This is a genomic window from Ignavigranum ruoffiae (genome assembly GCF_900110675.1).
GTDB classification, from domain to species: Bacteria; Bacillota; Bacilli; order Lactobacillales; family Aerococcaceae; genus Ignavigranum; species Ignavigranum ruoffiae.
The window spans coordinates 1-57,671 of record NZ_FOEN01000010.1 but is presented as its reverse complement, the minus strand read 5'-3'; the positions used below and the strand labels follow the sequence as shown (position 1 = coordinate 57,671).

Below are 57,671 nucleotides of genomic sequence, written 5' to 3'. Positions count from 1 at the left end.
GCCCATTCCCAGAAGAATTGGTACAGCGGTTTGATCACCAGCCATTTCTCCACACATGCCGGTCCATTTACCTTCACGGTGGGAAGCATCAATCACATTCTTAATCAAACGTAAGATTGAAGGATTATAAGGTTGGTAGAGATATGAAACTTGTTCATTCATCCGGTCAGCCGCCATCGTATATTGGATTAAATCATTGGTTCCAATACTAAAGAAATCGACTTCCTTAGCAAATTGATCGGCCAAGACCGCTGCTGCTGGAATTTCAACCATAATACCCACTTGAATAGTATCCGCCACTGTCTGCCCTTCCGCTAATAAATCTGCCTTAACGGCTTCTAGGACTGCTTTAGCTTGACGAAACTCTTTCAAAGTGGCAATCATCGGAAACATAATTCTTAAATTTCCGTAATTGGATGCTCTTAACAAAGCTCTTAATTGAGTCTTGAAGATTTCAGTACGGTCTAAGGAAATCCGAATGGCGCGATAGCCTAAGAAGGGATTCATTTCCTTGGGGAGATCTAGATAAGGTAATTCCTTATCGCCACCAATATCCATGGTTCGAACAATGACTGGTTTACCTTCCATCGCTTCTAAGACCGTCTTATAAGCTTCAAACTGTTCATCTTCAGTTGGGAAATTAGCTGAGTCCATATAGAGGAATTCTGTCCGGTATAAACCAATGCCTTCCGCCCCATTAGCTAAGACAGCTTCGACATCTTTTGGCGTACCAATATTGGCAGCTAATTCGACTTGATGCCCATCTTGAGTGACTGAAGGGGCATCCACGAGCTTAGCCCATTCTTCTTTTTGTTTTTGGAAATCTTGTGCTTTTTGTTGGTAATTAGCAATATCCTCTTGACTTGGATTCAAAATGACTTGTCCGGCGAGAGCATCCACAATAATGGTTTGGCCATCTTTCACCGATTGAGTAATAGACTGACTACCCACGATGGCTGGAATTTCTAAACTTCGAGCCATAATCGCTGAGTGAGAGGTCCGTCCTCCAATATCTGTCACAAAAGCTTTAACATATTTCTTATTTAATTGAGCCGTGTCACTTGGCGTTAAATCATGTGCAACCACGATCACTTCATGATCGATAGTAGCTGGACTGGGTACTTTCAGTCCCAGTAGAATCGCCATCATCCGTTCAGACACGTCCTTGATATCGGCAGCCCGTTCTTGCATGTAAGGATTATCTTCCATTGCAGAGAACATAGTAATAAACATTTGAGCAATTTGGTCTAAAGCGGCTTCCGCATTAATCAGTTGATCGGTAATCACTTGTTTGATTTGACCAATGAATTCAGGATCATCCAAGAACATTAAGTGAGCTTCAAAGACTTGAGCTTCTTCACTTCCTAGACTTTCTTCAGCACGCTTCTTAATCAGGCTAATTTCTTGATGAGCCTGCTTAACTGCCTCTTCAAAACGAAGAATTTCAGCACCAGAATCTGAAATTGTCTTCTTTTCAAAAGACAAATCAGGTTCGGTCAATAAATATGCAGGTGCGATTGCAATGCCATCACTTGCCGCAATACCTGCAAGAAATTCCGCAGTCATTAGTTAGAAAGTCCTTCTTTAACCATAGTTTCAGAAATAGCTTCGATGGCTTCTTTTTCGTCTTCTCCTTCTGCCGTAATGGTTACATCAGACCCTTGGCCAACGCCTAGAGACATAACACCCATGATTGATTTTAGGTTCACAGATTTACCTTTGTATTCTAAATTAATATCTGAAGCAAATTTGCTAGCAGCTTGAACTAATAAAGTAGCTGGACGTGCATGAATTCCAGTTTCAGCAATCACATTAAATTCTTTCTTTTCCATCGTATCGTTCTCCTTTGCGCGTGTAATAATATTGCAAACCCTTACCCCTTAAGGATAACATGTTTTATATATTTCCACAATAAAAAAACTAGGGACACAAACAAACTTTAGGGCTTATATTAAAATTAAATAAGAAAATCAAAACTCGTCTTCCGTCGCCATTTTATAAGATACTGACCCATCTTTGCTTAGACAGAAATAGTGATAACCTACTAATAATCGACGTAAGATGGCATAATCATCGTCGAACTGGCTGAGCCAATGATTAATCTCTTTTTACTGTATTGTCCAACAACTAACTGTTAATCAATATAGTCTAAAATTAATTTCTTCGTCTTCAATTTCCGCGGTAATATATGAATACGTTCTTCCGAAAAGAAGCGTTCAATATTTTCGGGAATCATCAGTAAGCTCCTTGATTTTTATAACAAGCTTTCTAATTGAATCTCTGGATATTTATCTTTAAACCAATGCTCAGCGAAAGTATTCTCAAATAAGAAGACTGGCTGGTCGAATCGATCTTTGACTAATAAGTTCCGACTTGAAGACATCTTAGGATCTAAGTCAGCTGGATCAATCCAACGGGCAATCCGATGACCCATCGGAATCATATCCACTTCAGAATGGTATTCATGAAGCAAACGATGTTGAAATACTTCGAATTGCAGTTGACCGACCGCACCCACAATAAATTCATTGGTATGATAAGTCTTATAGAGCTGAATCGCTCCCTCCTGCACTAATTGCTCAATTCCTTTATAGAAAGACTTCTGTTTAAGGACATTTTTAGGACTGACCCGCATAAAGAGTTCCGGTGTAAATTGTGGCAAATCAGCAAATTTAATTGCTTGCTTACCTTCATAAATACTGTCACCAATCTGCAATTGACCCGTATCGTACAGCCCAATGATATCGCCCGCAAAGGCTTCAGCAACTTCCTCGCGAGTATCGGCCATAAATTGAGTGGTGTGAGCTAGACGGAGCGTTTTGCCAGTTCTTTCTAAAGTCACATTCATGCCTTTCTCAAATTTACCTGAAGCCAACCGAATAAAAGCAATCCGATCTCGGTGAGCAGGATTCATATTGGCCTGAATCTTAAAGATGAAACCTGACAATTCAGGATCGTCGGGTTGGATAATCTGATCATCCGCTAATCGGGTTGGACCCGGAGCTGGAGCAAGATCAATAAAGGCATCAAAGAAAGTTTGGACACCAAATCCTGTTAGAGCAGAACCAAAGAAGACTGGAGTTAGTTTTCCTTGATTGATTAGCTCGCGGTCAAAAGGGTTCCCGGCCTCATGAAGAAGCTGAGCATCTTCTAAGGCTTGGCTATAAATCGTTGATTGGGTAAACTGATGATCGCCACTCACTTGACCTGACTCGTCCAAGTCGATGTAAACATCAGCTTCATCGGTCTCTGAATTTCTCAATTCAACCCGTTGATTATATAGATCATATAAGCCTAGTAAATTTTTGCCCATACCCATCGGCCAGTTCATCAGATAGGCATCGATTCCTAAAACTTCTTCAAGTTCTGAAACTAAATCCAAGGGTTCACGACCGTCTCGGTCTAATTTATTCATAAAGGTAAAGATAGGAATCCCCCGGTGACTGACAACTTCGAAGAGACGTTTGGTCTGTGGTTCAATCCCTTTCCCAGTATCAACCACCATGACGGCAGCATCGACGGCCATCAAAGTACGGTAAGTATCTTCCGAGAAATCCTCATGCCCCGGTGTATCCAAAATATTCACCTGGCAACCATCATAATCAACCTGCATGACTGAACTGGTGACCGAAATCCCCCGTTGCTTTTCAATATCCATCCAGTCAGACTTCGCAAATTTATTAGACTTCTTCCCCTTAGCTTTGACCGTCCCTTTCTCGCGAATCGCCCCACTAAATAAGAGCAATTGTTCAGTAATGGTCGTCTTCCCAGCATCCGGGTGGGAAATAATCGCAAAGGTCCGTCGTTTATTGACTTCTGTTTTAATATCGTTCGCCATATAAGCCTCCTTGATTCTGAATAAAAAAACAACCTAACGCCTCAGCGATAGATTGTTGCCGCTTTAACCTTCTTGTGAATTTTTTATTTTTGAAAAGTCGATAAATTTATTCGGATCAGTCTCCTCTTCGACCCTTTCGTTAGTAATGACTTCATTAATGAGCTGTTCTAACTTTAATTTCTCTTCGTCAGACATCGGTTGATTACGGATCGGTTCATCGATTTGATCATCATAATCCATCGTCTCATCATCCTCATAGGCTGAAACTTGAATTAAAAGACGCTCAATATATTTTTGTGGATAAATCCGATCAAAATCAGTTGAATCTAACATATCTTGGTAAGAATCCAGAATCTTTTGAAATTCTTTCTTCATGTTCTGTAAATTCTCTTTAAGATCATGGCCAGATTCAGCCAGTTCCCTACTATGGAAAGCAAAATCTTCTTTATACTGGTTAACTTGTTCTTGGGTTTGCTGCATTAACTTATCAGCTGTCATTGAAGAATCATCAATAATCTTCTTACCAGTCACGCGCGCATCCAGAATCCCTTGTTGCAAAGCGTCCTCCATCTGCCGATAGTTCTCAACCTCTTCAGTTAACTCCTGCTGGCTGGATTGCAATTGTTCCAATTGTCGTTGTAAATCTTGAATTTGTTTTTCTTGCTTATTTATCACTTCATTGACTTGTTGTCGATTAAAGCCCAAAAAACTTAAGGAAAAATGTTCCATACTCCCACCTTCTTCTATTACTCTTACACTACTGATTCAAATTGTATGAAACTCAAAGAGCGCCTTAATCTTCCATCGGGCTCCGTAAATATTCAAATAATAATTGATAGGTCGCATCCACTGATTTGGCATGGGTCCGCTCGTAAGCATGACTTGCTTCAATCCCCGCGCCGAGCAGCCCATGTCTTAAATCGTGCCCGGCCCGCATGGCAGCCGAAGCATCACTCGTATAATATGGATAGATATCCACCTGATAAGGAATTTGATACTCTTGGCATAAGCTAACTAAATGTTGACGTAAGCCTACATGATATGGCCCTGAACCATCTTTGGCACAAATGGACACGGTGTATTCATCCGAAGCTTGATCATCACCTAGGGCTCCCATATCCACCGCCAAGTATTCAACTACTTCACTCGGAATATTAGAGTTGCCACCGTAGCCAATCTCTTCATTATTAGAAATATAAAAATGAGTGCTATGTGCCAAATTGAGTCGTCCCGCTTGCACATCCTCAATCAATTCGAGTAACAAGGCGACACTGACCTTGTCATCCAAATGACGTGACTTAATAAAGCCTGACTCGGTGATGACCACTCTTGGATCAAAAGAAATAAAGTCCCCAACTTCAATGCCTAACTGACGAACGTCTTCAGCTTGTTGTACTTGCTCGTCGAGGCGGATTTCAATATTATCCTGATTTCGTTCCGCGGTCTTAGCATCCTTATAAACATGAACACTGGTTTGATGCATCAGAATCGTGCCTGAGTAACTTTGTCCTGTATTTAAGGAATGAATCAGGCAATTCTCGCCTTCAATCGCATTAAAGATAAAACCACCAATTAAATCGATTTTTAAACGGCCATTATCTTTTATTTTGCGAACCATAGCGCCTAAGGTATCTATGTGAGCAGTTAGATAGCGATGAGATAGAGCATCTTTGCCGGGTAGACTGACCAACAAGCCCCCTTTTGCAGATTTTTGATAAGGAACTGCAAGGTCTTGTAATTTACTTTCAATACGGTCTAAGATGTCTTGAGTAAAGCCAGTAGGTGAAGGAATCGCTGTTAAGCACGCAATCCGTTCCAACCGTTCTTTACTTTTATCACTGATACCTTTCATTCTGTCGACTCCCTTTATCCATGATTAAATCTTCTTTGCTTGTCCAATTTAGTTAACATGTACTATAATCATACCTATATTTAACTCATCTTTCAATCTATTTTTAGAAAGGATTTTATCATGAATGTAAGCGTTTCTTTCGGTGATCAGTCGCCCATTTATCAAGATGCTCGCTCCATTCGTCAGACCGTCTTTGTCAAGGAACAAGGGATTGACCCCGACATTGAATGGGATCAACTCGATGGTGAATCTTATCATTTTGTAGCCTATCTGGATCAAACTCCTGTCGCAACTTGTCGCCTTCATCTCGACGCAAATTCTTCCCGTGCCCACCTACAACGCTTCGCTGTCAAGCTCGAAGCTCGTCAACAATCGGTCGGCAGGGCTTTATTAACCCAGATGGAAGCCTGGGCCAAGGACCAGGGTATTGATTATATTTATCTTTCTGCCCAGCAGAGCGCCTTGCCCTTTTACCTAAAATCTAATTATCGGCAAAGTAAAGAACCCACCTTTATCGAGGCAGGTATCCTACATCAAAATCTCTATAAAAGCTTGACCTAAAGTTTATAGAAGATATGCTAAAAATAACCCAGCAATCGTAAAGTAAATAAAGACCGATGTCAAGTCACTGAGTGTAGAAATAAAGGGCCCACTCGCGACAGCAGGATCAAAGCCTAATTTATCCATTAAATAAGGAATAAATAATCCGGCTAGATTGGCAACGACAATGGCCATAAACATCGCTGCCGCAATAATCAATCCAAAGAAAGGATTGCCTTTCCAAATAAAGACAATTAAGAAGACACAGAGGGCAACGACCAGACCAGTAATGGCGCCAGTTAGGAGTTCAAAACTAAAGGTCTTGCCCACCTGTTTGTCATGGTCCTTGCTATTCAACTGACGTACAGTTACAGCTAAGGATTGCGTTCCCGCATTCCCAGCCGTCCCAGTAATTAGCGTAATAAATGCTGATAATATCGAAACTTCTTCGACCAGACCACTGTAACGACTGATCACCGTTGAGGTACCCATCCCCAAGAATAACAAAGTAATTAACCAGGGCAGACGGCTCTTCGCTGCCGACCACGGGGAAATATGCTTCTCTGAAACGTCTACAGCGGCCAATCCAGAATAATCGCTCTCGGCTTCTTCCTGCATGACATCCAAAACATCGTCCACGGTGACAATGCCAAGCAGTTCTTGATCGAAACCAACTACCGGTAAGGCCAATAGGTCATAGTCTTTGACCATCTTGGCAACTTCGAGTTGATCGTCATTCACTTGGACCGAGATCACGCGATTATTCATTACATCTGCCACTAATTTGTCCTCGTCATTTATGATTAAATCCCGCAAAGAAATCACACCAGTCAGTCGGTGATGCTGATCAATCACGTATACATAGTAGATCGTCTCTGCTTCAATGGCCTGTTGACGTAATTGATAATAGGCTTCCGCTAAAGTCAACCCTTCTTCAATCGCGATATACTCCGTCGTCATGATCGCCCCAGCCGTATCTTCCAAATAATTAATCAGCTGACTAATCTCACGTGCGGATTCGGCTGGCATCAAATGCATGTAAATATTCACACGGTCACGGTCTTTCAATTCGTTCAAGACATCAACCGCATTATCAGCATACATTTCGGCCAGAACATTGGCGGCATATGGATACAGCATCTCTTCAAAATAGCCATCAATCTTCTCATCCTGAGCTTCTAAAGCATCGAAAATATTAGCCAGTTCAGAAGGAGACAGATATTGGTAAACTTTCTCCCGATCCTCACTCTTTAATTGATTAAAAATCTGTGCTTGGTCATAGTTATGAAGGGCCAGAAATTCAGTTCTAAAGCGTGTCATTCGGTTATTGGCCAATAAGCCTTGTAAGATTCTCACCTGTTCTTCAATGCTTCGTTCAAAAACTTCCACCTAAACCCTCCTTATTTTCTTTCTCTGAACCCATTCTAACATATCTGCTGGCAAATCTTGCTTGAGAACCATAGCTTGGCCACTGAAAGGTTGGACAAATTCTAATTGACCACAATGCAAAGCTTGACGATTCAAGGGCGATTCCAATCGTCCCCCATATAAATCATCACCAATTAGCGGACCACCCTGCCAACTCAGATGAACCCTAATTTGATGGGTTCTGCCTGTATGCAAGCGTAATTTAAGCAAGCTTGAATCGTTTAAAGTCTCTTGAAGCCAGTATTCCGTCAGTGAGGCTTGCCCTTGAGGATCCACTCGTCGAGTAATAATGGATTGAGGATCGCGGGCAATCGGTCCATCGATATAACCATGGTCAGGCCAATCTTGCCGTTGACTAATGGCATAATAATATTTCTTTAATTGCTGATGGCGAATCTGTTGATCCATCCAAGCATGAGCAAGCCGATGTTTCGCAATCAACATCAAGCCCGAAGTATCGCGGTCCAACCGGGTCACAATATGAATCACTTGATCCTGGTATTGGTGGTCTTGGTAATATCCCTTAATCCGATTAGCCATTGCTGAATCTGGATCTCGTCGGGAAGGAATTGAGACAATACCTACAGGTTTATTAACCACCAATAAGTCACGATCTTCATAAACCACTTCGATTGGAGCTGAAGAAGCCGGCACCGTCTCATGGCCCTGTTCAATGGGAGCATAGAGCTGAATGAGGTCTCCCACATGAAGTTCTTCTCTTACCGTTACACTGCGATCATTGACTTTGATATCGCCACCTTGATACTTTAAGCGACTAATGAAACGGCGGGGAATCGCCTGCAATCTTAAATATTGAAGGACCGTCATCGGTTCCTCTTGATCAAAGCGCCATTCGAACTTCATCGATTCAACTCCCGCGAATCACTTGGATGATTACCAATGAAGGAAGAAGCCACCCGGTCCCAAAAATGAGTGTGTTTCAAACTGGCAAAACGGATTCGTTGGGGCGCAATTTGGGTGCGAATAGACTCAATATTCTCCAGTGACAAGCTCTGATTATCCAAACTCAAGATAAAATTACCACTCTGTGAATCAGGTTTCAAAGTAATACTCTCTTCCTGAGGGACAATGACCGGTGAAGATAGTGTTCGATAAATTAAATTATTGATTGAAGCAATTTCAGTCATCTGCATGGCATCTAGCTTGGGATGAATGACTGCCCCCCCTAAAGATTTATTCAATCCGGTTGAACCCGTAGGCGTTGAGATACAGATGCCATCGCCTCGAAAAGTTTCAAAACAAAAGTCATCCAAGTAAACATCGCAGACCACCGTTCCGGCAGTTGATCTTAGGACAAATTCGTTCAAAGCCAGGCGGCGGATACTTCGTTTGTCGGTAGTTTTGATATCTACTGTCAATAAAGGGTATGAAACCGATTCGCGGTTGCCAGAAACTAAGCCTCTGATTAATTGATCAATTCCATTAGCCAACCAATCCGCATAAAAACCTAAATGCCCCGTATGAATTCCTATAAATTGACTATATTCAAGATACTGAGGGAAGCGGTGAAAAGCAGAAAGTAAAGTGCCATCACCGCCAATGGTGATAATATAATCCGCTTGCTCCTTCTCTTCTACTAAGCGAATCGGTTGGTCCTTAATCTTCTGGATAAATTCCTTCTTCAAAGCCTGTGATAATTGTTTGTCATTCGCATATAATAATACAGTTAACATAATCGACTCCTAATCATTACGTTTCTCAAAATAATGGGTGGCTTCACGAATTTCTTCGCGAATCTCAGACATCTCTTCATCTAAGCGAAAGGCAGCTTCCGAAGCACGTTCCAAACGCATTAATATATGGTCGGGATACTTGCCGCGATATTTATAATTTAAAGAATGCTCAATGGTTGCCCAGAAATTCATCGCTAACGTGCGAATTTGGATTTCCACAATCACATGTTGGACTCCATGAGCTCTTTGAACCGGGTAATCGATTACCATATGATAAGAACGGTAACCAGATTCCTTAGGACTTTGGATATAATCACGAATCAAGATGACCTTGAAGTCTTTGCGATCCTTTAATAATTCAGCGACTTCATAAATATCTTCGACAAATTGACACATAATCCGTATTCCAGCGATGTCTTGAACGCCAATCAGGAAGTCTTGGGGATCAATTTTACGCATCTCCATCTTTTCCAAAATACTTTCTTTGGATTTGACGCGTCCAGTTACAAATTCAATCGGTGTATGCTTGCCCGCCAATTGAAACTCATTTCGAATCGTCTTAAGTTTTAACTTTAATTCGGCCACTGCCTGATGATAAGGAGCCAAGAAAGCATCCCAATCTTTAATTTGTTGGTCCATCGTCTCACGCATTGAACCACTCTCCTTCTAATTCGACTAGTAGGATTGATTTTCCTTTGTTATTCTAACATACTTTCGCTATTATTGAATCAGCAAGTCTGATTAAGGAGGACCCTATGACTAAAAATATCGAGCAAGAATATAAAACAATGTTGCGGAAAGATGAATTTGAACGCTTAATCGATCAGTTAGGATTTAAACCCCGTTCCGCCCTGATTCAATCCAACTATTATTATGATACACCCGACCATCAATTAGCCAAAATTAATGCGGCCTTGCGGCTACGTGTCTTTAAAGATCGGTCTGAATGGACGATCAAACAACTCATTTCAGAGTTTCGTTCCATTGAAATCACTCAAGAGCAAGGACCAGTTGATAGCATCAGTTCTGCTATTAATCCCACTTGGTTCACAGATGCAGACTTGATCAAATTCATCCATAATCACCAGATTCCAATCGAACAATTGCAATTACACTATCAGATGTCGACCCATCGTTATCTTTATCCTGTGCCGGGAGCAACTTTCTGTCTAGATCACAGCTTCTTCCCTCAAACTGAAGACTATGAGTTAGAATGCGAACTAGAAGACTTGGATCAAGCAAACGTGTGGTTTGACTTTCTCGACCAATATCAGCTAGAATACAAGCCGGCTGCCAAAAAATTATCGCGAGCGGCTCATTATCAAGACCTAGACCGGAACAAATAATTTAGGCAGATTATTGGTAATTATCAACTGACCGTGCTAGGATAAGTTTTAGAAAGAGCCGAAACTTTCATTTAGGAAGGAGGCATTGAATGGTCCCTAACTATCAAGTCGAATATCAACTGAATGGGGTGCCTTCCTCGTTCGAGTTCTATCTCTTTGTGAATCCCCTAGGCATGCGATGTTATCATTCAGAACAAGAATTGATACGCTCAATTAATATGATTAATTCCAAAGTAGATGTTAATATTCTAACTTACCATAACCACCAAGCTATTTATCACTTTTTAGAACAAATAAATATTAACCATGCCAATCTGGCCCAGCGCAATCTATACTATAATATTGTCTACAAGGCGGCCGTAGCCTACAAAGCGGCTTCCCTACAAGGTAAGAAATTAGGCCGTCAATTCCTAATTCGCTTGCAGGAATTGTTCAACCATAATATGGAGGATTTCTCTGAAGAAATGTTTAGTGACATTGCCAAAGAAATCGGCTTAGATTTGCAAATCTTTCTAGAAGATTTGAATTCTGATTTCGTTCGCCAACTATTCTTAAAGGATCAAAAGATTGCCCGCGAAATGCAAGTCCAACAGACTCCTGCCCTTGTCATTTTTCAAAATCAATCGGAACATGACGGTATTTTAATTCGGGAAGATATCACCCGCGAAGTGATTCTGGAAGAATTAGATAATATCGTGCAGAGATACTACCTCTCCCGTAAAGAAAAACCAAGAGCAAAGGCCAAATTATCCATTATTCATAAGAGCGAGGATACTCGTGACACTTCCCAAGAAACATTCTATTAGCTAAGCAGAAAGAGACACCCAAAAGGTAGCTTGTGAGCTATCTTTTGGATGTCCCTTTTTGTTCCTTGACAATTAATGTTCATCAGAATCAATTATTTATTTGGGCGGAATGACATTGGCTTCCCCTTTGATTACTGGATCGCCATCTTGATTGGTGACGGTCGTATCTAGCGTTAACCAACCTTTATCATTGATTGAAGTCACTTTCACGGTTGCGGTTAAGGTATCGTTAATCGCTACTGGCTTAACGAATTTCAAATTTTGCCCTAAATAGATGGTACCAGGTCCGGGGAAATGCATACCCAATACCGCAGAGATTAATGAAGCTCCCAACATCCCATGGGCAATCCGCTTCTTAAACATTCCTTGAGAAGCAGCAACTTCGTTGACGTGGGCTGGGTTTAAGTCCCCTGATACGCCTGCGAATAGTACCACATCTGCTTCGGTGATGGTCTTGGTAAAAGACCCTGATTGTCCAATTTCATATGTTGCCATATCTATCACTCCTATATTTTATTTTTTTACCTGTGGAGGTTATTATGAAACTACATCCTTTAAATTTTGTGGATTTACCTAATCAAGAAAGAATAGCCTATCGTAAAGCCGGTCATAAAGGACCCTCAATGCTACTCATTCATGGGAATATGAGTTCTTCGGTCCATTTCCATTCAACCATGGAAGCTCTCAAGGAAGATTATCAAGTATACGCTGTCGATTTACGCGGTTTCGGCAAAAGTAGTTATCGCCGCCCGACGCGTTCACTTAAGGATCTCAGTGATGACCTGGTTCAATGGATGGATCAACTTGACATCCAAACTGCCACGGTGCTGGGTTGGTCAATGGGCGGAGGGGTGGCCATGGAACTCGCTGCTTCGATCCCTCACCGAATTGATCAACTCTTCCTCGTTGCCTCCGTCGGTATCCAAGGTTTCAAAACTTGCTCGAACAAATTATTATCCTCGGTTAAGATTCCTGCCCGATCAGCCCTCAGCTTTAACCAAAGACGATTTCAGAAATGGAATCCACTATTACAAAAGATGGAGTCAGCGATTAAACACCATGATCAAAAATTATTAACTAAATTGCTTGAGACGCTTTACCATACTTATCAACTAAGTTCCAGTGAAATGCAACTCTATCTGGAGGCGATTTATGAACAGAGAAATTACTCTGATATCTATTATGACCTACTAGAATTTAATATGACTGACCAATCGAATGGCTATCATCCTGGTAGTAATCGTTATCAATTAATTCAGGCTCCGACGGTTATCCTTCACGGCCGTTATGATAAGATTGTTGATTTAGCGGATGGTCAACAGACCAAAGCATATTTAGGCGACAAGGCCAAATTATTTCTTCTCGAAACCGGTCATGCCATTATCGCGGATGATTTTATCTCTTTTCTGACTATTTTGAGAAATGAACACCCTATTCCGCAAAAATAGATAAGAAAAAGGAATTTGACCAAGCTCAAATTCCTTTTTCTGTTTACGAATCTTATTCGTCGCGTTCCTTGTAGAATTCCATGACTTTAGGAATCATTTCTTTACGTGAACGTCTTGAAACAAATAGACCAATATGACCAGATTCGTAGCGAACAGTTTCAGTGTCTTTTGAGCTCACGGCTTTGTTTAATGGTTCAGAAGCCTTTTGTGGGACTTGATCGTCACGGGTAGCAATCACATTCAACAATGGTTGTTCGATATTCTTCAAATCAACCACCTGATCACCAATCTTCAACTCGCCTTTAATCAGTTTGTTGTCATGGTATAAATCATTGGTGAATTGTTTAATGGTTGCCCCAGCTTGATCTGGTGAGTCAAAGATCCAAGTTTCAAGCGCTAAGAAGTTAGTCATTGCCTTAGGATCATCAAGACGGTCAATAATATCTAAATATTTATTAGTGGTTAATTTTACTGGTGATAGCAATAAGAAACCATTATTCATCACATCACCTGGAATATTACCGTAAGCTTCAACCATAGAATCCGCATCCATCTCTTTACCCCAATGGAATAACAAGCGATCTGATGGAGAGAAGTCAATTGGCGCAACGACCGTTACTAAGTTCTTAACATATTGTGGATTTAAGGCCGTAAAAATGGTAGCAAAAGTAGCTCCTTGACAAATTCCGAAGAAGTTCAACTTGTCTGCTTGCGCATGTTCAAGGACCGCTTCGACACAGTTGCGCATATAGCCTTGGATATAATCTTCCATGGTGTTATACATGTCGTCTTTGGTAGGATAACCCCAATCGATCACATATAAATCCGCACCGGCATTTAATAAGTCTTCGATGAAGCTGTTTCCTTCTTGTAAATCAAGCATGTAATATTTATTAACTAAGGCATAAGAGATTAAGGTTGGTGTTTTTAAGTGGTTTTTAACTTTTGGAATAAAGTGATACAGGGTGAGTTTGTCTTCTGTGTAGATAACTTCTTTCTCAGAAACCCCACCTTTAGGCATTTCTAGATTTGACAAAGTATGGATACCTTGAATGAGTTTTTCTTGGGCAGATAATTGATCCTGGAAATTTTGCTTAGAAATTCTAAATAAATCTTCAACCATGTTAATATACTCCTTTCAAAACTTAGCCTACGAATGAATCCGTTTTAAGGTCGACTTATTCTTCTGTCTTGCGAGCACGAGGGGTGCTGGTCCGACGGCGAGTTGTGGTCGTTTTAGCAGTTTCTTTAGTGTCTTCAGCGCCTTTTTCTTCTTTTAAAGCTTTGAGTTCACGTTTCAAGTTGTTTACATCACGTTTTAAATCATGAACTTTCTTATAAAGGCTACGAGCATCACTTTCGACCACGATTGGGGTATTACGTAAAGCAATTTCCATCACTTTGTTACGAGCAATAATGAATTGTGCATTAGATTGACCAAATTCAGACAACATTACAGCGAATTCATCCGAGAAGAAGTAATCTTTCAAGGTCTTTTCAATTTCACCGGTCCAGTAATCATAGAATTCTTTATAAGTCTTAGGTTGTTCGTCTTTCTTAATTAATTCTTCGTATTCTTGAATTAACTCTTTCACTCGATTTTGTGAAACTTGTGAAAGTTTTTGTTGGAATTCTACACCCGTTAAGATTAATTGCATCGTTTGATCGATAAAGGCATTTTGAGATTCAATCTTTTCAGTATTGTTCCCCATACCAGGCATCTTGAATAACGGAGCGATTGTTTTTTGGTAGTTAGCTTTCCATAGAGCGAAGAAGTCTGCTAATTTATCGGTGTCACCGTTAGCCCCTTCAACATATAAACGAGAAAGTTCGGCAAAAGAACCAGCCCATGGACCTAAGATGTTAGTGAATGAACCTTGCATGGTTTCAGCCAAGTTCTTAGGTGCTTGAAGCAAGTCACGCACTTGAGCTGGAATGAATGGTTCAACAAAGTCACCATAGAATTTCTCACTATCGGCTACCCATTTCTCCATTAATTTCTTACCATCTTCTTCAAATGGTTTGCCATAAGTATCTTTTAAGCTATCGAAATAGCGATAGAAGGATACAAAGTTACGATTCGCATCCATGGCTTTAGCAATGGTCTTGAATGAATCAGAATCCATCATCTTGATTAATTGCGTTGGATCATACATTGAACGGAAGTTTTCCATGTAGGTGTTTAAGTCAGGAAATTGACTAATATACGCGCCTACAGGGCTGTCTTGATAAGCTTTTTGCATGCCTTCGAACATCTCTTTTTGAGATTCCATGAAGCTATTCATCGGATTGTTAGGCATTGCAAATGGTGTAAACATTGCAAAAGGATTAGAAGCGGTACTTGACGAAGGGTTGAAGGCTTGTGCCCAATCATTGAACATTTTTTGTTGGGCTTCCATCATTTTTTGGAATCCTGCATTTTGTTCATTACCCATAGATGGCAACATGGATTGCCATTGTTCGGCTAATTTCTTTTGTGCATCAAACCATTGATTCATAAACTCTTGATTATTCATAGTATCCTCCTTAATTTTATGAAAACGTCTACATCACCTGTTAAATAAAAAATATTATGGCAAAATGATGTGAGAGCCCAAAGCCTATGTGAAAATCTCCTTCACACCTTTTATTGTATATGTTTATAAGGGAATATGCTACATCATTTCTTGAAATTAGCTATTAGTATTTCAAATCAAATTCTTATTTTTCATAAGTTAAACTAATATAAGCAAAAAAACCTCATCGGAGAAGATGAAGTTTCGCTGAAAATACTCGAAAAGTATTCTCAGATATCATCTAATCCAATAAGGCTTTTTAATAGTTTTTTAATGTAAGCGTCCTACATATTAAGGGCTTGTTTGGCTTGATCAACAATCGCGCTGAATGAATTTGCATCATTTACGGCAATTTCAGCTAACATCTTACGGTTAACTTCAATGCCTGCCTTATTTAATCCATTCATTAATTGGCTGTAGCTAATACCATTTTGGCGAGCCGCTGCGTTAATCCGAGTAATCCATAAACGACGGAAATTACGTTTGGTTTGACGGCGGTCACGGTATGCATACATATAAGACTTCATAACTTGTTGTTTAGCCATCTTATATTTAAGTGATTTAGCGCCGTAATATCCTTTAGCAAGTTTAATCATCCGTTTGCGGCGTTGACGAGTTACATATCCACCTTTAACACGTGCCATATTTGTTTCCTCCTTTTAGCTTTCTGAATTATAATGATGAAATCATATCTTTGATACGTTTATAATCGGTTGGATGAACCATTCCGTTATGACGTAATTGACGACGTTGTTTCTTAGTTTTACCGTGGAAACGGTGTTGGGTAAAAGCCCGAGCACGTTTTAATTTACCTGAACCAGTTCTTTTAACACGTTTTGCTAATCCGCGGTGAGTTTTTTGTTTTGGCATAATCTTTCCTCCTAGTATTCCTCTTAATCTTCTTTCTTCGGTGCAAGGATCATAAACATAGAGCGTCCTTCCATCTTCGGTACTGATTCAACCGTCGCATAATCTTTAGTATCTTCGATGAAGTCATCTAAGACATCCCGACCTAATTCTTTATGAGTAATCGCCCGACCTCTGAAACGTATGGACGCTTTAACCTTGTCCCCTTTTTCAAGGAACTTAAGCGTTTGTTTTAATTTGGTATTGTAATCATGATCTTCAATTGAAGGGCTTAAGCGCACTTCTTTAACCGTAATCACTTTTTGATTCTTGCGTTGTTCTTTTTCTTTCTTTTGTAACTCATAGCGATACTTTCCATAGTCCATAATTCGAGCTACTGGTGGTTTAGCATTGGGAGAAACTAAGACCAAATCTAAATCGAACGATCTTGCTAGGGTCAAGGCATCCTGAAGAGACTTCACTCCAATTTGTTCCCCATTGTCACCAATAATGCGTAGCTCCTTCGAACGAATACTTTCGTTGATCGGTAATTCTTTAGCGATAGGTTCCACCTCCATAATATTTTGATACTGAGTAAATTCACGCCATAAAAAAAGCAAGTCCATCATAGATAAACTCGCCGAAAAATGTCTTCCCCACAGGAAAACTTGAATATTTGCCAAGTCACTCAGGTGATTGGCGAGAAACGGCGTGTTTCTACTTGTTATATCAACTTCAACATATTAACACACCCCCTGTTAAAAAACAAGGGGTGAATTACGATTTATAGTAAATCTTTAAAATGCTCAATACGAATCTCTGCCAATTGGCTTACAACATCTTGAGGCAGTGTTAAAATCATCAGAGCCAGATAGCCTGTTTGCAACCAAAGAATAGCCACATCCATAACGCCATGGACCAGAATAATAACAATCATAGTCACTAAAAAAGCAATTTCTAAACGAAGGCGTGAATCCCGCAATAAGGGGAGATAAGTCTTAAAGCTATGCCACAATGCCAGTAATAATAATACGGTCCCAATAAGACCATAATTTGCCAGAATATCAATCATCAAATTATGGGCATGCATATTGCCAGAATCCGTAATTAAATAATAATAAGACATAAACGTCATGGGACCAGTACCGAACCAGGGATGCCATTGAAATAATTTGATTCCGGTAGTCCATAGACCGATTCGATCACGAAATGCATAAGCAATCGATTCAGCCCGGGGCAATAGTTGAGGCCGAATTACAATGGCCAAAAGGCCAATCAAACCTCCACCCAGTACATAAATCAACCATTTCAAATTTAAAATCAAGATAAAAGTTGCCAAACTAAACAGCAAGGTCGGCCATAGCCAACGAGATGCTGTTAAAATCATAGCAATCAGGTTTAAGCCAGCAATCGCCAGATAAAGCCAACGAAGTTTAGGTAATTTAATCTTGGTCCAAAGATAATAAATGATCCCTAAAATAAATAAGCAGTATAAGCCATAATAGTTTGCATTGAAGAACGTCGCTTCAGCTCTGGTCTGTAAATTATTATATTGAACGATGTAAAGCAAAGAATAACCATGTTGATAAATGTAATTGAGGTAGACGGCAATCGCATATAAACTTAAACCGGCGCTCAAGAAAACATGGTAATTTAATAATTTTAAATACTGCCTGCCATTAATCCAGCGACCATACTGATAGAAATAATATAGAAAAGCCAGGAACGCCAGACTAACCCCCAGGCCAATAAGATTGCCTCGCCATAAGGAGACAAGCATACAATAGCCAATAAAGATTAAATAATAGGCACTTTTTTGGACAAAGTCACCTAGATGATGACGATCTCTCCACACTAAGCGTAGCAGGTTAATTAATAGAATCGGCCCGCTCAAGTAGAATGGCAAGACAATGGCCAAAGAGGTGAATATAAAGAGCTGATCGAGTTCAGGCGTTTTATTTAATTTTGCTGTCATGCCCCACCTCCATACATAGATACTCAGTGGTATTATATAGCATCTAAGCCCGAATTGCGACACAAAGCCTTAAGTCCTCGACTCACAAAATTATGTTTTTTCTTTGAATTTTTTGAATTTATGTGTAATTATCGCTAAGTTTGGCTATAATATGATAGATTACTTTTAAGGAGGAATTTTGTGAACTTTAAACAACCATTAGCAAAAAAAGTGATCCTATCTAGCTTAATCTGTTCACTATTTATGATGAATTATTCTGGATTCACCGCTTTTGCTCAAGTATCAAAAACACCTTACATCGGCTCCAATGCTCAAATTATGCAACCCATCGAGCCATTCAAGATGCCTGATGATTATCCCAAAGACCTAAGTCAATGGTATAAAGATAATATGGACGCGCGTTCTTACGTGGTAATGGACCAAGAAACCAATAAAATCTTAGCTGAGAAAGAGGGAACCACCCCCTACCCGATTGCCTCTATGTCTAAAGTGATTGCCATTTATTTAGTTTATAAAGCGATTGATGAAGGCAAGCTTAGCATGGATAGCGAGATTACCATTCCACAAGAAATTGCTGACAACATCTCAGCTAACCCTGATCTATCGAATGCAGGTTTAGTTGCTGGCGAAAAATATACCGTTAAAGATTTAATCTACGGAGTCATGCTACTCTCAGGGAATGATGCTACTTCTGCCTTAATGTGGGAAATCTACGGCAATGAAGAGTTAGCCGTCAATGCAATTAAAGAACAATTAGCCGAATGGGGCATTACCAACATCCAATTCTACCAAACGTCTGGTGCACCCAATGAAGAACTACCAGAATCAATGTGGGTGCCTGGTTCGAGTGCCACTAGCGAGAACTATATGTCTGCAGCTGATGTTGCTTTAATGGCCAAACATGTGATTGAGGATTACCCTCAAATTCTAGAAGTTACCTCTGCTGAACAATATGTATTCAAAGAAGGTACCGAACTTGAAACCGTCATTACCAACCCGAACCAATTACTTGCAGGTGGGGAATATGGCCGCGAAGGAATCACTGGATTGAAGTCAGGTTACACTGATGCAGCCGGCCGCAATTTCGTCGCCACCAGTACCGAAAATGGCCGTAAAGTTATTGCGGTAGCTATGGGAACCTTTGGCGAAGGCATGTCATCCTATTGGGAAATTGAAATCCTATTAGATGCCTTACTCGACTATCCTGATCTTTACAAATCAGACAAATTACCGGTCTATGACACCAATATCTTGAAGGAATTACTTGCTCAGAAAGAAAAAGAACAAGCAGCTAAAACTGAGGAAAAACAAGAAAAAGCCTTCAAAGACTATGAAAATAAACGGGAGAATCCATTAACCAATTTTATCAAAAATATCTTTGGTGTCTTTAACTAAGCATAAGATATCGTGCTAGGTAACATAAATAATCAAAAAATCCGAATCTCGATGTTATAAACCCTAGAGAGTCGGATTTTCTTATTTTAATGACACACTGATCCGCGCGATAATATCATTAATAAAGCAGTGCAAAAATATTCAAACAACCAAAAAGGACCGAATATTTACCCAGCAAGTTTTAAGAAGTTCCACGCAGCTTAGCAGCTCTTAGCGAAGGATCGCTTAGAAATGCTCTAGTGGAGCTAGTCCGTAAAAGCCCAAGGCTTTGAAGGACGATCTCTTGCCCGGTAAATATTCGGTTATACTTTGTTTGTCAAAAATCTACAGCTATTTCTTAACAATGATAAATTGGACTGATTAATTAATATTCAATTGCTTTATTGACAACTTTGTCTTTTAACAAAGCTTCAAAGTCAGTAGCAGCCATCGTTTCGGATTTTTGCGAACCGTAACGGCGCACATTCACACTTTGCTCCGCAATCTCTTGATCGCCAATCACGATTTGATAAGGAATCTTAGAAGTTTGCGCATCACGAATCTTATAAGACAATTTCTCATTACGCAGATCCATTTCAACGCGGAAACCTTGGTCCTTCAATTGTTTATAGAGTTCTTCGACGTATTCACCGTGAGCTTCATTGTTTACCGGAATTAGGACAGCTTGCACCGGCGCCAACCAGGTTGGGAAAGCCCCCTTATATTCTTCAATGAGATAAGCTACAAAGCGTTCCATTGTAGATACCACACCACGGTGGATTACGACAGGTCGGTGAGTATTTTGTCCATCTTCGCCGACATAAGTTAAGTCGAAGCGCTCAGGTAATAAGAAGTCTAATTGGACTGTCGACATCGTTTCTTCTAAACCAATCGCTGTCTTAAATTGGACATCCAATTTAGGCCCATAGAAGGCAGCTTCCCCTTCTGCTTCGAAATATTCGAGACCTAATTCATCCATGGCTTCTTTTAACATGGATTGAGCTTTCTCCCACATTTCATCATCGTCGAAATACTTCTTAGTATCGTTAGGATCACGGTAAGATAGACGGAAGCGATAATCGGTAATATGGAAGTCTTCATAGACTTGACGAATCAACTCCAATACACGCTTAAATTCGTCTTTGATTTGATCAGGACGGACAAAGATATGAGCATCGTTCAAGGTCATTTCTCGAACCCGTTGTAAACCGGATAGAGCTCCAGATTTCTCGTAACGGTGCATCATCCCCAATTCAGCGATACGAATTGGAAGTTCCCGGTAAGAATGAATATCATTCTTATAAATCAGCATATGGTGAGGACAGTTCATTGGTCGCAAGACTAACATTTCACCATCACCCATATCCATTGGTGGGAACATATCTTCTTGATAGTGATCCCAGTGGCCTGAAGTTTTGTACAAGTCAGTCTTGGCCATAATCGGTGTATAAACATGGTTATAGCCGATTGAAATTTCTTTATCCATGATATAACGTTCAATAATCCGCCGGATGGTCGCCCCTTTTGGTAACCAGAAAGGCAAACCAGAACCAGCTTCTTGACTAATCATAAATAAGTCCATTTCCTTACCTAGTTTACGATGGTCACGTTCTTTCGCTTCTTCACGTTGTTTGAGATAAGCATCTAAATCTGCCTGTTTGAAGAAGGCAGTCCCATAAACCCGTTGCATCATCTTATTGTCAGAATTTCCCCGCCAATAAGCTCCCGCTAGCGATAAGAGTTTGAATATTTTGATTTTGCCAGTACTAGGAACATGGCCACCCCGGCATAAGTCGACAAATTCACCCTGACGATAGACCGTAATTTCCTCATCTGCAGGTAGATCATTGATCAGTTCCACCTTATAAGGATCTTCTTTGAAAATTTCCAAAGCTTCTTCTCGAGACACGACTTCGCCTACAATTGGATGATTTTCTCCGACAATCTTCTTCATTTCGGCTTCAATCTTAGGAATATCATCTTCAGAAATAGGCTGAGGACTATCCGTATCATAATAGAAACCATTTTCAATATAAGGCCCAACCCCAAAATGGACACCAGGATACAAACGAGTCAAAGCATGAGCCAATAAATGGGCACTTGAATGGCGTAATAAATTCAATGCTTCAGGACTTTTATCGGTAATAATTTCGATGGATCCTGATTCGTTAATCGCTTGATGATAATCCATCAGTTGGTCATTTAATTTTCCAGCGAGTGCAGCTTTCTGTAATGATTTGGAAATTGATTCCGCCACTTCAGCAATAGTAGTTCCCTTGGCAAAAGCTTTCTCTTTACCATCAGGAAACGTTAAAATAATTTCTTCCATGAATATTCCTCCTTAAACAATTAAAAAAGTCCCACTAGCCAACAGACTAATGGGACGTGGTCAACGTGGTTCCACCCAAATTCAAGAAGATAACCTCTTCTACTCTACGAGATAATAACGATCTCAGCCGTCCGCCCATACTAGAGCTAAGCTCATTCAAAGCGAATCACACAAAGGGGTCGGCCAAGTAAGCTAGGGAACGTTGCACCAGGTCATTCCTCTCTTAGGCTAGCTACACTTTTTCGCTGTCTTTGTGGTTTACTTATCTATTTTTATACCATTATCTAGCTGATAAAACAAGCCTCAAATCACTTCCCTAGGGAAATTGTATTAATCAAGGTATAGACGTTAATCATTAACCCCAAAATCAAGGGTGGGGTAAGGATGGTTTGCTTTTCTTTAAAATAATAGGCCCAAAGCGTGACCAATTGGATAATTAATAAAATCACTTGAGCCACAATAATCAAGCGTTTCTTTCTTTGAAACTGTTCAGGTTCAAATCCGTTCATTCAAGTCTCCTTCCTATCTTTGCCGTCCTCTTAGACTTTCGCCTTCAAGGAAGATTTCTTTGGCCAAATATCTAATCCGCTCCATAATGCGTTGAGCCTTGATCGACTCTTGACCCCCGTCACGGCTATAAGTGAGATGGTGTTCGAGTTCACTCATACTGAAGTTCGAAGTAAAGAAAGTTGCTAGCGACTCCTTCATGCGATATTCAAGTATCGCATTGAGCACCTCATCGCGAATCCAAGGCGTATTGGGTTCCGCACCAATGTCATCAATCATCAGAACATCAGCTTCTTTTAATTGATCCATTAAGTGTTTGGTCTGGTCGCTACCAATGGATTGCTTAATTTCAATGGCAAAGGTCGGCCAATGAACCATATTCACACTGATATTGTCTTCAATTAATCGATTTGCTAAGGCCCCGAGGATAAAGGTCTTCCCTACTCCGAAAGGTCCATAAACATATAAGCCTGGTGTTTGATACGGGTCTTGACGGTAGTCTTCGATAAAATTAGTAATCGCCAATAACAATTGCTGGCGACTTGGTGTCTGCGTATAACACTGATCTAGGCGGGCTTGGCGAACATCTCGACTCATCGTCCGATTGGATAACAAGGCTGCTTGTTGGCGCTGAGCTTGGCGGTCCTGGTAAGCCTGAGTCGGCCGATAACGTACATCGATATAAGAGCCATTAATAAATAGTTCCGGCGCAAAACCTGGATTAGCCATCCCTTGACCCTTTTGAAAAGCTAACCATTCGCGCTTAAATTCATTGAACTTGGTCATACTCTGTTCAATCATCGCTTGATTAAGGTCTGCTTGATGTTGATTCACAAAGTCCTGGATGGGTTCGAAGGCTAATAAATCTTGAATGGTTGTCTGATAATCTTCCTGGTTTTGAAATGCTCTGGGTTGATCTTTCATTAAATCTTTAATCGATTTCATGATGGATGCCCCTCCTTGCCCATAATTTTCTGAATACGTTCTTGCAATGTCTTCTCATCCAAAGTCCCTGCGGGTTCTTGAAGTGGACTCGCTTGTTTAGATTCTTGTCCTTTTTGCTTCATCCAGGCAGGAATCACCTCTTGATGTTGTGACCGCCGTCTGAAATTCTTGCTAGGTGCAGACTGTTTGATTTGCTGCTTTTCTTTGATCTGTTTTACTTTTTCTTCGCGTTGAATTAAAGTCAGGGCCATACCAGGATCCTTAATTTGCATCTGAGACCAATGATTAGCCACATTCTCCAATTCACCTTTTAATATGTTGTCTCGATTCAAAACCACCAACAGATAATAAATCAAACTATTCAAAACGGCTGGCGTCAAATCAGATTTCTCCACTAGCTGCTTAATATAATAATATTCGCGGTCGGTAGCAAAGCCTTTCTTTTGTTTCTTAACATTATACAAAAAGGCATCGTTCGAAACCTGGTCGAATAACATGACCAATTCAATCTCTTCCGCACTCAACTGAGGATATTTCTGCTGATAATCTTTAGCCACTTGGTCGGTGTCTTTAGGGGGATGACTCGTTGATTCCGATGTGTTGGTCGAATTCGAAGATTTAATGGTTTGAGGAAGTCGTTGTTTGGCAATCTGCTTAATCCGATCAATCTGGATATGATGCTGAATAGGGTGGCGACTTAATAAAACTACCTCGGCCATGGTTGCCTCATTGAGACCATAAAGTTGATAACAGGTCAGTACGTGATCTTTTAATACTTGATTGAATTCTTGATGGTCCACTTGATTGGCCATCAGTAATTCTAAGAATTTGCCGTAATCAAAATCTAAAGCATCATATTTGAAATGCTGATCAGAGTCTTGATGACGTAAGAATTGATCTTCTTGCTTCCATTCCTGACCGGTATTCTCACCGACGGTCAGATAATTATAGACGCGAGTAAAGGAACTCGTAATCTCCTTGAAACGACTTGAATCCATCTTATCGACTTGCCAACTCTTCACTTTTAAACGATATTCTTGATCGCCAATCGCTTGAAATAGCGCATTAGATAACTGAGGATGATCAAAAAAATGAGCCGCATCCACTGGCATTTGCAAATCATAAATAATCTGTTGTAACTGGCTTTGACTATGGGATTGCGTGTCTTGATAAGTCCTTAGCAAACCAATGCCCTCCAAACGAATTCGACTCGCATCAACCGCATTAATGCCAGTATTGAGCGTTTCAAGGATTTGCGCATGGAGCATAGAATGGGTCCAAAGACCATCGTTAATCGGTAATGAATGCAGAGTGAGATAAAGACTCAAAGCTGGTCCGCCGATGATGGGCTGGTATAATTGAGTTAACGATTGCATTTGCAAATAAGAGAGTTGGGATTGTCGGCGCACCTTAAAAGATTGATTAGGATTAATCATCGGAATGATCCTGTTCTTGATCAGCCTCATGTTTCTTCTTGGCCATCGCTTCTAATTCTCTTAAGAACATCTCTTTAGATTGGAATTCACGGTAAACACTGGCGAAACGAATATAGGCCACTTCATCCAAATCCATTAACAAGGGCATCACGAGCTCACCTATCTTCTTGCTCTCTACTTCAGTTTCAAGTTGTTCTCGCAGTTGATTCTCCACTTTCTGAACCAATCGATCCATCTGATCGCGTGAGATAGGTCGCTTCTCAGCTGAACGAACAATTCCTCGAAGTAGCTTTTCACGATTAAATTCTTCCCGGGTTCCGTCACGCTTAATCACTAAGAGTGGACTATACTCGACCCGTTCATACGTATTGAACCGCGCCCCGCAACGTGTACATTCTCGACGTCGACGAATCGACTTACCATCTTCAGTCGGTCGCGAATCAATGACTTTAGTATTATTATATTGACACTTCGGACATTCCATCTTGTTCATCCCCTCTCTATCGATTATAACTATCTTAAAGCCTTTCTAGCAATTTATCAACTGTAGCATACAAGGCGGCTGGACTGCTTGAATTGTCTAACACCTGGTCAGCTCTTTTGGCTTTTTCAGCTAAGGACATCTGACTATTGATCCGATCCATTGCCTGTTGACGAGTTAATTGATTGCGTGCCATTAACCGTTCAATTTGAACCTCTGGTTCGACATAAACCACCCAGACCTGGTTATAATCGAAGGCTGACGACGACTCAAAGAACAAAGGAATATCGAGGAAAACCAGCTGGCTACCCGCCAAACGTTCGGCTTCAATCTCCTCATCCATTTGACTGAAGATTAAAGGATGAAGTAACTGATTGACTTTCTCCTTGACCTTAGGATTGGTAAAAAGCATTTGCCCCATCATGGCTCGATTTAATTCGCCATCTTCGCTTAAGATATTCTGACCAAAGTGTTGGACTAACAAAGCTAAGCCTGGACTTCCCGCCTGAACCACTTGATGGGCAATCACATCCAAATCGATGACTGGATAGCCTTTGGAACGCAGATAACGCGTGACTGTCGATTTGCCCGATGCAATCCCTCCGGTTAAAACAATGGCATTCATAATATCCCCCTATAAATGTTGACAAGATGGACAATAATGGGTTCCTCGTTGTTGAACTCGGATTTTCACTAATTCTGTTCCACAGCGCGGGCAAGGCCGACCTGCCTGGCCATAAACTTTAAGATCCTGCTGAAATTTACCAGCTTCACCCAATGAATTCCGATAAGTTCGGATGGTTGAGCCCCCTGCTTCAACTGCTTGCGCCAAAATCCGACCAATCGCCTCAAAAAGTGCTTTCGATTCACTTTCCGTTAATTGATTGGCTGGCTTCAAAGGATGGATCTGAGCTAGAAATAAGACTTCATCGACATAAATATTCCCTAAACCGACCACCAAACTTTGGTCTAACAGCAAGGGTTTAATCGATCGCGATGAGCCGGCCAATCCCCATCTAAAGTCTGCGAGTTGAAATTCATTACTTAGAGGCTCGGGCCCCAGTCCCTTCGCCTGGAAATAAGGCGAGACATCGTGACCATCCAGCAACTGAATCCGGCCAAACTTGCGCACATCGTGATAATGTAGCTCATTGCCATCCGTAAAAATAAAACGGACATGGGTATGTTTTTCTTTGTTAATCGGTAGCTGATTAGCTGGATAGAATAAATACTTGCCTTCCATCCGCAAGTGAGAAACTAATGTGTCTTGGCTTAAAATAAATAAAATGTATTTTCCCCGGCGGTCCATGGCCTCAATTCGTTGACCCTGCAGAAGCGCTACCCACTGATCTAGCGCTAAATCTGTCGTAATAATCCGTGGCCAATAGATTTGAATATCCTTGATAGTTTTGCCCAGGACTAACTGATTTAAGCCTCGCTTAACCGCCTCGACTTCAGGTAATTCCGGCACCGACTCACCTCCTTCCAAAGTGCTAGAAATGATATTCTTCTTAAAATATGTCCAATCGTCATTAAAATAGACAGCTATTCCTCTTGTTCAGAACCAAATACTTCATCCAACTTTTGTTCCAAGGTTCCATTCTCTGCGTAAGGATAAGCATCAAGGCATTTAAAATTCTTCTGACTAATCGAATCACCATAATTACCAAAGATAAAACGGACTGCAATCCGATAAATAATTTCGGTAGGTGCTAACCCATAAACTTGATTTTCAAGAATATGTTTTAAGCGATCTTGATCATTAGGGAATTCCTCTTTAATCACATGACTGTTATAAAGTCGTTTGACAATTTCAGTAATGTAGAGCCCAGATTTCATATAAAGATCGATAAAAGTCTTCGAACTATCATCATAGATTCCAGGATTTTCTTCTTCCAACTGCTTAACCATCATTTGAACGACCCATTTAGGAGTAAATATCTGATTAGTCTGTTGATTAGGAATATATTCAAAAATATCTTCCTGGTTATCTTCGAAATAGTCTGCTAATTCTTCACGTTTATTTAAAAATTCTTGAACGGATTGGTTAAACACAATTTCATCAAATAATTGTCCTTTGAAATACTTGGATTGACCGTCTTCTTCGTCGATGTAGTCCCCACCATCACGTAAAAAGCGAAATTCTTCTAATGTGATTCCGGTTACATCTTTAAAGACCCCAGCTGGTGTATATGTATCAAAGTTAGTAAGCGTTAAATTGCGGTCTCCATAAGCCATAATAAAACTTGGAATAGTGCGGGCAAAACCTCGTAAATGAGAACGAATATCCTCTTCAATACTTAGTTTTTCTTTCTCTTTCATTTCTCTTTCAGATTGCTCTACAACATCATGCTGATATTTTGCAACTGTCTTATTAATTGTCTTCATCAAGTTATCTTTATATTCGGCAGTAAAAGTTTCCTGATGTTGCTGGTAGTCGTTTTCAAATTGTTTTCTCTCTTGATCATCCTTAGCTTCTGCCATCTGTTTATTAAATTTATCTTCTTCTCGTGCTTTCTGAATACTAATTTCCGTATCAAAGCGATTAACAGCTTGAACGACTTTATCTTCCATTTCTTTTTCACGCTGATTCAACTTTCTGGCAGTCAAATTGAACTCTTCCTTTAACTTATCCATATAACCATTTTCTTTAAAAGATTGGATGACATTTTTTCCAAGTTCTTTAGCAAAACTCTTAGTTTTGTCTTCAGGAAGTTTACTAGCTTGTTCAACTACTTCAGGTTTAGCGATGGTTTCGAAATCATATTGTTTCTTGCCAAAAATCTTCTCAGCTTTATTGATTACGATGCCTTCATCAATCATCAAGTCCCCTTGCTCATCGACATCGATATTCTCTAATTCTTGAGGATCTGGCACAGAGGATTGATTTTTCTTCTTACCTTCTTCAGTCTTATCGAACCCTTGAATAACATTCATAACTGCACGAGGGGCTTGAAAGATTCGAGAGATATTGGCAAAAAGAAGATTACTCATAAAGCCACGTTTAACCACTTCATTGGCTTTAATGAATTTCGGAATGGTCATAACCTGACGGGCATCTAGTTCGACCATTCTACCTTGAGAGTCTTCACCAATCACAAGGAAGAAATTCAACAAAGTACGAATGTTCTCTTCACGTTCTTCTGTAGTGCCATATCCTCTAGAAGTAGATGGATTCAATTCATTAGCAAATTCGTCTACAAGTTGCAACGTACGTTCAGGAGCAAAGTCAAAGATATAAGCATTCTTCTTTTGATACATGACTTCTTGACCACGTGCATCTTTAGCGGTCCATGAATGAGGATTCTGAGCTCGAAATGCTGCTTGCATATAAAGCGATGCTGATTTGACATTATTAAGCATTAATACAGCGGTCCATTCTGGAACAGTGACTCCCGTAGTTAATTGGCCCACAGACAGTGTAATCGTGCGCTTGCCAGAGTGCTTAATCGTATGATGAACTCGGTCCAGGGCTTTCTTATTCACTTCTCCATCAAACATTTCATGATTATCTTGTCCCGCTGCCATAATCACTTCATAATTTTCAAATACAGGATGTCGATTTAAAATCTTTTTTAATGCTTTAGCGCTATCAACCCGATCTAAGAACCAAAAAGTATGTGCTAACTCTTTCCTCAATTGAGGTGTAGAAAAAGGATACTTCTCATTCTGAGTGAGACTGTCCAACCATCTAATCACATCTGCTTCATAAATAAAGTTGCCTGATTCATTGGTTGCAAAGAATTCATTCAAATCAAAGGCATAATCAATATTATCCTCTTCTTCAAGTTGAGCCCCTGTAATTTGATCTCGAATCATATTAGACATCTGGTAAGTAAACATATTTAATTTCGGTAAATTACTATAAGGATTAAATGAATCTTTGTCCCATGCCTCTTTTGCTTCCTGTTCATCCACATAAGACCAATTATAAACCTGATCTTCGCCAAACTTTCCTTGAGCAAGTTGTTTAAAAGGCGTACCAGATAGATGAAGGGTGTTCTGCCGTTTAATACTATCAAAGGCGACATCCGTCCTCAGTGTATCGATACCCTCATGGGCCTCATCAATAATTAATAAGTCCCAATTAATTTGACCGACCCATTCCAATTTTCTGAAAGTTCCTCCATGATAAATAGAACCTTTCAAATCTTGAAGGCTCAAAAAAACAATTTGTCCAATGTTATCATCATAGTTTTGTCGTTCTAATTCTTCATTAAATTCTTCTCTAGAGAAAGTTGGCCGATCACTTAATGATTCAGATTCACTGACAAATAAGTAACCTGTTTGCCATTCAATAAATTTAGCAAAATCATCGTACCAAGAATTGGCGATGGCAGGACGATTGGTCACAATTAAGACACTGTCTGCTTTCATTCGCCGTACTAAATCATAGGCTGATAAAGTCTTACCGAAACGTGGCTTGGCATTCCAAAGAAATTCCCCATCCTTATGGCTTTGGAAATATTCATAAGCTTTATTGACGGCTTCTTCTTGTTCTTTACGTAACTGATATTGGGTCCCTTGAGATTGTCTGCCTTGATATTTCTTACGATAGGTGAATGCCATAAACATCTTTTCAGATTCCATGGCATCTTCTGCAAATTTAAACCACTCAGTAGAAGGACGACGCTCAATATTATGATGAGTTAAGTAAGAATGAAAATCTGTATCTTTGAAATAGACTGGCTCTTTACTCTCATCATTATCAGCAAAACGAGCAGTATGATTCCAAAGCTCGACCGCCTTTACCCCCGCAGTATGGGTTTGTTCTTTGATACGTTTCTCTGATTCGCGCTCTGTGTAACCTATCTTTACCCAGCCGTCGTTCGTTTTATTTTCTGGAGTGATGTAAGCATAAATTAAAGGATTAATAACTTCGGTCGTTTTAATTTGTTGTACCTTTTCAGACAACTACACCATCTCCTTTACATTGGTCTCGATAAAATTAATCTCTTCCTCATTCAAACCATATTTAGCATAAAGTTGCTGATCAATCTCCGCCACGGACTTGGACCAATCAATGTCAGAATTCGGAGTGAAGTCTTGGAGGGGAATATTCGACCAAACTTCTTTTGTTTGATTGTGTTGAGTTACTTTTAATGACCCAAGTAAAGCTCGTAAAAATTTTGTTTTCAAATAATTCAATAAACTTTGGGCTTCAAAATATGTATTAAAACTTCCAAAAGAAATGAAAGTTTGAGAATGTAATATTCCGGGGCCAAAAACCTCAGGATTCGATAGAGTTTCTCCAAATTTTCCACTCCCATTAGTTGCAGGTAAAATAACTTTGTATTTATATAAATTATCGTGACATCCAATAAATACTGAATTTACCCATTTTAGTTTTCTAATATTTCTTTCTCTAAGTAAAACTCTGATATCACTTTCAGATAATTTATCATCTGAAAATATCATGGGTGCTTTATCAATGATATTTGAACTAATTGATTTTCTTTCATTCTTAGAAATTTTCTGATTCAATATCGGAAACGATTCATATAATTTTTCATTAAACTTATAACTACTTTTACTATATAACAATTCATTTAATGATTTATTGTCTTTTTTTATATATTTTGCTTAAAATCTGATTTAATTCCTCAAATTCGGAGAATGTCAATATAGGACCCAAAAGCTTGGATTTATCATGTAAAGTAATTGCTACGCCACCTTTTATATCAGTTTCATTAAAAATTTTTGCACTATCTCTTTCATAATATAGTACTTTAATATGAGGATCCTTGAGCATCTTATTATTCCATGCTTTAGGAGTCTGTCCCGCATTAAATAAAAATCGAGCAGGTGTTATTAAAGTAACTTTTTCTCCTATTTCGAATGATGCATCCATAAATTTATTATACATCGGCTCATCCCTTGCCATTGTTCCACTACCTTCTTTTTGATACGGTGGATTCCCGACTACTACATCAAATTTCATTTCCGACGAACCTCCTACTAAATCAATAAAATTCACTACTTGTTCTTGTTTCCAAAGAAAGATTGTTGCCATCATAGGTTCTTTGGTTCCTTCTTCGATCTCTTCGAAAAGAGATAGTTGAACTGATTCTCTGCCATCATCTGAATATGGTATTTGATAAGTTAATCCATCCATTTGAAATACATTCATAGAAATAATCTCAGTAATTTGATAAAGAATTTCTTCTGAGGGTACGGATCCAAACATATAGAAGAAATTATCCATAAAGGTTAAAAGTAAATTCTCTCGAGCTAATAAAAGAGAGTCTCCTTGATATTCATAACCATAACTCGATTGATAAATAATAATCGCTAACTTCAACCATTGTTCTTGATCCGCAATTTCAGTATTTAAACGCCTGAATTTTACATCAATAAATCCAGCTCGCTCCTTTAAAGGAATTATTTGTCCGGAAATCATATCATATCGATTAACCATATAAGGTGCTTCGCCACAGGTAATTTCTAACCAACGAGTAGATAGGAATTTCTCAAGGGGTAGATTCCACAATTCATCCATGACAGCATTGACTTGTTTCTCAACGATCCATGAAGGTGTGAATACTTCCGCTCGATTCCGAGTCCGTGCTAATTGAACATCATTTGCTTTATCAGCTCGTGGCTGTATTAAACCATCATGCCATCCAGTAATTAAATCGACCTTAATTTCTCTATCTTCACTATAATCTGAACCTAAATAAGAATAATTATCTGTTCCCCAGCGTATATTTTTATTCGTCGTTCGATCGCTTAATAAATTATCTAAAATTCGTCGATTTGATCGCAACAAAGTTGTTTCACTCAAATCAGAACTTATATACGAATGATCAATCGTCCTCACACCCTTCTAATTAATCATTATATCTTAGCCCGTATATTTAACCAAATACTATTTTTTGAGCGTGTTTGTTCGAATTTAAAGTGTCCTACATCAAGCTCAAATTTTTATAAAATATCTTCCATTATAACACATGAACAGGTCTTGAAATAAAATACGCTTAACAAGAGGGTCTTTGTTTGAAGCGCTTTCCCGATTTTGTTACATTATAGCTAGAAAGTGAGGTGCCTTATGGTTCACTTAATTGGTTTAGTCGGAAACAATGCTAAAAAGTCAACCAACCGTTCATTAATCCAATTCATGAAGAAACACTTTGAAGATCAAGCAGATATTGAAATTCTCGAAGTAGCTGGTCTCCCCTTGTTTAACAAACCTCGCAGTGGTCAAATTCCTCAACAAGCACAAGAGATGGCAGACAAAATTGAACAAGCAGATGGGGTGATTATTGCCACACCTGAGTATGATTTATCGGTGCCGTCAGCCCTTTCTAATGCGCTCGCTTGGCTTTCTTACAATGTGTATCCTTTTGTCGATAAGCCAGTAATGATTGTGGGGGCGTCCTATGGAACTTTAGGATCTGCTCGTGCCCAGCAGCATCTTCGTTCCATTTTGAATGCGCCGGTACTAAGAGCCGTGGTTATGCCAGGCAATGAGTTCTTATTAGGCCATTCCCTTCAAGCCTTTAATGATGAAGGTGAGTTAATCATGCCTGATAAACTTAAACAATTAGAAGGATATTTTGCCGATTTTATTCGCTTTATTGGAATTTCTGAGGTCCTTCGGGAAAGTCATGCTGCTAACGTTCAAATTGCTGCGGATTTCTATTCTGAACAACTTCGTTATATAGAAGGAGAATAAGCTATGAAACTAGTCGGACTTGTAGGTTCTAACGCTGATTTATCGTATAATCGCAAATTACTCCAATTCATTGCTAAACACTATACACACTTATTCGACCTTGAACTTTTAGAAATTAAAGAGGTCCCTCTTTTTGATGCTAGTAACGATCAAACAGATACTCCTATCATTCAATCACTTAATCAAAAGATTAGCCAAGCCGATGGTATTATTATCGCCACCCCTGAACATATCCGCACCACGACTCCAGCCCTAAAGGCTACCCTGGAATGGCTATCCTATCAGGTCCATCCTTTCACCAATAAACCGGTCTATGTGATTGGCGCTTCCTACCATGACCAAGGGACTTCAAGAGCTCAGCTCCATGTCAAACAAATTCTACAAGCCCCAGGTATGAACGCCTATGCCTTCCCCGGCAATGAATTTCTGCTCGGTGAAGCTCACAAAAAGTTTGACGAACAAGGTAACCTAACTGACCAAGGAACCATCGATTTCTTATCCCTTTGTCTGGAGAAGTTCTGCCGTTTCGTTAGACTGATTAAAGATATCGAGGAAACACCACGCTTGCCTGAAGAAGATTTAGAAGCCAAAGGACAAATTGAGACAACGATTGCAGATGTTAACATGAATACAGATGATTGGTTGGAACAAGCCAGCGAACAAGTTAAAGCGGTAAAAGGATCGACCTATATTGAATTGGACCGGGGCTTACTTACTGTCGACCAATTAGATGCCCTGCTAAAGTCGATGCCTTTTGAAATCACCTATGCCGATGCTAACAATCAATTCCTATACTACAACCACAATAAAGAGACTGAAGAAATGCTGGCCAAACGTCGGATCGAACAAGTCGGAAATCCCCTCGCCTCTTGCCATCCACCTCATACCCATAAAAATGTCAAATGGGTCATCCAACAACTTAGAAGTGGCCAAAGAGATATGGTGCGCGTGCATATTCCGACCCACGGTCCACAGAAATTTGTCGTGCACACCTATGCCGCCATTAAAGACCCAGACGGCAAATATTTAGGCATCAATGAATATGTCCAGGATATCCAACCATTAATCGATTGGTATCTGACTGAAACCCAACAAAAATTAGTCAGCCAACAAAATGGCCCACAAAAAGATTTCCAAGTAGACGCAGTCACTGGAGCCTCCCAACAACAAGAGCATAGCTCCTCAAACCAAAAGAATAATAGTGACCTGGGCCAAGCCGATGCAATCTCCGGAGCCACAAGAAAATTCTAAAATCTAGATTCTACAATTAAAAACGAACTTTTTTCTAAACCTAGCTGTCAAAAATGAAAAACCAAACAGACTAAGAATAAAAAATCAGACAAAATACGAATCAAGGTCACTCGCAAGATTTCAGAAGATCCACGTAGCTTACAAGATCTTACCGACTTGTCGGTTAGAACTTGTCTAGTGGATCTAGCCCGGAAAAGCCATTGCTTTGAAGGACGGTCTCTTGCAAGTACTTTGATTTTTAATGTTTTTACATTAAAGATGGAAATTTTATAAGTATTCAGCTCAGGTCTAGCATGGATGTATTTGAACCATCGGAACAGTATACTTTACCCACATCATTCCCTTGAAGCTTTCAGCTTTTAGGGAATGAGTCGTAAAGTAAGTCTGGAGCTTACGACAATAAGCGGAAGAAGATGCCCGACAGTTTGAAATCTCCAAGCGAATGACCGAAGCAAGTATCAATATTGAGAGCGGTCTCTTGCAAGTAACTTGATTCGTATTAATTTTGTTTTGGATAGCAATGAAAAAAAGACCTAAGCACCCATCCAGTACTTAGATCTTTTTGATACATTTACTGATAATCAATGATTATTTCAAATCATACCAAGTGTTTCCTTGATCATAATCCACCTTTAATGGTACCGATAAATCTACCGCATGTTCCATAATCTCCGGCACTAAATCGGATAGAATTTCCATCTCCTCAGCCGGGCCTTCTAGAATAAGCTCATCATGGATCTGCAATAAGAGACGGGACGCTAAGCCTTTTTCTTCTAGGGCTTTCTGTAAGCGTACCATGGCAATCTTAATAATATCTGCCGCCGTTCCTTGAATCGGTGAATTCATCGCCGTTCGCTCAGCAAACGAACGAACATTAAAATTGCTAGCCTTAATATCAGGCAGATAACGTCGACGATTAAAGAGGGTCGCTACATAACCTTCTTCCCGCGCCTGGACTACAATATCTTCCATATATTGGTGAACCCCAGGGAATTTAGCAAAATAAGTATCAATAAATTCCTTGGCCTGTTTCCGACTAATATTCAAATTCTGCGACAAGCCGTAATCACTAATCCCATAGACAATACCGAAGTTCACTGCCTTAGCATTGCGACGCATATTACTGTCTACCTGAGCTTGGTCATCCAAACCAAAGACTCGCCGAGCCGTTGTATCATGGATATCCTCCCCAGCAATAAAGGCTTGCTGCATATGCTCGTCCTGACTGATATGAGCTAGAACCCGCAATTCAATCTGCGAATAATCGGCACCAAAGAATTGCCAGCCAGGCTGACTCGGAATAAAGGCCTGACGAATTCGTCGTCCTTCCTCAATTCGAATCGGAATATTCTGCAGATTAGGATCCGTTGAAGACAAACGACCCGTCTGGGTTAAAGTCTGGACAAAACGAGTATGAATTCGACCATCTTCTTGAATATATTCGGCCAATCCGGCTAAATAAGTAGACTGCAGTTTCGCAATCTGACGGTAGTCGAGAATTTTGGCCACAATGGGATGAACATCTACCAATTTCTCTAAGACATCCGCTGCTGTGGAATATCCGGTCTTTGTCTTTTTGATTACAGGAAGTTTCAACGTTTCGAATAAGACTTCACCCAATTGTTTTGGCGAATTGACATTAAATTCTGTGCCTGCCAATTGGTAAATCTCTGCTTCCATTTCCGCTAATCTTTCCAGTAAGTCCTGATTCCGTTCTTTAAGAATCTGGCCATCAACCCGAATACCTTGAATCTCCATCTTGGCCAACACACGAGCCAAGGGCAGTTCAATATCTTGATACAAGGACCACATGTCAACATCTTTAAGTTGTTGGACTAAATGAGGTTGAGTTTCAGCCATGGCTAATAATTTACTGGCCAAATGCTTGGCGAGGATTTCCCGCTCAGGAATCGATTGCTTAGCGCCTTTGCCATAAACGGCTTCATCATATTGAACCGTTTGAGCTAGATTTAAACTTTGTAAGATATCTGGGATTTGTTGGGCATTATGCGTATCTAATAGATAAGAAGCGATTAAAATATCAAAATCGATTCCCTGTAAATCCGATTGATAGTGACTGGCAAGAACGGCATCTTTCTTGGCATCAAATGAGGTCTTCTGGACCTTAGGATCAGCCAACCATGATTTAAAGAGGTCTTGACCAAATAGATTCTCCGCCTGACCTAGGTAAACCTTTTTCTTGATTGGATCGAGCCAAGCGACAGCAACGATTTCTGCCTGATGATAATTCTCCACTAAGGTTTCAAAGAAGATAAAGGTCTGATCGACTAAATAATCAGACTCAACCTTGTCGACAAAGACCAGGTCATATTGATCAAGATCGGTGGCCAACTGTTCATGGTCAGTCCCCTGGTCAATAGCCTCCGGGTCTAAGTCCGCTAAGAAAGAATTAAAATCCATCTGCCGATAGAAGTGACTTAGGGCTTCGAGATTCTTATCTTTCAGCACAATGTCGTCCAAAGCAATTTCAATCGGAGCATCAAGTAAAATTTGTGCCAAATCTTTAGACATAAAGGCTTGATCGCGGTCGTTGACTAAATTTTCTTTCATCTTGGAAGCTTTCAATTGATCGAGATGATCATAAAGATTCTCTAAACTACCAAATTCTTTCAAGAGTTTCAGACCCGTCTTCTCTCCGATGCGAGTGACTCCAGGATAATTATCAGAACTATCCCCCATCAGACCTTTCAAATCGACAATCCGCTCGGGTTCAATTCCATACTCTTGACGGATGGTCTCTTCGCTATAAGCCTTGAGATCACTGACTCCTTTACGCGTAATATAGACCGTACGATGAGGACCGGCCAATTGAAGCAAGTCTTTATCCCCAGAAAGAATGATGACTTCATCATCCGGCCCAGCCTGATTCGCCAAGGTACCAATAATATCATCGGCCTCGTAACCTTGAACACGATAATGTTCAATACCATAAGCATCTAATAAAACTGAAAAATAAGGCATTTGTTCTTTAAATTCGCTAGGTGTTTTTTGCCGGCCACCTTTATATTCGGCATATTTTTCCGTTCGGAAAGTCACATCACTCTTGTCAAAAGCTACCAATACATGGGTCGGTTCAAATTGCTGCAAAACTTGGTCGAGCATCCGATTAAATGAAAAGAGAGCATTCGTATGGAGACCTGACCGATTGCGAAAACGGGTTAAATCCAAGATCGAATAGAAGGCGCGAAAAGCCAAACTCGATCCATCGATTAAGAGAATCTTCCGCATATTCTCAGACTCCTTTCCTTATATTCTACTTTAAAACTTGTTCGCCACTTGTTGACTGTAGACTTGTTCAAATTGCCGAGATAACTTATCAATATCGCCTGCCCCCATAAAGAGGATGACAGCATCTTGATAATCCATCAAAGGAGTTAAATAGTCCTTAGAGATTATTTCTGCCCCGCCTACGACTAAATTAGCCAAATCTTCAATCGAGATATCGCCCTCTTTTTCACGGGCAGAGGTAAAGATATCCACCAAATAAACTTGATCTGCCACACTCAAAGCATTGGCAAATTCATTTAACAAGGCCACCGTCCGGCTAAATGTATGAGGTTGGAAGACCGCAATAATCTCACGGTCAGGATATTTCTGATGGGCCGCATCAATCGTGGCCTTAATTTCAGAGGGATGGTGGGCATAGTCATCAATTAAAGTTAACTGGTTTAATTCGCGGGTTGAGAAACGTCGCTTCACCCCACCATAGCTAGCTAATTCTTCGGCAATCTTATCGGCCGAGAAGCCTTCCAGATAAGCTACGGTAATTACTGCTAGAACGTTTAGAATATTATGCTTACCATAGACTGGTGAATCAAAACGTCCAAATTTCTCTCCATGAATATAAACGTCAAAGCTAGAACCTTCGGTGGTTCGTTCAATATTGGCTGCATAGACTTCATTGTCAGTAGCAAAGCCATAGTAGTGAACGGGGACCTCTGCTTCGAGTTGGCGTAGATAATCGTCCTCTCCACAGGCAATAATCGCTTTCTTAGCCTGATGGGCAAAGGTTTGAATCGCTTCAAAAACATCTTGAATCGATTGATAATAATCCGGATGGTCAAAATCCACATTGGTAATAATCGCATAATCGGGAACATAAGCTAAGAAATGACGCCGATACTCACATGCTTCCAAAGCGAAATAAGTCGCCGCTTCATCCCCGGATCCCGTTCCATCGCCAATTAAATATGAAGTTGGCGCTAGTTTACTCAGAATATGAGCCATTAAACCAGTGGTTGAGGTTTTCCCATGCGAACCGGTGATCGCAATCGAGGTATAATTCTCAATTAATTTACCTAGAAAATCATGGTAGCGCATTAAAGGAAGACCCAGCTCCCGGGCCCGTTGAATTTCAGGATGATCATCCGGGAAAGCATTGCCGGCAATGACAAACATCCCTTCTTTCAAATTATCAGCTGAAAATTCATAAATTGGAATCTGACGACGATCTAATTCTTGTTGGGTGAAGAAATATGTTGCCACGTCACTTCCTTGAACTTGGTAGCCTTCACCATCTAGAACGAGGGCTAAGGCAGACATACCGGTCCCCTTAATCCCTACAAAATAATAAATTAATGATTTATCAAATGTTTCCATGTTAATCCTCCTCATTCTCAAACAATAAGAATGAATTCTTTGATTTAATCATCCGCTTAGAAAGAGAGCGGATATCTAAGCAATAGGCCGCTTGCTCGCCATAGCTTCTAGTCACGAGATTTTCTTTAATATTCATCTGATCATCAAAGAAACTTTCTTGCACAAGATTTTTTGTCTCTTTAATAGCTGGTTGATAAACGAAAGGCGCAGTGGCTGGTTTATCAGGCTTGTTTGAAATGGGAGTTTCTTTCCTATTTTCTTGGCCAACCATTGAGGCATCAAATAAAGCTTCCTGAACGGAGCCATTATAATCTTGATTGATTCTTCGTCCATCCTTAAATTTACCTTGCGGACTCTTTAAGAAAGGGATGGCATAATCTGGTGTGGACATCTGGCTAGGCCCTGAAGAATGTTCCCAATGCTCGGCTTGTTCTTTCTTCACCGGTGCCACTGGAGTTTCTTCAGCATTGGAGTCATTCTCCACCGATTCTTTAAAAGTTTGCGTCGCCATAAAAGGCACCCGATAATTTGGGCTAACCGTTACCGTTTGGGTCTTATTCGCATCTAAAACACGTTGACTATGTAAAATGGGTTTCAATGAAGTCTGATTCTTGCCAATGGCTGGTTGAAAACTCGAGCGGCTCCCCGTATTAAATTGAGGCGCACTGACAAAGGCAGGCTCCTTATCTTTATGCTGGTAGACGGCTGGTTTTTGGTAATCCTTCATTGAATTTTACCACCCTTCTTAGTCACGATAATAAGCAACAAAATCCTCTAAAGGCGTTCCCGGTTCAAAGTGGTCGCTCAATTCCCAGATTCCGGGGAAATCTTCAATATCGGTTAAATTGAGTTCACGGGTTGAACACACCATCCCGTTACTATCAACCCCTCTTAACTGACCGGGCCAGATAATGGATCCACTCGGCATCACCGCGCCAATTTTAGCGACCAGTACCTTTAGACCTTGGCGAATGTTATCGGCACCGCAGACAATCTGTACTGAACTTTCTTGGCCTAGGTCAATCTCTGTAATGGAAAGATGATCACTGTCCTCATGAGGACGACAAGTCTCCACATAACCCACCACGAATTTAGAAGAGGAATCCACTTCAATGGTTAGATCCACTTGAGCCTCCTTTAATCGTTGATTTACCTCAGCTACTTGAGCTGGTGTCAACTGAACAGGACCATTTTGCTCAATCTTTAAATCTTCAACCGAGAAAAGATTGACGGCAACAATTTCCCCATTGGTTTTATCTTTAATAAGGGTCAGTTGATCGAGATGTTCTACTTGCCGATCTTCTGCCGGTATTTCATTCTGAACTAACATTAATACGTCACCGACTGACGCATTATAAAAAGCTAACCACATAGTCTTCTCCTTTAATTCAAATTGCAAATTTACTTAAATTATTTGTTAATAATGGTTTCAAAAGTAGTCCGGTCGAAACGACGAATAACTTGAGTTAACATTTCACTCGCTGCTTCATAATCAGAAATTCTAAAGAGGGCTTGATGTCCATGAATATAACGTGCTGGTAAACCAATCACCGCTGAAGGAATGCCTTCATTCATTAAATGAGCTGCACCTGCATCGGTACCACCTTTAGAGAAATAATATTGATATGGAATCTTGCAATCTTCGGCGGTATCACGAAGGAATTCAATCATACCGCGATGCGTTAACATACCAGGGTCTTGCATCCGTAATAAGAAACCTTGGCCTAGTTGACCTTCTGCCTTCTTATCTCCTTCAGCATCCCCTGCTGGTGAACAGTCAACGGCGAAGAATAAGTCCGGTTGATAACGATGCACTGCTCCCCGAGCTCCCCGTAGACCGACCTCTTCTTGAACATTGGCCCCAATCACTAAGTGATGATTCAATGCTTCATCGACCGTATTCTCAAGAGCATCTAAGATTACAGCACAACCATAACGATTGTCAATGGCTTTACTCATAATAGATTGTTTATTCGCTGTTAGGATGGTTTCTGTTAGTGGAACAATTGAATCCCCTAGGCGTACACCATATTCTGCAGCTTCTTCCGCAGATTCAAAGCCGGCATCGAAGCGCACGTCTTCCGGTTTAATGCTGGCCGCTTTGCTACCCCGTAATAAGTGAGGACTGACCGCACCTGAAATAATAGGGTAATCCCCTTTTTCAGTTTGTAAGGTATAACGTTGAGCAGAAACCGCATAAGGATTCCAACCACCAATTGGAACAACACTAATGGTTCCATTCTCATGAATCTTAGCAACCATGAAGCCGACTTCGTCCATGTGAGCAGCAACCATGAGGGTTGGCGCATCTTGATTGGCACTCTTACGAATACCATAAATATTCCCTAAACCAAAGGTCTCAATTGAATCTACCAGACCTTCCATTTTATCGGCCAGGTACTCGCGAACATTGTTCTCGTGATTTGAAATTGCTTGCAATTCGGTCAACTCTTTGATACGATTCCATAATTTTTCTTCCATAATAAGCGGCTAAGCCTACCTCCTTAGAATGTGCATTTCATAATACTTATTCTTACACAAGACCATGGTAAAATCAATGTTTAGCCTGAGAGAAAAGCAAGGAATCCCGTGAATTCACTCGCAAAATGTTATAATATAGAATGCAGAAAGGATGATCACCATGTCAAAGAATAAAAACAATATTTTGGCGACTTTAATTCTACTCAGTGGAACGATTATTGGCGTAGCTACCGCCCTTTTTATTAAAGAAAACCGACCTCAACCCGCTGGAAAAGTCTTAGAGAAAGTTAAAGAACAAGTAAAAGATCAAGGAAAAATTGAAGGATCTTGGATTGATTATGATGTGATTGAATATCATGGTTTCGACAGTCGTCCGCTAGTTTACTTTGGTGGCTTAACTATTCAAGATCAAGACCAAGTGAAGATTTATCAATTTGCTGCTGATGTCTATACGGGCGAGATTATTGATCTGGTTGAAACTGGCAAGTAAGTCTTGAAGTTCATTAAATACATGTTAAAATAATGGTTACGAAACTTTACGGGGAAAGGAGGGGCGACATGTATGTTCCAGAAGACGGCTGGCAGCTGCATCCCATTGCCGGTGGCAGTGGTGAAACTTATATGGGAATCAAAGAAAATGAAAAAGTCTTCCTTAAAAGAAACTCCTCCCCTTTTATAACCACCTTATCCGCTGAAGGCATCACGCCCAAGTTAATGTGGACTCAAAAAACATATTCCGGTGATACACTGGTCGCCCAAGAATGGAAGAACGGTCATGTTCTCTCTCGTGAAGATATGAGTCAAGATTCGGTCAAGAATATTATTATGACCATCCATCATTCAGAACATCTCTTGCAAATGCTCAAACGGGTTGGTGGCCAGACATTCCGACCGGTCGACTTCATCCAAGCCTATTTCGACGGTTTACCCGAGCATCTTCAAACTCATCTGTTCTTTAATGAAGTCATTCATTATTTAGAAGATGCGGTCCACGATTATTTCTATGATGTCGATTTATGTGTCTGCCATGGTGATTTGCATCATAATAATTTCCTCTTTGACGAAGAAAGCAAGAATCTCTATGTCGTCGATTGGGAGAATGTTCGTATCGCTGACCCTTTAAGTGACTTAACTTACCTCTTGCTCCAATACTTTCCGCCCCGCGAATGGACGACTTGGCTAGCCGATTATCAATTCGACATGGACCAAGCCTTCTATCAACGGGTAAAATGGTATAGTTTAATTAATTGCTTATATCTGATCAAACAATTTTACAAAGAAGGCCGTTATCATAAAGTAAATGAAACTGTCTTACGGCTTAAATCAATCTATCAATCACATTAACACGAACAAATTTAAGCGAAGGTCTCCTTGGCCTAACTCGAATTTGTTCGTTTCTTTCTGAATACTACTATATAAAGGATGATACTATGCGCTTAAGAAATATTCCCTGGGCTCAAGATATGCTCGATGACTATCCTCAATACGTACCGGTTAACTTAGATCAATTAAAAGGTCATTGGCAGGATGAATTCCACAATAATCACCCCATCTATTTAGAAGTGGGCTCTGGCAAAGGTCGGTTCATCTATTCTATGGCCCAAGCTCATCCCGACATCAATTTCATTGCTATGGAATTACAAACTAGTGTGGCCGTGCGGATTTTGGAGCGGATTGTTGCAGAACCTTTGCCAAATCTAAGAATTATAAACCAAGATGGTGGCGAAATTTCAGACTTCTTCGCTTCGGGCGAAATCTCTCGAATCTATCTGAATTTCTCAGACCCTTGGCCTAAAAAACGCCATACAAAACGACGACTCACTTCACCTCACTTCTTGAATCAGTATGAACAAGTACTATCGACTGATGGCGAACTCCATTTCAAAACAGACAATCAAGGTTTATTCGAGTATTCTCTAGCTTCCATGTCCCAATACGGCATGGCCTTTAAACAAGTCTGGTTGGATTTACATCAGAGTGACTTCCAAGGAAATATTATGACCGAGTATGAAGAGAAATTCTCAGCCAAGGGCCACCCCATCTATCGTTTAGAAGCTATTTTTCCGCAAAAAAAGCACACACCTATTAACTGATATCTTACGGGAAAACTCGGAAATAATTTAGCAAATAATTAACAGTGAGCATCAGCTGAAAAATCAAAAAAATAATTAAAATGGACGAAGACCCGCAAACAGGTTTCCGTCCATTTTTGTTTAATGATTGAATTCTAGGTCCTATAAGACAAGTATCTTTTCTAGTGATTATAACTTAGCCAGGAAGGATTCCACATTGATAATGGCTCGTTTATGTTGAGCCTGACCAATCTTTTCCTCCCCTTCCCAAGCTTGAATGTCATAGGTCAAAATCCGTTTATTTTGTTCCACTAATTGAGCTTGGATATGCACCTCTTGACCTATCTTAGTTGCTTTTAAATGATTTAACTGAACTTCGATTCCCACAGTCGACTCCCCTGGCTGACAGTGAGTCTGTCCTTCCTCCTGGGCTACCTGCTCCATAAAAGCTAACAGAGTTGGTGTGGATAAAACAGCTAACATACCCGAACCAATTTGATCGGCTCCATGTTCTTTTTTAACGATAAAAGTTTTCTCCATGCTATCCCTCCTAAACTTGCATTCGTTTCAACAGGTCACGATTTAACAAGGACTTACTGACAACTTTACTATCGGCTTTGTGAAATTCTTTATTGAAATAATCATAGTAACTGCCTGGTGTCATAATACCCGCAAAGGCCAAGATATCGATACCTGTTTGTTGTAACAAGTAGTCGACGAACATTACACAATTGCTTCCTAAGACAAAATAAGTCTTAAAGAGTCCTTGTTTAAATTTATAAAGAGCGATTGAACTGCGCTGACTAAAGATGCCGACGAAAGTTGCTAATTGCTTCGCAGAGGTCAACTCAAATTCCTCCAATTGACCAAGCAAACGTTCAATCTGCTGACTTAATTGAGTTTCTTCTTGAGCATTTAACTGAATCCCGAAGGAAATCATCGTAATTCGACGACTGGTCATAAAATCTATATAGGCCTGGCGATCTGCAACTAGAACGACCCCATCGCCGATCATTTCAAAGAGTTTCCGCGAATCGGCATCGTGGTTACCGTAAGAATAAACCTTCCCTTGAAAGGCAATATCTGCATGACCAAAGCGATCGAAACCGTAAGGACTGGTATGGATAAAGACCTCAACTTGTCCCGTCTCGCCAAACTTACTTTGACTCTGGAAAGCCTGCAAGATTTCTGGTTGCATGCTTTGATCCTTGGCCAAAAAATTCTGAATCTTATACTGTAATTGATAAGGCATCAAAACGGTCAACAACAAAGGTAATGGGGTCCGCACGAAACGGTTCTGATAAGTTAGTCCCCAACGTTTAGAGAAATATTGACTATCATAGAAGAAATTTAAGGCTAAGAGCAAGAGATAGAGCATAAACCGCCATAAAGTATGGTCAATCCGATTCGAAAGAAATAGGCTGGCTACGGCAAAAGCCAAATGCAAAAGTGTATTTACCAGTTGACTCCATTGATTCCGTGCCCGATCACGCCAATTCAAAAAATAATCAAGACTACCAATCAGCCCCATCAATAATTGATAGAGGCCTAACAAGATGGCGAAAGATAGAGGCAGCAACTTTAATTGAGTGATTAAAGCTATGCCTAAAGCAAATTCGATGAGACCGACAACCAAAGGGTGACGCCATAAAGGATTGACCTGCCCTTGCTTTACTTGCCTGCGAGTGTGAGCATAGTTGTATAATTGCCAAAGCCCCAAGCCAAGTAAAGCTAAAGCCAAGACCAGGGCGCCGCCGACAATGACCTTGATCCGCCAGATATATAAAGCAATCACCAGGCCAATCAATAGACAACCTGTGAATAAATTCATCGATTGAAACCGTCGATGGCTAAAATCGGTCATCGTTCTCATCCTCTACTCAGTGTAATTATTGTTGGGACTTTAATAAAGATTCAAATTCATTCAATCTTTCTTCAAAGACATCCAAAGTCGCATCAATATAATCCGGCTGGGTCATATCCAAGCCCGCTTCAATCATCGTTTCGATTGGATAGTCTTTATTTCCTGATTTCAAGAAGTTTAAATAACGGTCGCGAGCTTCTTGATCTCCTGATAGAATACGTTGGGCAAAGGCAGTTGCTGCCGAGAATCCGGTCGAATATTGGAAAACATAGTAATTATAGTAGAAGTGTGGAATTCTAGCCCATTCTAGGGCAATTTCTGAATCAGAATTCACCGCATCACCATAATATTTCTCATTAATTGCTTGATATTCTTTTGATAAGAATTCAGCGGTTAATGGCGTACCCGCTGCATCTTCTTGATACATCAGATGTTCGAACTCAGCAAACTGGGTTTGACGATAAACTGTCGACTTTACGCCGTCTAAGAAATGATTCAAGATATACAATTGAATATTCACGTCTTGATATTTTTCTAAAAGATAGGCAGTCAATAAGTTCTCGTTAGTTGTTGAAGCGATTTCGGCTAAGAAAATTGAATAATGACTATAAACATAATCTTGGTGTTGATTGGTCAAGTAAGAATGTAGACTATGACCCATTTCATGGATTAAGGTATAAAGAGAATCGTTTCCTTCTTGGAAATTCATTAAGATATAAGGTTTGCTATCGTAAGATCCGCTTGAATAGGCTCCAGAACGTTTCCCTTTATTCTCATAAACATCAATCCATTTTTCATCGAAGGCTGCTTGGACAATTTCAAGATAATCTTCGCCCATTGGTTTCAGCGCTTCCAGCACAATCGCTTGGGCTTCTTCATAATTAAATTTAATTGGTGGTTCTCCTAACAAGGGCGTAAACATATCATACATTTCGAGGTCTTCGAGTTTCAATAAATTACGGCGCAGTTTGACATAACGATGCAATAAATCCAACCGTTGATTTACACTATTCACTAAAGTGTCATACACAGATTCCGGCACATTATTAGCAAACAGCGAAGCTTGACGCGCAGAATCAAATTTACGAATCTTCGCTTCAAAATTATTCTTCTTAATCTCCGTTCCTAAAATTGAAGCAAAGGTATTTCTAAATTGATGGTACACTTTATAGAAGGATTGGAAAGTTTGCCGACGTAGGTCGCGGTCGGAAGACTCTAGTAATTTAATAAAGTTACCATGAGTAATTTGAATCTCTTGGCCATCTTTGTCGGTTACCTTCGGAAACTCAAGGTCTGCGTTATTTAAATAAGAGAACGTTTGGGCATTTCCAGCAAAGAATTGTCCACCCTGAGCCAGAATTTGTTCGATTTCAGCCGACAAGGTATGAGCCTTGAAGCGACGTAAGTCATCAAGATATTGTTGATACGGTGCAAGACCTGGTTCTTCAGCCATAAATTGATCTAAGGTTGCTTGGTCCATAGCTAATAATTCAGGACGCAGATAGGCACTCGCTGCCATCGCATCGCTGTAAAGAGCAGAAACCCGAGCAAACAAATCTTGATATTTAGCATCAGCTTGATCTTGGTCATTCTTTAAATGCCCATATACATAAAGATTAGACAAAGTACGCTCCATCTTCAAATAGGCTTCGATCGCTGCTAATAATTTCTGAGCACTCTGATTGAGTTGACCTTCAAATGATTTAACCTGATCAATCTCAGTTTGACTCGCTTTGAGTTCAGCTTCGAAAGCTTCGTCATTAGCAAACATGGACGTTAAATCCCAATGAAATTCAGGATTGGATGCTTGTCTAGTCTGTAATTCAGTCATAATAATTCCTCCAATATATTATTCTTGCCTCTATATTCTACCATATTATTGTAATGATGCTATTATCATGATTTTATCTTCATTCATCTATTTTCTTATCCCTTAAATAATGAATAGTAGTTTGAAGCAATGCCTCCTTGATTGAATGTCGAATCAAGGGTAGATCAGCGTATTTTAGTGAACCTTTCTTTTCTAGAAAATCGAGGTAATCGGCTAAGCAGTGAATCAATGTGTCAGAATCCATGGCTTGAAGAGCGCGCGCAATCCAAGTCCAATATAGCCAAGCAGGCGAATCAATAAAAATAGGCAACGGCGCCGTAAAAATCCACTCCGGAAGTTGTGCTACACTGATGCCTAACTGGTAGAGGTCATGAAGATAAGGTCGATAAGCCTGACTTGTTAATATTGCCTGCACTTTGCGTTGATGATAAATGCGCGTGGGCATCTTTATAACTTCAGGTCTTTGAATTTTATTATGACGGGCAAAGCTCGAAAGATGACATAGGTGGATGGCTGGCAAATTATATAGATTTGGCTTAATCTGATAAAAAATAAAACCAGTCTGACCTAAGCACTGAATATGGAGTTGCTGAAACCTTTCATCCCAGCACAGACGAAAATATCCTAGTGAAGAATCGAAATGAATCATGTTTTTGCTAAACTGGGAGTGAGTTGAAACCGCCTTTTTCTTTTCCATAATCCAATAAATCGTATTGCTTTGACTTAAATAGGCCTGGTGTCTTTGTGCTAATCTGGAAGAGGGGATGGGACTTTTTTGATATTCGATAATCCAAGTCTGACCGTTCAAAGAGAGCCAAACATCAGCAAATTGTTGAATACTCGCCTCATAATGTTCACTATCAGCTTGAAAACCTCTTTGTCTAAAATAATTTACAAAATACTTCTTAAAGGCTCGATGAGCTTCTGTTTCACTATCTTTGCTGATGTCTAATTTTTGTTCGATTCTTGCTTGGCATGGCCAACGATGGGCAAAAAAATGCCGGCCCAATTTACTTTCTTTAATGATTAAACTTTGTTGGCAGCGCGGACAAAAAAATTTTGACCCAAATTGCTGATAAGCTCGTTCAGCACTGATATATTGACTATTTCTGTCCAAGGCAAAATGCATAAAAAAGCCCTCCTCATCTACTAAATAGTAGATAAGGAAGGCAAATCCGACGATTTAATTAGAAATCTTCTGCAAAGAATTCAATCGCATCATCTTGACGAATCAATTGACCATGTTCTTGGAGGACTTGAGGCGTTGTTTTGTCAAGTTCGCCATATTCTAACAAGGTCCAAAGTGGATGGTCATAGTCTAAGTCAGACAAACTCAATCCTGGTTCAAGACCTAGCGATAGATAATAGGCACCTTGCATGGCGTAGAGGGTCGAACTAAGTTCTGAATCTTTAATGCTTCGAGCTGCTCTTAGAAAAGCCTCTAAAGAATTAAAACGAATCCGTTGATAAGAAGCGACCTTGCTCCAATCTTCTTTGATGACCTTCTTTCTGGTCGAAGAATCCTTCAGGCTGTGGTCTTCTTGGACCGCCCGTTTCTTACGCTCTAACAAACGTTGACTAATTTCATCTTCCCAGATTGATTCCATCTCTTCAAAGTTATTGCGGCTTATATATAATTCAAGGCCATCCTTATTGGGCATGACTTGGAACGTTACAGCTTCCGATTCTTGGAAATGCTGATCCACATCTACTTCTTCCAAGATAGAATAAAAGAATTTCTCGATACTTGACTGATCACCAATCAAATCTAAGAAGTTAATCCCTCTCTCAGCGAGATCGTTGGTGTCAATGAGAACCTTGATAAGATTTTCGTTAATATGTTCCATTTCCATATCGGTCACCTCCTTATGACTACTCTTATTATAGGCTACTTTACTTGAAAAACCAATTATTTCATACAATAATATGGATTCTAGCAAATGCCTCTGACTTTAGCAAGATAGAATTAAAAATTAAAAAAACCAGTCATTCGACTGGCCTAGTATACTACAATATTACTCATTCACAAGCATCCGCGCACGTTGAAGTTCACGAGCCCGAACTTCACGAGGAAGGAAGCGACGAATTTCATCTTCGTTATAACCAATTTGTAGACGTTTATCATCTAAAAGAATTGGTCGACGTAAGATACCGGGTTGGTCTTTCACCAATCCAAAGAAATCATTTAACGGTAATTCACTTAATTCAACATCTAATTCTGAATAAGCTTTCGAACGCGTTGATACAATGTCTTCTGTACCATTTTCAGTCATTTGCAGAATAGATTTAATTTCAGTTTCTGTTAATGGCTCAGTAAAAATATTTCGTTCTTCGTATGGAATCTCATGCTCTTCTAACCAGGCACGAGCTTTGCGACATGACGTACAGCTTGGTGTAATAAATAATGTTACCATAAAGGATCATTCCTTTCGTTAAAATCACCGTAACCTGAAAAGCTATAATCAAGATGAGGTGATAATACATTCGACACTTTAGCTTTAGATTTCGCGTTCTCTACCGCTAATATATTCCATTGTTGTAAAGAAGAGATATCTCTACGACTAATATTATAACATGGGCTGAAGACTGTGGCAATTTAATTTTTGAATTTTGTCACATTAAGACTGGCGCTTCGATTCGTTCAATGTTTCACGAATACCCTTTGTATTAAAACTGAATATATCTTTGTCCTATTATTAAAATAGGTTATAATGGGCTTATTAGTACGTGCAAAGAAAGAGGCAAAAGAATGTCAAAAGCAAAAATTTTCTCTGGTGTTCAACCTTCAGGTATCCCTACCCTGGGCAATTATATTGGGGCCATGAAAGGCTTCGTAGAATTACAAAGTCAATATGACGCCACTTATTGTGTGGTTAACCAACATGCGATTACAGTCGCTCAAGAACCGGAAAAATTAAAAACCATGACCCGGCAATTGGCCGCTCTATATATAGCTCTAGGAATCGACCCTAATCAAACCACCATCTTCGTTCAATCTGATGTCGCCGCCCATGCTCAAATCGCCTGGATTATTCAATGTTTGACCCCGCTTGGTGAATTAGAACGCATGACCCAGTACAAAGACAAAGCCGCCAAACAAGTTGCGGTAAATGCTGGCCTGCTTGCTTATCCAACCTTAATGGTCGGCGATATTGTACTTTATGACGCTGAATATGTTCCCGTCGGCGATGACCAACGTCAGCATATTGAACTAACCCGAAATTTCGTCGATCGCTTCAATAATAAGTTTGGCGATAATTTATTGGTCAAACCTGAACCGATCTATCCGCAACACGGAGCTCGAGTCATGAGCTTACAAGATCCAACCAGCAAGATGAGTAAGTCGGATACCAATCCTAAAGCTTATATCAGTCTGCTAGATACACCCAAACAAATCCTTAAGAAAATCAAAGGTGCAGTCACCGATTCGATTGGTGAAGTTCACTATGATCCAGAAAATCAAGCTGCCGTGTCTAACTTATTACAAATTTATTCTAGCTTAAGCCAACAACCTGTCGAACAACTGGTTGACCAGTATCAAGGCCAAGGTTATGGTCAATTTAAAACTGACCTAGCCGACCTAGTGATTAGCCATATTGAACCGGTACAAGAACGTTACCAACAATTGATTGAAAGCCCAGATCTAAATAATATTCTCCATGAAGGAGCTCAAAAAGCTCGCCAACAAGCAGAACAAACCCTCGCTCGAGTAGAAAAAGCAATTGGTCTTTATTATTAATTTGTGACCAATATCAATTAAAAACCATAGCCAATTCATCGATATCATTTTTGGAAAAACATAAATGAACGAACTCAAAAAATCTACTAGCCGTCCTTGATGAAATTCAAGGAATGACTAGTAGATTGAACGAGATCGAGTTCAACTTATGGCGGATGGTCAGACAGTCAAGGTGTGTATTGTGGAAGATATAATAGAACTTATTTCACAAAATAGCCTGGACTGCACTCGCTTTCCAAAAATTTTAATGAAAAATTATTTTTCTGCAGCTTCTTTTTGTAACTTTGCCTGACAGTCTGGACATAAACCATGCAATTCAATGTTCGAGTGAAAGACTTGGTAGCCCGTTTGTTGCTCAGCTGCTTCGGCTATCGGCGCCACATCGGCATAGTTCACATCGGCAATCTTGCCACACTCGACACAGATAATATGATAATGTTGGTGATGGTTATAATCATAGCGGCTAGTTACCCCATTGAATTTCATTTCATCAACCAAGCCCGCTTTAACCAACACATTCAAATTATTATAAATGGTCGCTAAACTCATATTCCCATAACATTGTTTTATCGCTTGATATATCTCATCAACGGTAGGGTGATCTTGAGTATCTATTAAATATTCAATAATCGCTTGTCGCTGAGGAGTTATACGGATTTTTCTTTCTTTTAAGTATTTGACCGCATCATGCAATGAATGTTGATGCATATTCATCCTCCCCTTTTCACTTGTATTATAGCATTAGATAGGTAAAAAGTATAAAAATAATAAGCAAAATAAATGTAATTCCCGGCCAACTTTGCTAGTATATTAAAGATAAATATATGCGATAAGGAGTCGATGCCATGAGAATCGGCGCACGTGTTCTAAAAACAGGACTAGCCATTACTCTTTCGATCTTTCTTTCTATTTTTTTAATTCCTGAGAATTCAGCAGTGATGGCTGCTATTGCTGCCGTAACGACTACTGCACCTACCGTTAAGAAATCCTTTGAAATGTTCAATCGGCGTATCCTAGCCAATATTATTGGTGGGGTGGTAGCCGTGCTAGTGCTGATGATTCTGGGTAACCATCCAATTATGGTCGGTGTGGCCGCTGTTTTCTTAATTAGTATCTTAAACATCTTAAATCTGGGTGATGTATTGACCTTGGCTGTTATTACCTTAGTTGCGATTATGTCCTCAGATGCCAATGATTTATACTTATCAGCTTTTTATCGAGTGATTGAAACGATTATCGGCGTCACCGTATCCTTCTTAGTGAATTCGTTGATTTATCCACCGCGCTATGATGAGAAATTCTATGACATGGTGATTGAATTAAATAATGAACTCATCGTGTTAATGCGAGCAGCCTTGCGTAAGAATATTCCTTTTACCATCATGGAGAAGGATTTATCTTGGGCTCATCGGGCGAGTGCGGAGCTCAATGACTTGTTTGATATGATTCACGAGGAAGTCATCTTCCCTAGATCCAAACGGATTCAGATTGGTCGTAAATTGGTTATCTATCGGCATTTCTTGGCAACCACTCAAGCCTGTGTCCATTTGTTAGAAATGTTCCATAAACATGATCATGTCTATAAGACCTTCCCCAAGGATCTGCAGATTTTAGTGCGTGAACGACTTGAATTATTACTTAATGGACATGAACAAATTCTATTGAAATTTCATGGTCGAATTCCAGCCGAACAAGTTAATTTTATGGCCGTCGATAAAAATTATCGGCATAATTATATCCAGCAATTCTATCATCAAATGTTAACTGAGCTGGAAAGAGATGATGCGGTCTATGATGCTGAGATTAATGGGATTGCCCATATGATGTCAGCAATCTACCTCTACGAAGAAAAAATCTATGCCTTAAATCATATTATGACGATCTATCGACAAAGGTATGATCAAGAAGTCACGCATAATAAAGTTTGATAATTCTAATATCTAATAAATAAAAATTTCCGAATTTGTGTGAATTGCAAGAGATCGTCCTTCAAAGCTTTAGCTTTCCGGACTAGATCTACTAGACAAGGTTTAACCATCTAGTCGGTAAGGCCTTATAAGCTACGTAGGTCGTCTTATTCTTGCGAATTTATATGTTAAAACAACCGCGTTGACTTTTTTTGGTCTTCGCGGTTTCTTTATAGATGTCTTTAGAATACAATGACTGGCCAGCCATAGTCGACAATCTCATAAACTTGACTCATGACATCGAGTGGCGTATTGACACAGCCTAAGGATCCGGATTGTTGATAAGCACTACCGCCAAAGGTGCTTTGCCAGATAGCATCGTGGATTCCTTGGGCTTGGTTATCAAAGGCAATCCAATATTTGACCGGCTGGACATAATCCCGTTGAGTATGAGGATTATAGCCTTTGAGATTCGTATCTTGTTCCATATTCCAAACTTGGTAGGCTCCGGGAATGGTTTCGGTCCCAATTTTCCCCGAAACAATCGGAGTTTGTAAGACCAACTTCCCTTCTTGATAAATCAGCATCATCTGATGAGTTAAATCAACTTCAACGTAGGAATTCCCAATCGCTTCTGTTGGATCCATCTGGTAGCCCTTGCCGACAATGACCGGTTCTCGTTCAATATTCTTGCCTTCTTTTAGAATCTGGATGATAGCTTCAGATTCTTGGTCTGCATCGATATACCAGCCAAAGGTTCCCGGTTGAATCGTCACTTCTCCTTGATAAGTGGAATGAAATTGTCGCGGTTGGAAACGTGCTGTATATTCTTCATTCAGATTAAAAATATAATCTTTAATAGCTTCTTGATCGTAAATCATATCCCCTTGGTCATCTAAACTGACCCAAGATTGGATCGTCTCCTGAGGAATGGTCAAGGAATTTCCGTCAAATACATGAGTTATTTTAAGTTGAATGACATTTTGATAGGCATCTAATTGAGCTTGCATGGCCTGGGAATCTTTCTTAACCTTAGGTTGAATATATGCTTGTTTCAAATCGACTTGCAAAGACCCTGTATTCAAGGTTTGGTTGATGGCCGTTTGCAGACTAGCAGGTGATATTTGTTGACCATGCTTCTCAGCTTTGACACTGACTTTTTGTTGATCGTCCATTACCATGATGGCATCTTGGGCAGCTGGTCGTTGCTCATTGTTGATCGCCAATTTAGACATCAATTCGGTTAAAGAGTTTTCCTGATAAGCTATCGCTTTCTCGGCCCCTTCAATGGTCTGTTTATAAAACAGATGAAACGGCCATAAAAAAGGATTTTGTTGTTTTAATGCTTGGTCGATGGCTGCACTCGCATCTACTTCTGGACTCAGCTGACCCAACCGGAGGCTACCATATTGCTGGCCATTTTCCTGCAGATCAATGACCATATCCGTTAATTTCGATTTGATCTTCTGTTCAGCGGCTGGTCGGTTTAATTCTGAAACATTCACATTCGCAAAATATGTACGAGGCAATAAATGGCCTTTATAAAACATGACGCCAGCCCCATAAATTAATAAGATCAAACCTAATAAGCCGACAAGCCGAGGCTTTCTCATTATATTTCGTGCTGAGGGTCGCTTAAACTGACGCCAACTATCTGAGGTCTTGCTTCTAAATTTAGCCAACAACCTTTGGAATGATGGTAATGAATTTCTCATGGTTAGCCTCCTTTCTTGGGATTTCTATGATAATATTATACTATAAAGAATGGGCTGAATATAGCAAAAGGGAGATGACCACGTTAGTCATCCCCTAGCCCAATAAAATTGAATATACTTTTGTATATCCAAGTGAAATTATAACATAAGTTAGAAAATTAGTATATAAAATGAGTGTTTCATTATTATGTCAACAAAAAATTAAATATAGAAAGGATTTATCCATGTCGTCCTTAGCTGATAACTATCGCCACTTGAAAGAACGAATTCAACAAATCAGTCAACAATACCAGCAAAAGACGCCAACCCTCATCTGTGTCAGCAAGACAGCCAATCTTGACCAGATGGAAGAATTATATCAATTAGGGGTTCGTGACTTTGCTGAGAATCGCCCTCAAGTCTTTCAAGATAAATATCAACATTTCGCTCATTCGGATGTCATATGGCACTATATTGGTAGCCTGCAACGACGCCCCGTTAAGGATATCATTAATCAAGTCGACTATTTTCACGCCCTCGATCGCCTCAAATTGGCCAAAGAAATTCAAAAGCGTGCTGACCGGCCGATTAAATCCTTTGTTCAAGTTAATATTTCTGGCGAAGCCAGCAAGAGTGGCCTAAATCCTCATGAACTCGTTGACTTTCTCAATGCTATCAAAGATTTTGATAAGATTCTGCCGATTGGCTTAATGACCATGGCTCCTAAAGGAGCAAGTACGGAAAGCTGTCTGGAAATCTTTCAAGCCTTGAGAAATTTGCGAGATCAAATCCAACAAAACGACCCGAGCCAAAGCTCACTTACTGAATTAAGTATGGGGATGTCGGCAGACTTTGTTCCTGCCATTCAAGCTGGTACTAGCTTCCTTAGAATCGGTTCGGCTTTCTTCGCTGAATAGCAATCTTAAATAAATTCTGGAGTATTCGAGGTGTCCACGATGAAATCGACCAAGTTCATTGCCTATCCCTGTGCTTATCTATTAATTCTAGCTTTAATTTATTTATACGAGGGAACCTTCATCCCGATTGTCGATTTAGCCTGGGCCTTAATCCTTCAAGCAAGCTATTTTTGGTTAAAAGATAGCCCCTTATTAGATCAGCTGGCTAGTTTGGGGACTTTCATCAAAAAACGTCCCTTATTGCTAACACTGATTCTATTTCTTGCTTTAAGCCTTTATCTACCGTATGTTTATCTCTTCGTTGCCTGTTTATTTCTAGATGTGGACTCCCGTGCTAATAATTTCCCATACGCTCTCCTGCTAGTTTTTCTCGGTGGGCTTTGGCACTATCCTTTCGTCTTGGCGCTGTCAATCAGCCTTCTCTCTTTCCTCTTCGCCTTGATTTCCTTACAAACGGCGCTAATCAACGAAGAAGAACGACGGGCTTTTGAACAGATTAATCGTTTAAGATGGTTGAACCGACAGCTCAAGGGACGGCAAGATCAATTGCTGCGCCTGCAAGACGATATCGAGAGTCAAACCATCATCAGTGAACGGCGCCGTATCACCAAAGAAATTCATGATTTATTAGGTCATCAGCTTTCAGCGAGTATTATTCAATTGGGCGCCCTAGAAATGATTATTCATGATCCACTGATTACAGATAAGATTCAGCACATTAACCAAACTTTACAGACCTCGATGGCCAATGTCCGCTCGATTATTCATGCGCAGCATGCCCAAAGTATCGATTTGGACCGTGAACTTCAACAGCTCATTGCAGACTATCCTGAATATCATATCCATTATCATTACCAAGTCGATAGTCCACTCGATAGTCAAGTTAGCCACCACTTGTTAGCCATCAGTCGAGAATGCCTGACTAATATTCGTAAACATGCCCAAGCTAGCCGGATTCAATTATTTATCCGTGAACTCAACCAACAAGTAACCTATTTAATTACCGACAATGGTCAAGGAAATCCGGCCAAGCAAACGAATCCCCCTGGAATTGGTTTAATCAATATTGAAGAACGGGTTGATCAGATGGGAGGTCAACTTTATATCAATCAACAAGCCGGCTTCCGTGTATTTATTAGTATCCCCCTTAGAAAGGAGTTCGAAACTTATGAAGATTCTCCTCGTTGATGATGATCCCTTGGTAACCAGTGGCCTAAAAACCATTATTGAAATCGCCAGTCAAGAAGATACTGACTCGATGAAGATTGTGGCTATTGGGCAGAACGGCCAAGAAGCCATTGATCTATTCCAGCAAACTCGGCCCGATTTGATATTAATGGATATCAGGATGCCGTTAATGAATGGGATAGAAGCTGGTGAGCAAATTCTTAAGCTAGACAATCAAGCTAAGATTATCTTCCTCACTACCTTTCAAGAAGATGATTATATTGTGAAAGCCCTGAAAATTGGGGCTCAAGGGTACTTATTAAAGACCGACTATCAAAGTCTGGTTCCAGCGCTTCGAGCGGTACAAGAAGGTCAGAGTGTCTTTGGTCGTGAAATTATGGCCAAGGTGCCCGACTTTATCTCCCGAGAAGCTGATAAAACTGGTCTTGAACAATCCACCCTCAATGCCAAAGAGCAAGAATTACTTTATTTGGTCGCTCAAGGACTTAATAATAAAGAAATTGCGGAAGTCATGCATTTCAGCGAAGGCACCGTACGTAATTATATTTCCCAGCTTTTAGAAAAATTAGACCTCCGTGATCGAACCCAGTTAGCCATCTATTATTACAAACAAAGCAAGTAAGCTTCATCATAAGCTTAAACAATTGAACATCATTCAAAGAATTAACAAAGTAAAACGACCTGCCCAGGAACACAAGATAGAGTGACCCCAAATAGTTGGACCAGAGAGATGAACACTATTTTGTGTTTGTCTCTCTTTTGGTTTAATGATAAATTGTTAAGCCGCTTGCGCTTTTCTATATGCCACAGGACTTAGCCAATTCAATTTTTCTTTAATTCGTTCTTCGTTATAATACTGAATGTAATCTGTGATTGCAGTTTCTAATTCCTTGTAACTTCGATATATTTTCCCATAATACATCTCCTGTTTCATCACACTAAAGAAATTTTCGATCGGGGCATTATCATAACAATTCCCTTTACGCGACATACTTTGGAATACTTGATGTTCTACTAGTAACGCCTGATATT

At 40.0% G+C, this 57,671-nt stretch carries 56 protein-coding genes (1 of these 56 running past the window's edge); 15 read left to right on the top strand and 41 right to left on the bottom strand.

Annotation, left to right across the window (positions count from 1 at the left end; all coding sequences use genetic code 11):
* From ptsP to BMX34_RS08010, 6 genes are all read right to left on the bottom strand, one after another.
* Positions 1 to 1,566, bottom strand: partial view of a phosphoenolpyruvate--protein phosphotransferase gene (ptsP, locus tag BMX34_RS08030; protein WP_092572518.1) — the 5' portion only. The gene continues 165 nt to the left of window position 1, outside the view; 1,566 of the gene's 1,731 nt are visible here — the first part of the coding sequence; it begins with the start codon at positions 1,564 to 1,566; its stop codon lies beyond the left edge, outside the window.
* Positions 1,566 to 1,832, bottom strand: a complete 267-nt coding sequence (locus BMX34_RS08025) for a phosphocarrier protein HPr (protein WP_092572517.1) — start codon at positions 1,830 to 1,832, stop codon at positions 1,566 to 1,568. Before BMX34_RS08025 ends, ptsP begins: the two co-directional genes overlap by 1 nt.
* Positions 1,833 to 1,970: 138 nt before the next feature.
* Positions 1,971 to 2,102, bottom strand: coding sequence for a DUF2087 domain-containing protein (locus BMX34_RS10010; protein WP_143440748.1), 132 nt, complete (start codon positions 2,100 to 2,102; stop codon positions 1,971 to 1,973).
* Between the two features lie 152 nt (positions 2,103 to 2,254).
* Entirely contained in the window at positions 2,255 to 3,838 is a 1,584-nt protein-coding gene (locus BMX34_RS08020) for a peptide chain release factor 3 (RefSeq protein ID WP_092572516.1), read from the bottom strand.
* Positions 3,839 to 3,901: 63 nt separating this feature from the next.
* Positions 3,902 to 4,567 carry a DivIVA domain-containing protein gene (locus BMX34_RS08015; RefSeq protein WP_092572515.1) on the bottom strand — a complete coding sequence of 222 codons (666 nt, stop codon included), beginning with the start codon at positions 4,565 to 4,567 and terminating at the stop codon, positions 3,902 to 3,904.
* Positions 4,568 to 4,631: 64 nt separating this feature from the next.
* A complete protein-coding gene (locus BMX34_RS08010) occupies positions 4,632 to 5,690 on the bottom strand; it encodes a M42 family metallopeptidase (RefSeq protein ID WP_092572514.1) in 1,059 nt (352 codons plus the stop codon).
* Between the two features lie 120 nt (positions 5,691 to 5,810).
* Between BMX34_RS08010 and BMX34_RS08005 the strand changes: the two genes are divergently transcribed.
* A complete protein-coding gene (locus BMX34_RS08005; RefSeq protein ID WP_092572513.1) occupies positions 5,811 to 6,251 on the top strand; it encodes a GNAT family N-acetyltransferase in 441 nt (146 codons plus the stop codon).
* Positions 6,252 to 6,254: 3 nt separating this feature from the next.
* On the opposite strand, the gene mgtE is transcribed toward BMX34_RS08005, so the two are convergent.
* The 4 genes from mgtE to BMX34_RS07985 are packed head-to-tail and all read right to left on the bottom strand — an operon-like array spanning position 6,255 to position 10,003.
* The gene (gene mgtE, locus BMX34_RS08000; protein ID WP_092572512.1) at positions 6,255 to 7,619 is read right to left on the bottom strand and encodes a magnesium transporter; all 1,365 of its coding nucleotides are present in this window, start codon (positions 7,617 to 7,619) and stop codon (positions 6,255 to 6,257) included.
* Positions 7,620 to 8,522, bottom strand: coding sequence for an RluA family pseudouridine synthase (locus tag BMX34_RS07995; RefSeq protein ID WP_092572511.1), 903 nt, complete (start codon positions 8,520 to 8,522; stop codon positions 7,620 to 7,622).
* Positions 8,519 to 9,352, bottom strand: coding sequence for an NAD kinase (locus BMX34_RS07990; RefSeq protein WP_092572510.1), 834 nt, complete (start codon positions 9,350 to 9,352; stop codon positions 8,519 to 8,521). The genes BMX34_RS07995 and BMX34_RS07990 overlap by 4 nt, the downstream gene beginning before the upstream one ends.
* 9 nt (positions 9,353 to 9,361) lie before the next feature.
* Positions 9,362 to 10,003, bottom strand: a complete 642-nt coding sequence (locus BMX34_RS07985) for a GTP diphosphokinase (RefSeq protein ID WP_092572509.1) — start codon at positions 10,001 to 10,003, stop codon at positions 9,362 to 9,364.
* Positions 10,004 to 10,107: 104 nt separating this feature from the next.
* Here BMX34_RS07985 and BMX34_RS07980 point away from each other — a divergent pair, with 104 nt between their 5' ends.
* Positions 10,108 to 10,698: a CYTH domain-containing protein gene (locus tag BMX34_RS07980; RefSeq protein ID WP_092572508.1), complete on the top strand. Its 591-nt coding sequence runs from the start codon at positions 10,108 to 10,110 to the stop codon at positions 10,696 to 10,698.
* 89 nt (positions 10,699 to 10,787) lie between these two features.
* Positions 10,788 to 11,504 (top strand): DsbA family protein, encoded by a 717-nt coding sequence (locus BMX34_RS07975; protein WP_092572507.1) that lies wholly within the window; start codon positions 10,788 to 10,790, stop codon positions 11,502 to 11,504.
* Positions 11,505 to 11,600: 96 nt separating this feature from the next.
* Here the strand turns inward: BMX34_RS07975 and BMX34_RS07970 are convergent, their stop codons facing one another.
* Positions 11,601 to 11,999 (bottom strand): MaoC family dehydratase, encoded by a 399-nt coding sequence (locus BMX34_RS07970; RefSeq protein WP_092572506.1) that lies wholly within the window; start codon positions 11,997 to 11,999, stop codon positions 11,601 to 11,603.
* Positions 12,000 to 12,043: 44 nt separating this feature from the next.
* Here BMX34_RS07970 and BMX34_RS07965 point away from each other — a divergent pair, with 44 nt between their 5' ends.
* Positions 12,044 to 12,952 (top strand): alpha/beta fold hydrolase, encoded by a 909-nt coding sequence (locus tag BMX34_RS07965; RefSeq protein ID WP_159428900.1) that lies wholly within the window; start codon positions 12,044 to 12,046, stop codon positions 12,950 to 12,952.
* Between the two features lie 52 nt (positions 12,953 to 13,004).
* Here BMX34_RS07965 and phaC read toward each other — a convergent pair whose 3' ends face one another.
* From phaC to BMX34_RS07935, 6 genes are all read right to left on the bottom strand, one after another.
* A complete protein-coding gene (gene phaC / locus BMX34_RS07960) occupies positions 13,005 to 14,075 on the bottom strand; it encodes a class III poly(R)-hydroxyalkanoic acid synthase subunit PhaC (RefSeq protein WP_092572504.1) in 1,071 nt (356 codons plus the stop codon).
* A gap of 55 nt (positions 14,076 to 14,130) precedes the next feature.
* Entirely contained in the window at positions 14,131 to 15,468 is a 1,338-nt protein-coding gene (locus tag BMX34_RS07955) for a poly(R)-hydroxyalkanoic acid synthase subunit PhaE (protein ID WP_092572503.1), read from the bottom strand.
* 323 nt (positions 15,469 to 15,791) lie between these two features.
* Positions 15,792 to 16,151, bottom strand: a complete 360-nt coding sequence (gene rplT, locus BMX34_RS07950) for a 50S ribosomal protein L20 (protein WP_092572502.1) — start codon at positions 16,149 to 16,151, stop codon at positions 15,792 to 15,794.
* A gap of 28 nt (positions 16,152 to 16,179) precedes the next feature.
* Complete coding sequence (gene rpmI, locus BMX34_RS07945; RefSeq protein ID WP_092572501.1) at positions 16,180 to 16,377, bottom strand: 50S ribosomal protein L35; 198 nt, start codon at positions 16,375 to 16,377, stop codon at positions 16,180 to 16,182.
* A gap of 23 nt (positions 16,378 to 16,400) precedes the next feature.
* Complete coding sequence (infC, locus tag BMX34_RS07940; protein ID WP_092572539.1) at positions 16,401 to 16,931, bottom strand: translation initiation factor IF-3; 531 nt, start codon at positions 16,929 to 16,931, stop codon at positions 16,401 to 16,403.
* 206 nt (positions 16,932 to 17,137) lie between these two features.
* On the bottom strand, positions 17,138 to 18,328 hold the full coding sequence (locus tag BMX34_RS07935) for an O-antigen ligase family protein (RefSeq protein WP_092572500.1): 1,191 nt from the start codon (positions 18,326 to 18,328) through the stop codon (positions 17,138 to 17,140).
* A gap of 180 nt (positions 18,329 to 18,508) precedes the next feature.
* Between BMX34_RS07935 and BMX34_RS07930 the strand changes: the two genes are divergently transcribed.
* Positions 18,509 to 19,723 carry a D-alanyl-D-alanine carboxypeptidase family protein gene (locus BMX34_RS07930; RefSeq protein WP_092572499.1) on the top strand — a complete coding sequence of 405 codons (1,215 nt, stop codon included), beginning with the start codon at positions 18,509 to 18,511 and terminating at the stop codon, positions 19,721 to 19,723.
* A gap of 364 nt (positions 19,724 to 20,087) precedes the next feature.
* Here the strand turns inward: BMX34_RS07930 and thrS are convergent, their stop codons facing one another.
* From thrS to BMX34_RS07885, 10 genes are all read right to left on the bottom strand, one after another.
* On the bottom strand, positions 20,088 to 22,031 hold the full coding sequence (gene thrS, locus BMX34_RS07925; RefSeq protein ID WP_092572498.1) for a threonine--tRNA ligase: 1,944 nt from the start codon (positions 22,029 to 22,031) through the stop codon (positions 20,088 to 20,090).
* Between the two features lie 308 nt (positions 22,032 to 22,339).
* Positions 22,340 to 22,540, bottom strand: a complete 201-nt coding sequence (locus BMX34_RS07920; protein WP_092572497.1) for a hypothetical protein — start codon at positions 22,538 to 22,540, stop codon at positions 22,340 to 22,342.
* A 13-nt stretch (positions 22,541 to 22,553) separates the two neighbouring features.
* Positions 22,554 to 23,483 (bottom strand): primosomal protein DnaI, encoded by a 930-nt coding sequence (dnaI, locus tag BMX34_RS07915; protein ID WP_092572496.1) that lies wholly within the window; start codon positions 23,481 to 23,483, stop codon positions 22,554 to 22,556.
* Complete coding sequence (locus BMX34_RS07910; RefSeq protein WP_092572495.1) at positions 23,480 to 24,919, bottom strand: replication initiation and membrane attachment family protein; 1,440 nt, start codon at positions 24,917 to 24,919, stop codon at positions 23,480 to 23,482. Before BMX34_RS07910 ends, dnaI begins: the two co-directional genes overlap by 4 nt.
* Positions 24,912 to 25,403 carry a transcriptional regulator NrdR gene (gene nrdR, locus BMX34_RS07905; RefSeq protein ID WP_092572494.1) on the bottom strand — a complete coding sequence of 164 codons (492 nt, stop codon included), beginning with the start codon at positions 25,401 to 25,403 and terminating at the stop codon, positions 24,912 to 24,914. Before nrdR ends, BMX34_RS07910 begins: the two co-directional genes overlap by 8 nt.
* Positions 25,404 to 25,437: 34 nt before the next feature.
* Positions 25,438 to 26,025 (bottom strand): dephospho-CoA kinase, encoded by a 588-nt coding sequence (gene coaE / locus BMX34_RS07900; protein WP_092572493.1) that lies wholly within the window; start codon positions 26,023 to 26,025, stop codon positions 25,438 to 25,440.
* A 9-nt stretch (positions 26,026 to 26,034) separates the two neighbouring features.
* On the bottom strand, positions 26,035 to 26,871 hold the full coding sequence (gene mutM / locus BMX34_RS07895) for a DNA-formamidopyrimidine glycosylase (RefSeq protein WP_092572492.1): 837 nt from the start codon (positions 26,869 to 26,871) through the stop codon (positions 26,035 to 26,037).
* A gap of 74 nt (positions 26,872 to 26,945) precedes the next feature.
* Entirely contained in the window at positions 26,946 to 30,314 is a 3,369-nt protein-coding gene (locus BMX34_RS07890) for a DEAD/DEAH box helicase (protein ID WP_092572491.1), read from the bottom strand.
* Positions 30,315 to 30,884 (bottom strand): hypothetical protein, encoded by a 570-nt coding sequence (locus BMX34_RS09870; protein ID WP_234971702.1) that lies wholly within the window; start codon positions 30,882 to 30,884, stop codon positions 30,315 to 30,317.
* A 73-nt stretch (positions 30,885 to 30,957) separates the two neighbouring features.
* Positions 30,958 to 32,220, bottom strand: coding sequence for an Eco57I restriction-modification methylase domain-containing protein (locus BMX34_RS07885; protein WP_234971701.1), 1,263 nt, complete (start codon positions 32,218 to 32,220; stop codon positions 30,958 to 30,960).
* Positions 32,221 to 32,448: 228 nt separating this feature from the next.
* On the opposite strand from BMX34_RS07885, the gene BMX34_RS07880 reads away from it, so the two are divergent.
* Together BMX34_RS07880 and BMX34_RS07875 are read left to right on the top strand one after the other, a co-directional pair.
* Positions 32,449 to 33,075, top strand: a complete 627-nt coding sequence (locus BMX34_RS07880; RefSeq protein WP_092572490.1) for an NADPH-dependent FMN reductase — start codon at positions 32,449 to 32,451, stop codon at positions 33,073 to 33,075.
* A 3-nt stretch (positions 33,076 to 33,078) separates the two neighbouring features.
* On the top strand, positions 33,079 to 34,326 hold the full coding sequence (locus tag BMX34_RS07875; RefSeq protein ID WP_092572489.1) for an NAD(P)H-dependent oxidoreductase: 1,248 nt from the start codon (positions 33,079 to 33,081) through the stop codon (positions 34,324 to 34,326).
* A gap of 588 nt (positions 34,327 to 34,914) precedes the next feature.
* Here BMX34_RS07875 and polA read toward each other — a convergent pair.
* Genes polA through pepA form a run of 5 tightly spaced genes read right to left on the bottom strand, consistent with a single transcriptional unit; the run spans position 34,915 to position 41,427 of the window.
* Positions 34,915 to 37,575: a DNA polymerase I gene (gene polA, locus BMX34_RS07870; RefSeq protein WP_092572488.1), complete on the bottom strand. Its 2,661-nt coding sequence runs from the start codon at positions 37,573 to 37,575 to the stop codon at positions 34,915 to 34,917.
* Between the two features lie 30 nt (positions 37,576 to 37,605).
* Entirely contained in the window at positions 37,606 to 38,946 is a 1,341-nt protein-coding gene (gene murC, locus BMX34_RS07865; RefSeq protein WP_092572487.1) for a UDP-N-acetylmuramate--L-alanine ligase, read from the bottom strand.
* A 1-nt stretch (position 38,947) separates the two neighbouring features.
* Positions 38,948 to 39,673, bottom strand: coding sequence for a hypothetical protein (locus BMX34_RS07860; RefSeq protein ID WP_092572486.1), 726 nt, complete (start codon positions 39,671 to 39,673; stop codon positions 38,948 to 38,950).
* 18 nt (positions 39,674 to 39,691) lie between these two features.
* Complete coding sequence (gene ytpR, locus BMX34_RS07855) at positions 39,692 to 40,318, bottom strand: YtpR family tRNA-binding protein (protein WP_092572485.1); 627 nt, start codon at positions 40,316 to 40,318, stop codon at positions 39,692 to 39,694.
* A 38-nt stretch (positions 40,319 to 40,356) separates the two neighbouring features.
* On the bottom strand, positions 40,357 to 41,427 hold the full coding sequence (gene pepA, locus BMX34_RS07850; protein ID WP_092572484.1) for a glutamyl aminopeptidase: 1,071 nt from the start codon (positions 41,425 to 41,427) through the stop codon (positions 40,357 to 40,359).
* A gap of 160 nt (positions 41,428 to 41,587) precedes the next feature.
* Between pepA and BMX34_RS07845 the strand changes: the two genes are divergently transcribed.
* From BMX34_RS07845 to trmB, 3 genes are all read left to right on the top strand, one after another.
* Positions 41,588 to 41,917 (top strand): hypothetical protein, encoded by a 330-nt coding sequence (locus tag BMX34_RS07845; protein WP_092572483.1) that lies wholly within the window; start codon positions 41,588 to 41,590, stop codon positions 41,915 to 41,917.
* 68 nt (positions 41,918 to 41,985) lie between these two features.
* A complete protein-coding gene (locus BMX34_RS07840) occupies positions 41,986 to 42,771 on the top strand; it encodes a phosphotransferase family protein (RefSeq protein ID WP_092572482.1) in 786 nt (261 codons plus the stop codon).
* Positions 42,772 to 42,857: 86 nt separating this feature from the next.
* The gene (gene trmB / locus BMX34_RS07835) at positions 42,858 to 43,520 is read left to right on the top strand and encodes a tRNA (guanosine(46)-N7)-methyltransferase TrmB (RefSeq protein ID WP_092572481.1); all 663 of its coding nucleotides are present in this window, start codon (positions 42,858 to 42,860) and stop codon (positions 43,518 to 43,520) included.
* Between the two features lie 168 nt (positions 43,521 to 43,688).
* Here trmB and BMX34_RS07830 read toward each other — a convergent pair whose 3' ends face one another.
* From BMX34_RS07830 to spxA, 6 genes are all read right to left on the bottom strand, one after another.
* Positions 43,689 to 44,039, bottom strand: a complete 351-nt coding sequence (locus tag BMX34_RS07830; protein ID WP_092572480.1) for a thioesterase family protein — start codon at positions 44,037 to 44,039, stop codon at positions 43,689 to 43,691.
* Between the two features lie 10 nt (positions 44,040 to 44,049).
* Entirely contained in the window at positions 44,050 to 45,363 is a 1,314-nt protein-coding gene (locus BMX34_RS07825; protein WP_159428899.1) for a DUF308 domain-containing protein, read from the bottom strand.
* 25 nt (positions 45,364 to 45,388) lie between these two features.
* Positions 45,389 to 47,194: an oligoendopeptidase F gene (pepF, locus tag BMX34_RS07820; RefSeq protein ID WP_092572478.1), complete on the bottom strand. Its 1,806-nt coding sequence runs from the start codon at positions 47,192 to 47,194 to the stop codon at positions 45,389 to 45,391.
* A gap of 79 nt (positions 47,195 to 47,273) precedes the next feature.
* Positions 47,274 to 48,323 (bottom strand): competence protein CoiA, encoded by a 1,050-nt coding sequence (locus tag BMX34_RS07815; RefSeq protein WP_092572477.1) that lies wholly within the window; start codon positions 48,321 to 48,323, stop codon positions 47,274 to 47,276.
* 58 nt (positions 48,324 to 48,381) lie between these two features.
* Positions 48,382 to 49,047, bottom strand: coding sequence for an adaptor protein MecA (locus BMX34_RS07810; RefSeq protein WP_092572476.1), 666 nt, complete (start codon positions 49,045 to 49,047; stop codon positions 48,382 to 48,384).
* A gap of 162 nt (positions 49,048 to 49,209) precedes the next feature.
* Complete coding sequence (spxA, locus tag BMX34_RS07805) at positions 49,210 to 49,608, bottom strand: transcriptional regulator SpxA (protein WP_092572475.1); 399 nt, start codon at positions 49,606 to 49,608, stop codon at positions 49,210 to 49,212.
* Between the two features lie 335 nt (positions 49,609 to 49,943).
* Here spxA and trpS point away from each other — a divergent pair, with 335 nt between their 5' ends.
* Positions 49,944 to 50,933 carry a tryptophan--tRNA ligase gene (trpS, locus tag BMX34_RS07800; protein ID WP_092572474.1) on the top strand — a complete coding sequence of 330 codons (990 nt, stop codon included), beginning with the start codon at positions 49,944 to 49,946 and terminating at the stop codon, positions 50,931 to 50,933.
* Between the two features lie 255 nt (positions 50,934 to 51,188).
* On the opposite strand, the gene BMX34_RS07795 is transcribed toward trpS, so the two are convergent.
* Positions 51,189 to 51,641, bottom strand: coding sequence for a Fur family transcriptional regulator (locus BMX34_RS07795; protein WP_092572473.1), 453 nt, complete (start codon positions 51,639 to 51,641; stop codon positions 51,189 to 51,191).
* A gap of 137 nt (positions 51,642 to 51,778) precedes the next feature.
* Between BMX34_RS07795 and BMX34_RS07790 the strand changes: the two genes are divergently transcribed.
* Positions 51,779 to 52,861 (top strand): FUSC family protein, encoded by a 1,083-nt coding sequence (locus BMX34_RS07790; protein WP_092572472.1) that lies wholly within the window; start codon positions 51,779 to 51,781, stop codon positions 52,859 to 52,861.
* A gap of 221 nt (positions 52,862 to 53,082) precedes the next feature.
* Here the strand turns inward: BMX34_RS07790 and BMX34_RS07785 are convergent, their stop codons facing one another.
* Entirely contained in the window at positions 53,083 to 54,555 is a 1,473-nt protein-coding gene (locus BMX34_RS07785; protein WP_092572471.1) for a L,D-transpeptidase family protein, read from the bottom strand.
* Positions 54,556 to 54,779: 224 nt separating this feature from the next.
* On the opposite strand from BMX34_RS07785, the gene BMX34_RS07780 reads away from it, so the two are divergent.
* The 3 genes from BMX34_RS07780 to BMX34_RS07770 are packed head-to-tail and all read left to right on the top strand — an operon-like array spanning position 54,780 to position 57,261.
* Positions 54,780 to 55,451 carry a YggS family pyridoxal phosphate-dependent enzyme gene (locus BMX34_RS07780; RefSeq protein ID WP_159428898.1) on the top strand — a complete coding sequence of 224 codons (672 nt, stop codon included), beginning with the start codon at positions 54,780 to 54,782 and terminating at the stop codon, positions 55,449 to 55,451.
* A 39-nt stretch (positions 55,452 to 55,490) separates the two neighbouring features.
* Positions 55,491 to 56,639: a sensor histidine kinase gene (locus BMX34_RS07775; protein ID WP_092572469.1), complete on the top strand. Its 1,149-nt coding sequence runs from the start codon at positions 55,491 to 55,493 to the stop codon at positions 56,637 to 56,639.
* On the top strand, positions 56,620 to 57,261 hold the full coding sequence (locus BMX34_RS07770; RefSeq protein WP_092572468.1) for a response regulator transcription factor: 642 nt from the start codon (positions 56,620 to 56,622) through the stop codon (positions 57,259 to 57,261). The genes BMX34_RS07775 and BMX34_RS07770 overlap by 20 nt, the downstream gene beginning before the upstream one ends.
* Before the next feature lie 156 nt (positions 57,262 to 57,417).
* On the opposite strand, the gene BMX34_RS07765 is transcribed toward BMX34_RS07770, so the two are convergent.
* A partial coding sequence (locus BMX34_RS07765; protein ID WP_143440720.1) for an IS3 family transposase occupies positions 57,418 to 57,671 on the bottom strand: 254 nt, incomplete at its 5' end.

Excerpts from the sequence above, each read along its gene's own strand:
- BMX34_RS08025 (WP_092572517.1), bottom strand. The coding sequence starts at position 1,832 with ATGGAAAAGAAAGAATTTAATGTGATTGCTGAAACTGGAATTCATGCA.
- BMX34_RS08020 (WP_092572516.1), bottom strand. The coding sequence starts at position 3,838 with ATGGCGAACGATATTAAAACAGAAGTCAATAAACGACGGACCTTTGCG.
- BMX34_RS08015 (WP_092572515.1), bottom strand. The coding sequence starts at position 4,567 with ATGGAACATTTTTCCTTAAGTTTTTTGGGCTTTAATCGACAACAAGTC.
- BMX34_RS08010 (WP_092572514.1), bottom strand. The coding sequence starts at position 5,690 with ATGAAAGGTATCAGTGATAAAAGTAAAGAACGGTTGGAACGGATTGCG.
- BMX34_RS08005 (WP_092572513.1), top strand. The coding sequence starts at position 5,811 with ATGAATGTAAGCGTTTCTTTCGGTGATCAGTCGCCCATTTATCAAGAT.
- BMX34_RS07995 (WP_092572511.1), bottom strand. The coding sequence starts at position 8,522 with ATGAAGTTCGAATGGCGCTTTGATCAAGAGGAACCGATGACGGTCCTT.
- BMX34_RS07990 (WP_092572510.1), bottom strand. The coding sequence starts at position 9,352 with ATGTTAACTGTATTATTATATGCGAATGACAAACAATTATCACAGGCT.
- BMX34_RS07985 (WP_092572509.1), bottom strand. The coding sequence starts at position 10,003 with ATGCGTGAGACGATGGACCAACAAATTAAAGATTGGGATGCTTTCTTG.
- BMX34_RS07980 (WP_092572508.1), top strand. The coding sequence starts at position 10,108 with ATGACTAAAAATATCGAGCAAGAATATAAAACAATGTTGCGGAAAGAT.
- BMX34_RS07975 (WP_092572507.1), top strand. The coding sequence starts at position 10,788 with ATGGTCCCTAACTATCAAGTCGAATATCAACTGAATGGGGTGCCTTCC.
- BMX34_RS07970 (WP_092572506.1), bottom strand. The coding sequence starts at position 11,999 with ATGGCAACATATGAAATTGGACAATCAGGGTCTTTTACCAAGACCATC.
- BMX34_RS07965 (WP_159428900.1), top strand. The coding sequence starts at position 12,044 with ATGAAACTACATCCTTTAAATTTTGTGGATTTACCTAATCAAGAAAGA.
- phaC (WP_092572504.1), bottom strand. The coding sequence starts at position 14,075 with ATGGTTGAAGATTTATTTAGAATTTCTAAGCAAAATTTCCAGGATCAA.
- BMX34_RS07955 (WP_092572503.1), bottom strand. The coding sequence starts at position 15,468 with ATGAATAATCAAGAGTTTATGAATCAATGGTTTGATGCACAAAAGAAA.
- rplT (WP_092572502.1), bottom strand. The coding sequence starts at position 16,151 with ATGGCACGTGTTAAAGGTGGATATGTAACTCGTCAACGCCGCAAACGG.
- rpmI (WP_092572501.1), bottom strand. The coding sequence starts at position 16,377 with ATGCCAAAACAAAAAACTCACCGCGGATTAGCAAAACGTGTTAAAAGA.
- infC (WP_092572539.1), bottom strand. The coding sequence starts at position 16,931 with ATGGAGGTGGAACCTATCGCTAAAGAATTACCGATCAACGAAAGTATT.
- BMX34_RS07935 (WP_092572500.1), bottom strand. The coding sequence starts at position 18,328 with ATGACAGCAAAATTAAATAAAACGCCTGAACTCGATCAGCTCTTTATA.
- thrS (WP_092572498.1), bottom strand. The coding sequence starts at position 22,031 with ATGGAAGAAATTATTTTAACGTTTCCTGATGGTAAAGAGAAAGCTTTT.
- BMX34_RS07920 (WP_092572497.1), bottom strand. The coding sequence starts at position 22,540 with ATGAACGGATTTGAACCTGAACAGTTTCAAAGAAAGAAACGCTTGATT.
- dnaI (WP_092572496.1), bottom strand. The coding sequence starts at position 23,483 with ATGAAATCGATTAAAGATTTAATGAAAGATCAACCCAGAGCATTTCAA.
- BMX34_RS07910 (WP_092572495.1), bottom strand. The coding sequence starts at position 24,919 with ATGATTAATCCTAATCAATCTTTTAAGGTGCGCCGACAATCCCAACTC.
- nrdR (WP_092572494.1), bottom strand. The coding sequence starts at position 25,403 with ATGGAATGTCCGAAGTGTCAATATAATAATACTAAAGTCATTGATTCG.
- coaE (WP_092572493.1), bottom strand. The coding sequence starts at position 26,025 with ATGAATGCCATTGTTTTAACCGGAGGGATTGCATCGGGCAAATCGACA.
- BMX34_RS07880 (WP_092572490.1), top strand. The coding sequence starts at position 32,449 with ATGGTTCACTTAATTGGTTTAGTCGGAAACAATGCTAAAAAGTCAACC.
- BMX34_RS07875 (WP_092572489.1), top strand. The coding sequence starts at position 33,079 with ATGAAACTAGTCGGACTTGTAGGTTCTAACGCTGATTTATCGTATAAT.
- polA (WP_092572488.1), bottom strand. The coding sequence starts at position 37,575 with ATGCGGAAGATTCTCTTAATCGATGGATCGAGTTTGGCTTTTCGCGCC.
- murC (WP_092572487.1), bottom strand. The coding sequence starts at position 38,946 with ATGGAAACATTTGATAAATCATTAATTTATTATTTTGTAGGGATTAAG.
- BMX34_RS07860 (WP_092572486.1), bottom strand. The coding sequence starts at position 39,673 with ATGAAGGATTACCAAAAACCAGCCGTCTACCAGCATAAAGATAAGGAG.
- ytpR (WP_092572485.1), bottom strand. The coding sequence starts at position 40,318 with ATGTGGTTAGCTTTTTATAATGCGTCAGTCGGTGACGTATTAATGTTA.
- pepA (WP_092572484.1), bottom strand. The coding sequence starts at position 41,427 with ATGGAAGAAAAATTATGGAATCGTATCAAAGAGTTGACCGAATTGCAA.
- BMX34_RS07845 (WP_092572483.1), top strand. The coding sequence starts at position 41,588 with ATGTCAAAGAATAAAAACAATATTTTGGCGACTTTAATTCTACTCAGT.
- BMX34_RS07840 (WP_092572482.1), top strand. The coding sequence starts at position 41,986 with ATGTATGTTCCAGAAGACGGCTGGCAGCTGCATCCCATTGCCGGTGGC.
- trmB (WP_092572481.1), top strand. The coding sequence starts at position 42,858 with ATGCGCTTAAGAAATATTCCCTGGGCTCAAGATATGCTCGATGACTAT.
- BMX34_RS07830 (WP_092572480.1), bottom strand. The coding sequence starts at position 44,039 with ATGGAGAAAACTTTTATCGTTAAAAAAGAACATGGAGCCGATCAAATT.
- BMX34_RS07825 (WP_159428899.1), bottom strand. The coding sequence starts at position 45,363 with ATGACCGATTTTAGCCATCGACGGTTTCAATCGATGAATTTATTCACA.
- pepF (WP_092572478.1), bottom strand. The coding sequence starts at position 47,194 with ATGACTGAATTACAGACTAGACAAGCATCCAATCCTGAATTTCATTGG.
- BMX34_RS07815 (WP_092572477.1), bottom strand. The coding sequence starts at position 48,323 with ATGCATTTTGCCTTGGACAGAAATAGTCAATATATCAGTGCTGAACGA.
- BMX34_RS07810 (WP_092572476.1), bottom strand. The coding sequence starts at position 49,047 with ATGGAAATGGAACATATTAACGAAAATCTTATCAAGGTTCTCATTGAC.
- spxA (WP_092572475.1), bottom strand. The coding sequence starts at position 49,608 with ATGGTAACATTATTTATTACACCAAGCTGTACGTCATGTCGCAAAGCT.
- trpS (WP_092572474.1), top strand. The coding sequence starts at position 49,944 with ATGTCAAAAGCAAAAATTTTCTCTGGTGTTCAACCTTCAGGTATCCCT.
- BMX34_RS07795 (WP_092572473.1), bottom strand. The coding sequence starts at position 51,641 with ATGCATCAACATTCATTGCATGATGCGGTCAAATACTTAAAAGAAAGA.
- BMX34_RS07790 (WP_092572472.1), top strand. The coding sequence starts at position 51,779 with ATGAGAATCGGCGCACGTGTTCTAAAAACAGGACTAGCCATTACTCTT.
- BMX34_RS07785 (WP_092572471.1), bottom strand. The coding sequence starts at position 54,555 with ATGAGAAATTCATTACCATCATTCCAAAGGTTGTTGGCTAAATTTAGA.
- BMX34_RS07780 (WP_159428898.1), top strand. The coding sequence starts at position 54,780 with ATGTCGTCCTTAGCTGATAACTATCGCCACTTGAAAGAACGAATTCAA.
- BMX34_RS07775 (WP_092572469.1), top strand. The coding sequence starts at position 55,491 with ATGAAATCGACCAAGTTCATTGCCTATCCCTGTGCTTATCTATTAATT.
- BMX34_RS07770 (WP_092572468.1), top strand. The coding sequence starts at position 56,620 with ATGAAGATTCTCCTCGTTGATGATGATCCCTTGGTAACCAGTGGCCTA.